The following is a 53,249-nucleotide window of genomic DNA, read 5'->3' on the forward strand; positions in this document are numbered from 1 at the left end:
CGCTGCTCGACTGCAGCTTCTTCTACAAGCGCCTCTCATAGGGGTCAGCACACAAGCCCAAAACCCGTGCACGTGCGAGCGGGTGGGTTGACGCACCGGGGATCTGAAGATCGCCGATTTCGCGGGGGGAAGCCGATGCTGCCGATGCCGATGTGCTGGCCCGGACCTACACCGTGCAGGCCAAGCGGGTCGCGCTGCTGGTGTGCCTGGCGCACACCGCCCAGGCGCGGGCGCATGATGACCTGGCCGAGATGTTGTGCAAGAGGATGGCGGCCACCGCCAAGACCGCACCCGGCACATCCAGCGGGTCACGCACCGTCACCAGCTGAGGGCGAACCCGAGCCTCATGTGCGAGGTCGAAGACCTCTCGCAGGTGAAGCGATCTTCAAGACCCTGCACATCCGGTTCTACATCGACGTCGACGAGACCTACCAACCGCGAGATCATGGACGACCGTCCACCTGGACGCCGCCGTGCGTCAGCTCAAAGATCAGGGCTACTCGTTCCGGGAGGAGGACATGGCCCGGCTGGCCCAGTTCGTCCACTCCCACCTCGGCGTCCACGGCACCTACACCTTCGCCCTGCCCGACCTCGCCACCGGCGCCATCCGCGACCTGCGTGAACCGACGCCGCCGAAGACGACGAGATCTGACCCGTCACGCGCTTGGCCCGCGAGGAGGCTGAGCGCAGAAACTAGCGGTAGCCCGTCGCGATTCTCAGCTCAGGCATGAGGTGGGAACTCGGCGGGTCGAGGAGTCCAACCGGATGTCGTGGCCGAGCGTTCGTTTGACGAGCGGTTCGTTGGACGCTTGGACCGCGCCCGGGGCTGGGCGCAGTGGCGATCATGCTGGGTGCCGGTCATTGATGCGGGATGTCGATGCCAGCCGCGCGCAGTTTCGCCTCGACCAGCGCGTTCAACCGGGCGATGGCTGGTGCTTGGTCTTCCCGGTGGTGGTTGACCACCCCGTACCGGGCGGCGGCATCGGACTGGTTCTGAGACCCGGTCGGCGGTGCCAGCAGCGCGCGGTCGGCCAGTAGCTTGTCGGCCAGCGCGGACGCAAGTTCCGCGATCCGCGGGTCGTCGGGATCCCAGGACATCGCATCGACGCCGCGCTTGGTCAGCTCGACGAGTTCGGGATCGTCGAGCGAGTGTTCGAGCCGGGTCAGGAAGCCGTCGAAGATCTCCGGAACCAGTGCCCGGGCCAGCACCAGAGCCTCCCGTTGGGCGGCCACGTAGTCGGGGCTGAAGCCGAGTTCGGCGAGTCGGTCCAAGACCGCGCAGGCCCGGTCGGGAAGCAGGGCCCGGTCACCGTGGGCAAGCCGGTGCAGCGTGTCGCGGCGCGCGATCAGGTCTTCGATCCGTTCGGTGAGCCGCCGCTCGACGTCGTCCAGGGAGGCGGCGAATTCCTCGGGATCGGAGTCTATGAGGTCACCGATCTCGGCCAGCGGCACGCCGGCCTCGGCCAGCGTCCGGACCTGGACCAGCCGCAGCAGGTCGGCCGACCGGTAACGCCGGTAGCCCGACCCGTCGCGTTCCGGCTCGGCGACCAGGCCGAGCCGGTGATAGTGCCGCACAGTCTTGATCGTGACGCCGACGAACGCCGCCGCCTGACCGATCGTGAGCCCGTCTGCCATCGTCTTAGCGCACCTCCAGGTCGCGGGTGGCTGCCGTCTCGCACACCGCGTCGGCGACGGCCGAAAAGTCCGTGCGCGGGATCGAGCCGTGGTCGCCGGCGACCTTCGCATTCATCTTGGGGTACGGGTGGCGGGCGATCATAGGGCGAGGCTAGCGCGTAGCTGTTCCAGTCCATCACCGCGCCGGAGCGCGCGGACCGCGGCCCAACCGCTGGCCCAGGCCCCGGGGACGCCTGAGATCGGCGCAGATCAGCTCGTGATCGCGACAGGGTTGACCTTGACCTTAGGGCAGGGTGCACGCTCATTGCATGGCCGCCGAATGGGGCCGGTAGCCACCAAGGCTGCGGTGAGCTCGAACGCTGGAGACAAGGAGTTTCATGATGAGACAAAGCAACAGCGGCTTCTCCGATGCGGGGCTGCGCAGACTGCGCGAGGTGCTGGCACGCCATGTCGAGTCCGGAAAGATTCCCGGGCTGGTCGCCCTGGTCAGCCAGGGAGGCCAGACGCACGTCGAAGCGCTCGGGACGATGCGGCATGACGGTGGCGCGCCGATGCGCCGGGACACGATCTTTCGGATGGCGTCGGTGTCCAAGCCGGTCACGATGGCCGCGGCGATGGTCCTGCTCGACGAATGCCGGATGCGGCCGGACGACCCGGTCGATGAGTGGCTGCCCGAACTCGCCGACCGGAAGGTGCTGAAACGGCCCGACGGCCCGCTGGAGGACACCGTGCCGGCCCACCGGCCGATCACCGTACGAGACCTGCTCACCTCAACGTTCGGGCTCGGAATGGATATCGAACTGCTGGACTCCCCGATCAGGGCCGCGATTTTCGAGGCGACCGACTACAGCGTGGCGTCCGGACCGGCGCCCGAGCCGGACGAGTGGATGCGCCTCCTCGGCCAGCTCCCGCTGTCGTACCAGCCCGGACAGCGGTGGCAGTACGACCTCAGCCACGAGGTGCTCTGCGTGCTCGTTGCCAGGGTCACCGGCCAGTCGTTCGGGACGTTCCTGCGCGAACGCATCCTCGATCCGCTGGGCATGACCGACACCGGTTACCATGTGCCCGCCGACAAGATCGACCGGCTACCACCCCTGTACGGGCCTGACCCGCAGACCGGAGAGTTCCTGGTGTGGGACGAGGCCGCAGGCGGACGGGTCAGTCAGCCTCCGGCATTCCAAGGCTGCGCACTGGTCTCCACTGTCGACGACTACCACGCCTTCTTCCGGATGCTGCTGAACAACGGCATGCACCAGGATCGGCGGATCCTGTCCCGGCCCGCCGTCGAGCTGATGACCACCAACTGCCTCACGCTCGCGCAACAAGCCGCCCGCGACACCATGTACAGGAACATCGCCCATCTGTCGGCCGGGCTGGCGTTGCACGGCGGCTGGGGCTTCGGAATGGCGGTGCGCACCTACCGCGCCGACTACGCGCCCATCGGCCAGTTCGGCTGGGACGGCGGAACCGGCACCACCGTCTACGCCGACCCGACCAACCAGCTCACCGGAATCTTGCTCACTCAGGTCGGGATGTCCACCCCGGATCCGGCGCGGCTGTTCCACGACTTCTGGACCACCCTCTACCAGGCCATCGGCGACTGACACCGAGCGCGGACGCCAAGCCGAGCAGGCACAACCAACATGGGCCCAGCTGAGGCGGCCCGGAGGAGAAAGTGATCGAATTGAACTCCTGCTGGCCAACTGCGTGATTTTCCATACCGCGCTGGACCTGATGGAGGTGATGCGCCAGCTTCTGCCGGAGGGCTGAAAGACCGGGCCGAAGTGCTACGTCTGCGTCCCGACGACTTCGACCGTGACCTGCCCGAGATCGACTTCACCACCCTGTCCGAGGCGGCGCAGCGGTGGGCCTGCTACGGCTGTTGTAGGGCTGTCAAAGGCGCAACCCGAGGGGCGCCGCTGCCACCAGGCCGCCGTCGATGACGAGGTCCTGACCGGTGATGTACGACGCGTCGTCCGAGGCCAGGAAGGCGACGGCGGCGGCGACATCGTCCGGGTGGCCGAGCGAGCCGAGCGGCACCTCCGCCGTGATGCGGGTCTCCGCGTCGGGGTCGATGGCGGACCGGTACATCTCGGTCTCGATGTAGCCGGGGCTGATGGAGTTGACGCGGATGCCACGCGGCGCGAGGTCGGTGCCGAGGGTGCGGGCGAGGTTGTGCACGGCAGCCTTGCTGGCGGCGTAGATCGAGGCCGCCGGGAGGCCGCGGTGCAGGGTCCAGGAGGCGTTGATGACGACGGCGCCTCCGTCGCCCATCAGCGGCAGCGCGTTTTGGATGGTGAAGAACACTCCCTTGAAGTTGATTTCGACGGTGTGGTCGAAGTCCTTCCGGGTGAACTCTGGCCTGAAGTCTGCAATTCCGGCATTGGCGAAGACCACGTGGAGAGTACCGCGCCAGGTCTCGACGCGCCGCATGAGGAGGTCGAGGTCGGCGTCGACGCTGACGTCCGCGCGGACGGGCAGGACCCGCTCGGAGCCCAGGAGTTCTGCTGCGGTGTCGAGGCGGGGCCGGTCGCGGCCGGTGATGACGACGTACGCGCCCTCGTCGAGGAGTCTGCGCGCGGTCGCGAAGCCGATGCCGCTGGTGCCGCCGGTGATCAGAACTGTTTTGTTCGTGAATCGCTTCATGCCGCCGATTCTCGAGCGGTGCGAGCTTACGCGGCAGTGTTGGCTGAACCTGGGTCTGACACCACCACCAAGCGCTCCAGCAGGGCCTCCGTTCCCGTCCCGGGTGCGGGGGTGTGCAGCGATAGGCGGTGGCCGGGCAGTTCGGGCAGCGGCAGGGTGGTGGCCTCGAAGGTCAGCGTCCCCAGGCCGGGAATCTCCAGGGCCTTGGTGCCGTGAGTGGGGCCGCCCACAGGGAGTTCCGCCCAGATCTCGGCGAAGGCGCGGCTCGCGCCGCACATGTCCGCGGCCAGGCGGCCGAATTCGGGATCGTCCGGGTAGCGGGCGGCGTCCGCCCGGAACAGGCCGATCATCGCTCGCGCCGCGTCGTGCCAGTCCACGACTGCCGCACGGTAGCGGGCGTTGGTGAAGAAGCTGACCAGGCAGTTGTGGTCGTACTCGTTGCACTGGAACACGATCTCCGCCGCGCGGTTGACCGCGAGGACGTTCCAGTGCCGGTCGATGACGTACGCGGGCAGCGGCAGCCAGCCCTCCAGCAGCCGCCGCACGGCATCGGGAACCCGTCCTTCGGACGGCGCCGCCGGCGGCGGGTTGAGGCCGGCGAGGAGGTACAGGTGCTCGCGCTCTGCGGGCTCCAGGCGCAGCACCCTGGCGATGGCGTCCAGGACGTCGGCGGAGACGTTGATGTCGCGTCCCTGCTCGAGCCAGGTGTACCAGGACACTCCTACGCCGGCGAGCACCGCCACCTCCTCCCGCCGCAGCCCGGGCGTACGGCGGCCCTCGCCTGCCGGCATGCCCACGTCAGCGGGCGTCACCCGGGCTCGCCGCGACCGGAGGAATGCGCGCATCTCGGAGCTGCGCCGCTGCCGCGCATCTGTGGAGAGCCGGGAAATGCCCATCAGGTCATGTTATGTCGTGATTAACAGACCTCATCTGTACGGGCGCGCCCCCGCGTGTCGCTGCCCGGGGATGCCGCCGACCGGGCCGCCTTGTGTGGGGGTCCCAGTAGTACTGAAGAAATTTCGGGCGACAATGCTACTGCCCTGGCCTAATGGGTCCATCCGTCGTCAGGGCTTGGTGAGGCGGCGGCGTGCGGCCGCTCGGAGCGGCGGCGCTGCCCCAGGATGCATCTTCCGCCGTCGTGAACGAGGACGGTGTGTAAACCTGGCAGGAATCCGTACGCGCAGCGTCGTCGCGCCGATCATCGGTCGGGTGGAAGCCTTCCTCGCATTCGCGTTATGAGTGATTAGTGGTCATGAGTGACGTTGTGACTTTTGAGCTGGCTTGTCGTAGACGCCGATGGTCCACTCGCTTGGACGCTGGTTCACTACCTCGGCAAGGCGTTCCGGCGTCGTGACGATCGTTTCCATGTCGTAGATGCCGCCGCCATCCTCGATTTTCTGACCGAGTGGCTCGGAAGGGAAGATCCCGATCTCCAGGTTCTGAGGCTTGCCGAGCCATCCCGGACCGGCGGACTGCCAGTCGTGCTGGGCACGCCCACGCCCGCACCGTCGCCGAAGCCTCCGGCCGCCAAGCGTTGGCCCACCCCCCGGACGCCAACGACGACGGGCGGGCCGGATGTCCTTCACCGCGCTTCACCCCACCACTGAGCCGTGCCGGCGCGGTGGCGTCCTTGGGTTACAGCCGCAGCGCCGGCAGGAGAGCGGCCGCGCGTATGAGTGACAGCGTGATCTTCGTCCCGGCGAGGACTCCCAAGCGTCTCCGCCGTAATCACTCGTGAGCGGGCCATTCCTCGGCCAGGAGCGCGTATGAGAGACCGTCGAGCCATCCCTTGGTGCGGTGGAGTGAGTCTCTCACCGTGTGCTGTTCGCGGCGCATCCCGACCCGCTCCATCAGCCGCCACGAGGGTTCGTTGTCGTAGAAGCAGTCCGCGTGCAGGCGGCGCAGGCCAAGACTCTTGAAGGAGATGTCGATGAGGGCGCGTACCGCTTCGGTGGCGTAGCCCTTGCCGCCGTAGGAGGGATCGAGCGTCCACCCGAGCTCTCCTTGGACGCTTTTCGCCTGGTCAGCGACCTCTTCCTGGGCCCAACCGTCCTGGACCTTCAGTGTCAGGTCGCCGATCACCCGGCCGTCCAGTTCGACGATGAGCAGGTCGACGAGCCGCTCCTCGCGGAGGAAACGCTCACGGTAGTCGTCGTAGGTCACTGTGGCGGCCACGACCCATTCGTGAGTCTCCGGCAGCTGCCGGAAGGCCCAGGTCGCGTCCAGGTCGTCGGGAGCAGCCCGGCGCAACAGCAGCCGCTCGGTGGAAATCGGCCAGTCCAGCGTGTCAAGAGGGTGACGCATGGGCCCTCATACTGACAGCGGGCTGTGGTGATACACAAACGGATTACTGCGGACGACGACTCCAAGAACGGCGCGGCGATCGCCCTACAGGAACCGACAGGACACCGAAGCGACCAGGGCTCCCGGAAAACCCGCGTCCTGAAATCAAGTGGGCCCGGAGGCCGGGGCGGGATTGGTCGGGTGTCACAGGGCGGGCGGGGCCGTCGGCTCCGTCTGGGGGCGTCGCGGAGGGCGTCGGCGACGGCGTACCGCGAAGCTCGCATGAGCAAGGCGCGTTCAGATCAGTCAGTTTGAAGACGACCTCGGTAATCAGTGCAGAGGACTTCAGAAACCGACAACCGCAGATGAGCGCTGTCGATAACGCGTGTCGAAAATCAATGTCGGTGAAGGGTACGCGCGGATTGGATTTCGACAGTGCTCTTCGGCTACGCATCGACGCGCTGCTGCGCGCGGGCGTTGACCGCAACAACATCCATCTGGACAAGGCCAGTGGCGCCAAGAATTCTCGGCCCAGCCTCGATCTGGCCCTCAAGCTGCTGCGCGAGGGCGACACGCAGAAGGTCACCCGGCTGGACCGGCTGTCGCGCTCAGTCCTGCACTTGGTCACCCTCGGGGCGGACCTGCGCGAATGTGGGGTGGGACTGCATGTGATCGAGCAGGGCATCGACACCGACACGATGGAGGGGCGCGCGATGTTCGGCATGCTGTCGGTCCTGTCCGAGCTGCAGCGCGAGCTGATCGTGGCCAACACGATGGACGGCCTGGCCTCCGCCCGCGCCCGCGGCCGGGTCGGCGGACGCCGGCCCAAGCTCACCGCCGACCAGGCCGCCCTCGCCCAGCAGCTGTACGACACGCGGGACAAGACCGTCCAGCAGATCGCGGACCTATTCGGGGTGCCGCGCTCGACGGTGTACGGGCATCTGAAGGGCGGCACTGTGCGCCGCCGGCCGAAGAAGACCCTGGATGGGGCGTAGTGGGGACGGGGTCCGAGTCTTGTTTGTCATGGCCGGCCTACCGGCCGCCGGGGCTTGGGTGGCGGGGTGATCTGGTCGGCGTAGGGCCCGGTATGGGTGTCGGCCAGGTTGTCCGACCCGGCCCGCAGGAGGCCGGCCCGGTGGTTGGCCACCAGCCTTGCGGGCTGGAAGATCATCGTGACGTCCGCTCAGTACTCCAGTGACCGTCCTGATCGCCGGCCTCGCCCTGGGGGCGCTGGGCATGGCAGGGCTCCACCATCGACTCCCACAGCGGCCACGTCGTCCTGCTGGTCACTCAGCTCGTGGTCGGCGACGCGATGGGGCTTCGGGAGCACCTTGGCCACCTCCACCATGGCGTAATCACGTTTGGCGGCGGCTGCGGTAGGCGGCGGTCTTGGCTCGCGCCGTACAAGCCGCACTGCAGTAGCGGCGCGAGGCGTTGCGGGTCAGGTCGATGTAGACAGCCTCGCACTGGTGCGCTCCGCACACCCCGAAGCGGTCGGGGCCGTAGCCGTCCACGATGAGGGCCAGCGCGGTGGCGAACTCGCCGCCCAGCGCTTCCACCTGGGTGCCGCCCGAGCCGTGGAAGTGCAGATGGAACGGCTGGCCGACATCCTCGACCAGGTACGGCTGCGCGCCGTACCGGCCGATCATCGAGTTGATGCGATTGGCCTGGTCGGCTGGATGCTCGGCCAGCAGTGCCTGCCGCAGTTCGGCGGCCAGGTCGGTCAGGCGCCGGCCCGCATCCGGGACGGCGCGCAGGGCCGCGCCGGCGCGGTCGCCGAGTTGGGCGGCGAACGTTGTAGCCAGGTCCTCGCCCGCCAATGGCTGCACCGAGGCGCCGCCCCGCCAGTGCGCCGTGGCCAGGTTGACCAGCTCGGCGATCAGTGGCGCCTGCCGGGTGACGTTACAGGCTATCTCCACTTGACTGGTAACACTCCTTCTGTGTGTCATAGGCATAAGGCAGTTAGATAGTAACGGAGTCGCCATGTTCGCGCCCTATCGCCGTCTGCTCACCCATTCAGGCGTCCCCCACCTGCTCGCCACCGACATCATCGTCAAGCTGGGCACCCCCGTGCTCAGCCTCGCCCTGCTGCTGGCCGCCGTCGATCGGCTCGGCTCCTACGCCACCGCCGGACTCGTGCTCACCGGCCACGCGCTGGCCTTGGCCCTGTGCGCGCCGCTTGGAGGACGCATCGCCGACCGGTACGGCCCGGGCCCGGCCCTGACCGGTTACCTGGCCGCCCACACCCTCGCCTACACCGTGCTCCTGCTCGCCCCGCCTGCCCTGATGATCGGCGCCGCGGTGCTCCTCGGCGCCACCACCCCGCCGGCCGGATCAGTCATCAGAAGCGCCTGGCCACGCATCGTCCCCTCCGGTTCCCTGCCCGCCGCCTACGCCGCCGACAACGCCATCAACGAACTGATGTTCATCATCGGCCCCCTGCTCGTCCCGGTCCTGACCTGGGTCGTCCCAGCCCATGGCGTGGTGACCGCCGCGGGCGCCGCGGTCCTGGCCGGCACCGCCCTGCTGCTGATCTCCCCGGCAGTACGGCAGGCCACGCCCACCCCGCCCGGCAGACTCCACCTGGCCGGACCACTCACCCACCGATACACCCTCCTACTCCTGACCATCACCGCCTTCGGCACCTTCACCTTCGGCTGCCTGCGCATCGCCACCGTCGCCTCGGCCACCACCTTCGGCTCGGCGGCCTCCGCCGGCCTACTGATGGGCCTCCTGTCGGCCGGGGCCCTCCTGGGCACCCTCGGGTACGGCGCGCGGGCCTGGCCCCTCAGCGGCGGACGCCTGCTCGTGCTGCTCTCGCTCGCCGAAGCGGCCGTCCTACTCGGCGGAAGCTGGGCAACCGGCTTCGTGCCGCTCGCCATACTGATCACTCTCGTCGGACTTGTGACCGGCCCACGCGACGCCGCGGTGCCCGCCCTGCTCGCCGATCACACCCCCGCCCGCTACCACACTGAGGTCTTCGCCTGGCTCAACACCTTCATGTGGGCCGGCTACGGCCTGGGCACCGCCGTCGCCGGCCACCTCACCGGCCCCCACGACACCGGTGCCACCGCCTTCGCCGCGGCCGCGGCCGCAGCCGTGGCATGCGCGATCCTGGCGGCCGTCGCCAGCAGGTTCACCTCACCTTTGCCGACGCCCGCCGCAGTGCCGAGCGAGAATCCTCCCCAGAAATTGATCACGTCGCGGGCAACTGAGACGGGGGAAGAAGGCTGAACATCCGGTAGGCCCGTCGTGACCACCGCTGCCGGGTCCAGCCGCTACGTTCCCGGGCCCCGGTTACGGCGCAGGAGGCGGCGGGCCGCCGGTCAGGCGCGAACGGGGTGCGGCCGCGCGGCTTGTGGACCGCCGGCATGGTGGCCGGCAACAGCACACCAGCGCCAAAGCGGCGTGGACCACTCACAGACGGATGGCGCAGCATCTGCAGACGGCCGCGGCGTCCGGATCGATTCTCGACACTGTCTTCACAAACTCCAAAAGACCAGGCGGTGGCCGTCATCATGTGGCTCCAACGTTTCAAGATCGCGACACGTCACTGGAGTACTGGTCCAGGACAGGAGGCCAGAGATGCGATGACAGGGAGCGTGCACACCGCCGCAGTTCTCTTCCAGGTAGCCGGTGCTTGCCGACAGCCTCTGGCCGGAGTCGATGACTGCGACCCAGTCGCCGACCTGTGCCGCGCACAGGTCGGGAAAACGCGAGACGGAGGTCGCGTCTTCGAACCCCATCGTGGTCTCCGTCGCCAGGAAGACGTCCGGCACCGCCCTGGGCAGCTTGTCCGTCTTGACTACCGCTGCGGCGCATGGCCTCGGCCGGTGCATCCCCACTTCGGTAGCTGCCCGACATCGCCCCACCCTCATGCCGACGTCGAACGCCGACATGAAGCAACCGCCCGACACTGCCGCTACCAGCGCAGATCCGACCCATGATCGCGAAATGTCACTGGAGTGTCAGCCGGGGTCGGCGCAGAGTTGGGAGGTCAAGGCGGTGCGGGCCCACTCTTCCCACGTGTCCGGTGACCAGTCGCGGTCGCGGACGAAGATCAGGTAGAGCTGCGGGCTGAGCAGGCCGAACAGCAGGTCCGCCGCCATCTCGATGGAGAGGCCGGGACGGGCGTCGGGCTTGCGGGCCAGCGCTTCGGCCGCTGCGTACTGCACGGTGTAACGCGGGTCGGGGCCGTCCGGCCACTGTGCGGCGATCTCAGGGTCGGTGGCCGCGGCAGCCGCGATCAGCGGCATGATCGGGGCGACCCGGCCCAGGATCTCGCGGGTGCCGTGGATGTGCGCGCGCAATTGACCGACTGCGGTGGGCTCGGCGCACGCGGCGCGAAACCACTCACGATCCATGGTGGCGACCGGCTCGGTGTCCCCGGCGATGGACGTGTCGACGACGTCCTTGAACAGCGTGCGCTTGTTGCGGAAGACGAAGTAGATCGTCTGGACGGCCACGCCCGCCCGGTCCGCGACCTCCTGCAGGCTCGTCGCCCCGTAACCCTGCGCGACGAACAGCTCGCGAGCCGCCTCGATGACCTTTTCACGGGTGCGGCGTGAGCGCTCGGCTCGCTTGTCCGGCCGCTTGACTTTGTCCATACTGCGAGTATATCTCTAGAGCGCATCACTAGAGTCAAACTCTATATATTTGGAGGAGACGATGGACCAGCCCAACGCCACCCAGAAGCCGGAACCGGACCTGGCCTCAACGCCGCGAGACCCGGAGGAGGAGTCCGTCCATCGCGCGCTGGAGGGCTACTACCGCACCGGCAAGCCACCGTGGGACACCGGCGTGACGCCGCCCGAGCTGGTCGCCCTGATAGAGGGGCCACGGCGCCTGCCGCCCGGCCGCGCCCTCGAACTCGGCTGCGGCACGGGGACCAACGCCACCTACCTCGCACGGCACGGCTGGGAGGTGGCGGCCGTCGACCTGATCGACCGCGCCGTCGACCAGGCCAGGGAGAAGGCTGCGGCGGCGGGAGTGGCGGTACGCCTGCTGCACGGAGACGCCACCCGCCTCGACGAGCTGGACGTACCGGGCCCCTTCGACCTGTTCTTCGACCTGAGCTGCTACTGCGGGATCCCGCTGCACCGCCGCGACGCCTACGCCGCCGGACTCACCCACCGCGCCGCTCCCGGAGCACGGTTGCTGATGTTCGGGTACGGCCCCGAGCCGCTCGGCAATCCGATCCCCGAGGTCACGTCGTGGGCGGCGGGCGTCACAGCCGACGAGCTCCGCGCCAGGTTCCCCGGCTGGGAACTGCTCGACGTCACACCGGGCACCAACTCGGTGCCGACTTTCTGGTTCACGCTGCGCCACGACGCCTAGCGATCTCGGTCGCGGGTTTCTGTAGGTTTGTGGCTAGTTTCACGCCGCCCGAGTTAATCGAGCTTGGGCGGCGTAGTGGTCGACGTGCCGGGTGATGGCCTTGAGCGCCGCTCATGGTCCAGGTGGCGTTTGAGGCTGATCGGTCGCGGTGAGTGCCGCCGGCTCGCCAGCCGGTCCGCGTGCGGCAGTTGCGGCCGGGGCTCCGGCGGCTGAACCCCGATTCGCCTGAACGGCGGATCCGTGCTGTTCAACCGGCTTGAACACCCTCGCCAAACACCGCGGTGCCCTCGGGCGCCACGAGAACGTGGAGATCACCATGACAACCGACACCGTGACCCTGCGACCAGTCGGCCGGGTGGTGGGCGGTCGCACCGAGATGGTCGAAGACGATTGGCACGACGTTCGAGCCGTGATCCGGCTGGACGGTGAGACCTTCACCGCCTCGGCGGTGCTCGGCCTGGAGGGCTTCTCCCACCTGGAGGTCGTCCTCCTCTTCGATCGGATCGACCCAGCCAAGGTACGCACCCATCCCCGTCCCCACGAGGGAACCCGAGAGCGGCCGCTGTAGGGATCTTCGCCCACCGGAGGCCATACCGTTGGTGTCTCCAGCTGCCGACTCCTCGCCGTGGAAGGCTTCAACTTGCACATCGCCGACCTGGACGCGCAGTCAGGCACCCCGATCCTGGATATCAAGCCGTACCTGATCGAGTTCGCTCCCCGCCATCTGGTCACCCAACCGGCCTGGGTCACCGACTCATGAGCTCCTACTACTGAGGTTCCGTCCGGCGGGCGCGGCAAGAAGAAGACCGGCCCACCGCGCGCTTTCGGCCCCCACACGCCGAAGTCCACACCATAAGCGAACCGAGCACCTTCAGATTCCTCTCAAGGGCTTCGTTGGCCGCCGATCAGCGGAAACACCGTTCATGATCCATCCAATGTGGGTTTGGGGCTTATGGGGGCTGACCCTCTCATAGCGTCTGGGCGAGCGCGTCGAGGTCGGCGAGGCGGCCGGCGGGGGCCAGGCGGGCGGCCGCGGCGACGAGCAGCAGCTCGGTGACGGCGATCTCGTGCGCCAGCGGCGCGATCGGCCCGGCGGCCTCGCGCGGCAACCTGATCAGCACCTCCGCCTCGGCGGCCAGCGGCGACTCCCAGGCGTCGGTGACCAGCACCAGCCGCGCGTCGCGGGCGCGCGCGGCCCGCACGAAGCGGGCGGTGGCGGAGGAGTAGCGGCGGAAGTCGTACGCGACGACCAGGTCGGATCCGCTGAGATCCAGCACGGTACGGGCGCGGGCGTACGCGGGCTCCGGCACCCGGTGCACGCCCGGCCGCAGGCCGGACAGCTGGCGTACCAGGTATTCGGCGGCCAGCTCGCTAAGCGGGCCGCCGAGCGCCCACACGGTGCGGGCGTCCGCCAGCAGGGCCGCCACGGTCTGACAGAGCTGCTCGGGGACGGCGGCGAGTGTGCCCTCCAGGCCGGCCCGCAGGTCCTGCGCGGCCTGCCACACCTGCGCGCCGGCCGTCGCTCCGGCCGGTGCGGTGGGGGCTCGGGTGACGAACTCCAGGAGGCGGGAGCGGTCGCGTACGGCGGCCTGGAAGTCGGCGAAGCCGGCGTAGCCGAGCCGGTCGAAGAGCCGGGAGGCGGTCGGCGGGCTCACCCCGGCGCGCTCGGCGAGCGCCCGCAGGGAGCCCAGCGCCGCGAACGGGTGGTCGTCGAGCAGCACCCGCACGACCGCTCGCTCACCGGGCGGCAGGTCGGGGTAGGCGGCGCCGAGCTTGGCCTTGATGGGGTCGTTCTCCACCTGACAAATGTTACATCAACCGATATTTGTTCATATGCATGGAACAAGTGTTACGGTCCTGGCATGAGTCCCTGGAACGGCCTGATCGACAGCGCGTACCGGCGGTGGCTGCCGGTCGCCCCCGGCACCCCGTCCGTCTCCCTCAACGAGGGCAACACCCCGCTGCTGCGTTCGGAGCACCTGTCGGGCCTCACCGGATGTGAGGTCTGGCTGAAGGTGGAGGGCGCCAACCCGACGGGGTCCTTCAAGGACCGCGGCATGACCGTCGCCATCAGCCGCGCCGCCGAGGCCGGCGCCGAGACCGTCATCTGCGCCTCCACCGGCAACACCAGCGCCTCGGCCGCCGCGTACGCCGCCCGCGCCGGGCTGACCGCCGCCGTCCTGGTGCCCAAGGGCCGCGTCGCGCTGGGCAAGCTCAGCCAGGCCGTCCGGTACGGCGCCGAGATCGTCGAGGTCGGCGGCACGTTCGACGACTGCCTGCGGGTGGCCCGCGAACTGGCCGCGCACCACCCGGTCGCGCTGGTCAACTCGGTCGGGAACGAGCTGCGCCTGGCGGGGCAGCGCACGGTGGCGTACGAGGTCGTGGACGCCCTGGGCGGGGCGCCTGACGTGCATTGCCTGCCGGTCGGCAACGGCGGCAACATCACCGCCACGTGGGGCGGCTACCAGGCCTACCGCGACGCCGGGTTGTCGGACGGGCTGCCGCGCATGTGGGGTTTCCAGGCGGCCGGTGCGGCACCGCTCGTGCACGGGGTGCCCGTGGCGGCGCCGCGTACGGAGGCGACGGCGATCAACGTCGGCAACCCGGCCACCTGGGGCGGGGCCGTGGCCGCCCGCGATGAGTCCGGAGGGCTGATCGAGGCGGTGAGCGACGAGCAGATCTTCGCCGCGTACCGGATGCTGGCCCGCCGCGACGGCGTCTTCGCCGAGCCGGCGTCGGCGGCCGGAGTCGCAGGGCTCCTCGACCGGCACGCCCGGGGCCTGCTGGAGCCGGGTCTGCGGATCGTGATCACTCTGAGCGGGAACGGCCTGAAGGACCTCGACGCCTCCCTGCGCGACGGCTACACACCCTTGGAGACCGCCGCCACCACCACGGCCGTGGCCCGCGCCCTCCACCTGGCCGCCTGACCGTTGGAGGACCGGCGCCCCGCCGCCGTGCGCCGAGGGAACCGCTGAGATCCGGATGTCGGCCGGCTCCCCTTCCTGCCGGACGGACCTCAGCGCACGACGGTGGGTCGAGGCGTTCGGTATGCATGGCTACCTGCCGTAACTACTACTCGTCACCGTTTGGCTACGTTAAGTGATTCGCTGGTCGGGGACGGGTCTTGTGACGAAGTTTGCGAGGACTTCTGATTGGCGGATCGCTCTTGGGTCCGTGAGAGGACGAGTCCGTGGCCCCGACCAGATTGCGCCCGGTTCTGTGGCGTGGGGCGGCTGCGGCGCTGTTGTTCAGCGCCGCGGCGTCTGCGCCGCTGGACGTTTCCGACACCGTCGCCTGCACCCGGCTGCTCGCGCCTGAACGGACGTATCGCGCCCATCGGCAGACGTTCACCACCGACGCGGTTGGGCGGCCGGTCGATGCCCTGGCCAGGACGCTGGTCGATCGCGACGCTCCGCGCGGCGAGTGCGAGGGCGCCGTGGGGGACTGGGGTGGGCGGGGGGACTGGCAGGGCGGTCATCTCATCGCGGCCTCCTTCTCCGGCGTGAGCATGCGGTACAACCTGGTCCCGATGCGCGGCAGGCAGATCAACCAGGGACTGATGGCCCGCGTCGAGAACGGCGCCCGCGCCTGCCTGGAGGGCGACGGCAGCGTGGCCGACTACCGGGTGCGCCTGCGCTACCCCGACCGCAAGGCGCTCGCGCCCGACCGCATCCACATCACCATGACCCCGAAGATCTCCGGCGTGACGCGCAGGATCACGCTTACCCTGCCCAACGACACCCTGTCCGAGCAGGAGTTCGACGCCTGGGGCGAGCGGATCGCCCGGGCGTTCCGCCAGGCCCGCTGCGACCGGGACGGCGCCTAGCCCGCCGCGCCGGTATCGATCGCCAGCAGACGATCGGCCGGAAAGTTGTGGAATACCTCCATGCCGCAGTGTGTCCGTTCTGGTGTGGGATCGAGCCCATGAACGATGTAGGCAAGCAGCGCAGGTTCCCCACGGGCGACCTGGCGAGAGTGGCGGTGTTCGCCGCGCTCATCGCGGTCCTCGGCATGCCCGGCTCGCTGAACGTCTTCGGCAACGCCGTCCCCATCACCCTGCAGACCCTCGGCGTCATGCTGGCGGGCGTGATCCTCGGCACATGGCGGGCCGCGCTGGCCGTCGTCGTGCTCCTCGTCCTGGTGGCCGCGGGGTTGCCGCTGCTGTCCGGCGGGCGGGGCGGGCTCGGGGCGTTCGTCGGGCCGTCGGCCGGGTTCCTGATCGGCTGGATCCCCGGTGCGGCCGTGACCGGCTGGCTCGTCGAGCGGGCGGGCCGCGACCCCGGCATCGTCCGGCTCGTGGTGGCGTGCCTGGTGGGCGGTGTCGGCGTGATCTACCTGTTCGGCATCCCGGTGCAGGCCGTCGTCACCGGCGTCCCCCTCGGCACGACGGCCCTTCTTTCGCTCGCCTTCCTGCCCGGGGACCTGATCAAGGCGGTGCTGGCCTCCGTGATCGCCCGCGGCACCCAGCGGGCCTACCCCGACGCGATCCCGGCCGTGCACCAGGAACGCCTGCGCGCCGGCGGGGGGCGTTGACCGCTCGATGCCCGTTGCGCAAGACGTGATCCGGCACGCCGCCGAGCGACCCTCGAAGCTCGCGGCGTGCGGCCCGGGAGGCGAGCTCACCTACGCCGAGCTCGCCGGCAAGATCAGCGGTGCCGCGCGGCACCTGCTGCGCCGGGGGATCGGCCCCGGCACCATCGTCGCCCTCGCTCTGGCCGACCCGGTCGAGCTGCTCGCCGCCGTGCTGGCGGCCGACCTGGCGGGGGCGACGCCGCTCATCGGCGACCACACCTGGGACCGCCGCCGCTGGTCCCAGGTCACCGCCCCGGTCGGCCCGATGGCGTTCGTCGGCAGGCCGCTGCCGTACGCCGCCGGAGCGCCCGTACGACGGGAGCCGCGCCCTGAGGACCCGGCGTGGGCCTGCTTCAGCTCCGGCAGCACCGGCCGGCCGCGCGCGATCGTCCGCCGCCGCGCCTCGTGGACGGCGTCGTTCCCGCACCTCAGTGACCTGGCCGGGATCGGGCCCGACGACGTGGTGCTGGTGCCCGGCCCGCTGGTGTCCTCCCTGTACGCCTTCGCCGCCGTGCACGCCCTGGCCGCCGGCGCGACCGCCGTCGTGCCCGGCCGCTGGCCGGCGCGCCGCTCCCTGGCCGCGCATCTGGCGGGGGCGACGGTCGTGCACCTGGTGCCGCACCGCCTGCCCGACGTGGTGGGCCGTTCCGGCTCGTCCCTGCGCGCGGCCGTGGTCGGCGGCGCGGCCCTGGCCCCCGGCACGCGGGAGGAGGCCGGCCGCGCCGGGCTGCACGTGCTGGCCTACTACGGGGCGACCGAGCTGTCGTTCGTCGCCGTGGACGTCGACGGCGACGGGCTGCGCCCGTTCCCCGGCGTGGAGATCGAGGTCCGCCCCGAGGCGGGCTCGTCGTTCGGGGAGGTGTGGGTGCGCTCGCCGTGGCTGGCCGACGGCTACCTGGGCGACGCGGCCGGCCCGTTGCGGCGTGACCGCGACGGCTGGGTGACCGTCGGCGACGTGGCGCAGCCGTACCGGCCGGGGGAGGTGCTGCGGGTGCGGGGGCGCGGCGACGGCGCTATCCAGACCGGGGGCGCCACCGTCGTGCCCGAGGACGTCGAGGAGGTGCTGCGGAAGGTGCCGGGCGTGGGCGACGTCGTGGTGGTCGGCTCGCCGCACCCGTCGCTGGGCGCGGTGGTCACGGCCGTCGTCGAGGGCGCGCCGCCCCGGGCGCTGCTTGAGGCGACCGCCAGGACCGGCCTGGACGCGGCGCAGCGGCCCCGCCGCTGGTACGGCGTGCCGAGCCTGCCGCGCACGGCGACCGGCAAACCGGCGCGCGCCCTGGTCGCGGCCCGCCTGGCCGACGGCGACCCCGGCATCCGGCGGCTGACCTGAACACGCCCGCCGACCATCTGAAGTCACGAGGTCTGAACATGCGAGAAACCCCCGGCAGCGCGCCCGTCGTCGTGGCGGCGCGGCGCACGCCCATCGGGACGGCGGGCCACGCCTACAAGGAGCTGACCGTGGACGGGCTGGCCGCCCCCGTCATCGCGGCCGTCGCCGAGGACGTGCCCGGGCGGAAGCCCGAGGACGTCGTGCTGGGCAACTGCATGGGGCCGGGCGGCAACGTGGCCCGGGTGTCGGCGCTGGCCGCGGGGCTGGGTCACGACGTTCCCGGCCTGACGGTGGACCGGCAGTGCGGCAGCGGCCTGGCCGCGGTCCTGGTGGCCGCCCAGGCGGTACGCGCGGGCGAGACGGACCTGGTGATCGCCGGAGGAGCCGAGAGCGCCTCGACCGCGCCGCGGCGTACCCACCGGGGGGCCGAGGCCCCCTACGACCGGGCGCCGTTCACCCCCGCCGGCCACCCCGACCCCGACATGGGGCCGGCGGCCGAGGCGCTGGCGGCCAGGTGCGGGATCAGCCGGGAGCGCCAGGACGCCTACGCCTCCCGCAGCCACGCCCGGGCGCTGGCCGCCCGCGAGGCGGGGGCGTTCAAGGAGGAGATCGTGCCGCTCGGCGGGCGGTCCGACGACCAGCGGCCGCGCCCGCTGCGGGAGGCGTCACTGGCCCGGCTGCCTGCGGCGTTCGTCCAGGAAGGTACAGTGACGGCCGGAAATTCCTCCCCGGTCAGTGACGGCGCCGCGGCGGTGGCCCTCGTGCCGGAACGCCTGCGCGCGGGCCTGCCCGGCCTGCGGCTGGTGGCCGGGTCCGTCGTCGGGTGCGATCCCGAGCTGCCCGGGTGGGGGCCGGTGCCCGCGATCCGGCGGGTGCTGGCACGTACGGGCGTGGGGTTGGAGCAGATCGCGACGGTGGAGATCGTGGAGGCGTTCGCGGCGCAGGTGCTGGCCGTCACCGACGCGCTGGGCCTCGACCCGCTGGGCGCCGACGACGGGCGCGTCTGCCCCGGCGGCGGGGCGCTGGCGCTGGGGCACCCGTGGGGGGCGACCGGGGCGGTCGTGGTGACCCGGCTGTTCAGCGGGCTCGTCCGTGCCGCCGCCCCGCCGGGCACGCTCGGTCTGGCGGCCGCCGCGGTCGGCGGGGGGCTCGGCGTGGCCGCGTTGTTCGAGGTGGTCTGAGGTGGCCGCCGCGATCGACTTCGCCGAGGTGCGCGTACGCTTCGGCGAGCGCGAGGTGCTGCGTTGCGTCACCGCCGCCCTGACCGAGCGCCGCGTCGGGGTGGTGGGCGCCAACGGCTCCGGCAAGAGCACGCTGGCCCGCCTGGTCAACGGCCTGGCGGTGCCGACCTCCGGCAGCGTCACCGTGCTCGGCCTCGACACCCGCCGCCACGCCGCGAAGATCCGGCGCGGCGTCGGGTTCCTGTTCACCGATCCCGACGCCCAGATCGTGATGCCGACGGTGGCCGAGGATGTGGCGTTCTCGCTGCGCCGCAAGGGCCTGGCGGCCGCGGAGACGGATCGGCGGGTACACGAGGTCCTGGAACGTTACGGCCTGGCCGGTCACGCCGACCATCCCGCCCACCACCTGTCCGGCGGCCAGAAGCAGTTGCTCGCGCTCTGCTCGATCATGGTGCTGGAGCCGGAGATCCTCGTCATGGACGAGCCGACCACGCTGCTCGACCTGCGCCACTCCCGCCAGGTCGCGGCGCTGCTGCGCGACCTGCCGCAGCAGGTGCTGGTCGTCACGCACGACCTGCCGCTGCTGGAGGACTTCGACCGGGTGCTGGTGCTCGACGAGGGCCGCGTGGTGGCCGACGGCACGCCGCGCGAGGCCATCGGCCACTACAGGAAGCTCATGGCATGAACGGCCTGACCGGCGCGTACGTCCCGCGCGCCACGCCGCTGCACCGTCTGCCCGCCGGGGCCAAGCTGGCCGGGCTCGCCGTGGCGTGCACGGTGCTGGTGCTGCTGTCCTCGCTGCTCGCGCTGGGCGTCGCCACGCTCGTCGTCGTGGCCCTGTACGCGTGGTCGCGGGTGGGCGCGGCGGCGGCGTGGGCGCAGGTGCGGCCGGTGCGCTGGTTCGCGGTGGCGCTGTTCGCCTTCCAGCTGCTGTTCGCCGGGCCGGAGACGGCCGCGATGACGGTGCTGCGCATGGTGCTGGCGGTGGCGCTGGCCGGGCTGGTGACGCTCACCACCCGCATGTCGGCCATGCTGGCGGCGCTGGAACGCTGTCTGTCGCCGGTGCGGTTCGTCGGCCTGGACCCGTTCCGGCTGTCGCTGCTGCTGTCGCTGACGGTGCGCAGCGTGCCGGTCATCGCGGCGCTGGCCGTCCGCGTCAGGGAGGCCCAGCGGGCGCGGGGTGTCGAACGCAGCCTGCGCGCGTTCGCGGTGCCGCTGGTGGTGGGCTCGTTGCGGCACGCCGACGCGCTGGGGGAGGCGCTGAGCGCCCGCGGCCTCGACGACTGATATCCCAGCCTTGACTTATATAAGCCATAGCTGAAAGACTCGGGCCGTGCACGCGTTCGACGTCCTCGGCGATCCTGTCCGGCGCCGGATCCTGGAGCTGCTGGCCGACGGTGAGCAGAGCTCGGGCGAGCTCACCGCCGTCATCCAGCACGAGTTCGGGATCTCCCAGCCGGCCGTCTCCCAGCACCTGCGGGTGCTGCGTGACCACGGCTTCGCCAGCGTGCGGGCCCAGGGCACCCGCCGGCTGTACGCCGTCGAGCCCGGCCCGCTGCAGGAGGTCGATCTCTGGCTGGAGCGCTTCCGCGGCTTCTGGAGCCAGCGCATGGACGCTCTGGCGACAGAGCTGGCCCGCGGCAAACGCGAGCGACGCATGACCCACGAGGCGAAGGAAACGTGATGGATATCGTTGACGAGCTCAACCGCGCGCACCGCGAGTTGCTCGACGGCAAGCGCAAGACCGTGGCGCTGCGGCGCCGTTACGACGCCGACATCGAGGACGTGTGGGACGCCTGCACCGACGCCGACCGGCTGAGCCGCTGGTTCATGCCCGTCTCCGGCGACCTGCGGCAGGGCGGCACGTACCGGCTGGAGGGCAACGCGCACGGCGAGATCCTGCTGTGCGAGCCGCCGCGCCGGATCAGGGTCACCTGGCTGTTCGGCGAGAACCCCGGCTTCTCCGAGGTCGAGGTCACCCTGTCGGCCGAGGACGGCGGCACCCTGTTCGAGCTGCGCCACACCGCCGAGGTGCCGGAGGAGTTCTGGTCGCGGTACGGCCCCGGCGCGACCGGCGTGGGCTGGGACCTGGCGCTGCTCGGCCTGGCGCTGCACCTGTCGGGCGGCGAGAAGGTCGACGAGTCGACGTTCCACGAGACCGACGAGGGCCGCCGCTACATCGTCGGCAGCAGCCGGGCGTGGGGCGATGCCCACCGTGCCGCGGGCGGGCCGGCCGACGAGGTCGAGGCCGCGGTCTCCGCCGTCACCGCCTTCTACGCTCCGGAGTCCTGACATGACCCAGAAGACCGCCGCGGCACTGATGTTCCAGAACGGCGACGCCGAGGAGGCGATGACCTTCTACATGTCGCTGTTCGACGACTCCAAGGTCGTCTTCGCCGAGCGTTTCGCCGCCGGCGAGCCCGGCCCCGAGGGCACCATCAAGATGGCCTCCTTCACCCTGGCCGGCCAGGAGTACTTCTGCATGGACAGCTCCATCCGCCACGGGTTCACCTTCACGCCGTCGATCTCCCTGTTCGTCACGTGCGAGAGCGAGGAGGAGCTCACCCGCCTGTACGCGGCGCTGATGGAGGGCGGCGAGGCGTTGATGCCGCTGGACTCCTACGGATTCAGCAAGAAGTTCGGCTGGGTCCAGGACCGTTTCGGCGTCTCCTGGCAGCTCAACCTGCCCTGAGCGTCATTCGACGGGGAAGAGGATCGGGCTGAGCAGGTAGCGGGCGCGTCCCGGCGCGGGCTCGTGGCTCAGCCGGGGCGCGATGGCCCGGCGCAGCTCGCCGATCAGCTCCTCCAGCTCCTCGCGGCTGAGCCAGACGGCGTGCTGGCGGAAGCCCACGAGGTCGGCGGCCGGGTCCGCGCCCTCGTGGCCGAGATAGGCGTCGAACTCGGCGATGAGGGCGGCCATCGCCACCGCGAAAGCACGCCGGTGGTCGTCGGCCGTCATCCTCTCGAAGGCGTCCATGCCGATCGAGGCGTGTTCGCCGCGCAGCCGGTAGTGCCGCTCCACGGCGCCGCGCACCCGGCGCTCCTCGGCCACCTCCAGGACGCCGCCCGCGGCCAGCAGGTCGATGTGCCGGTAGACGGTGGCCTTGGAGACGCCGGGCAGGCGCTCGCAGAGCTCGGACGTGGTCAGGGTGCGTCCGCCGCGCAGGGCGTGCACGATGCGCAGCCGTACGGGCTGGCCGAGAAGCTCCAAGGGATCCACGCCACTACGATCTCATACCGTGCTACCTTTCTCATAAATCGAGAAAGGTTATGCCGTGACGGTATCCGATCCGGGCCGGCGCGCCCGGGCAGTGGTTGAGCTGCTGCGCCAAGGCCGCTTCGGCGAGGTCGAGGAGCTGTTCGCACCGGCCCTGCGCGCGCTGGTGCCCACAGGCGGCTTGGGCGCCGCGTGGCTCGCCGGTACGGGCGGCAACGGCGCCGTCCGCGCGATCGGGGAGGCGCGGTGCGACCCGGACGGACCGGTCCGGGTGCCGATGACGTTCGAACGCGGCCTGCTCACCGCGGTGGTGTCGTTCGACGATGCCGGGCTGCTCGACGGCCTGCGCGTCGACGACCCGTCCGCCCCCGTGTGGACGCCGCCGCCGTACGCCCGCCCGGAGGCGTTCGACGAGCACGCGGTCACCATCGGATCGGGCGACCTGGCCGTGCCGGGGACGCTGACGGTGCCGCGCGGGCCGGGCCCGTGGCCGGGCGTGGTGCTGCTGGCCGGCGGAGGGCCGTTCGACCGCGACGGCACCACCGGGCCGAACAAGCCGCTCAAGGACCTGGCGTGGGGCCTGGCCGGGCGCGGCGTGGCGGTCCTGCGCTTCGACAAGGTGACCTGCGCCCACCCGTCCCGGGTCCCGGCCACCATGACGGACGAGTACGTCCCCCACGCGGTCGCCGCCGTACGCCTGCTGCGCGAGCGCGCCGACGTCGACCGCGTCTTCGTCGCCGGTCACAGCATGGGCGGCAAGGTGAGCCCGCGGGTGGCGGCGGCCGAGCCGTCCGTCGCCGGGCTGGTGCTCCTGGCGGGCGACGCCGAGCCGATGCACCGGGCCGCCGTCCGCGTCGTGCGCCACCTGGCCGCGTCCGACCCGGGCGCACAGGCCGCCGTCGAGACGTTCGAACGGCAGGCCGCGGCGGTCGAGGATCCAGGCCTTTCCGCGGACACCCCGGCCGCCGAGCTGCCGTTCGGCCTGCCCGGCTGCTACTGGCTCGACCTGCGCGGCTACGACCCCGTGGCGACCGCGGCGGCGCTGGACAAGCCGATGCTCATCCTGCAGGGCGGCCGCGACTACCAGGTGACCGTGGCCGACGATCTCGCCCGCTGGCGGGCGGGGCTGGCGCACCGGGCGGACGTCACCTTCCGCGTCCACGACGCCGACGACCACCTCTTCTTCCCCGGCGCCGGCCCCGTGACGCCCGCCGACTACACACGGCCGCAACACGTCGACCCGGAGGTGGTCAGCGACATCGCGATCTGGCTGGAGCGCGCACGCTAGTCAGGGCTCCCGCCCGCCGCCGCGCGTACCGCGGCGGCGATCCGGTCGACGTCGCCGCGTTCGCCGGCCGGCAGGGGCGCCCCCACCGACCGCCTGAGCGCGGCGGCCTCACCCAGCAGGGCGGCGGCCTCCTCGTACGCGCCCTCGGCCGCCGCGACGCCGGCCAGCCCCTCCTGGGCCAGGGCGATCGCGCGTGGATCACCCGACTCGCGGGCCGCGGCGAGCCCCTCCAGGTGCAGTGACCTGGCCGTGCTGGTGTCGCCGCGCTGCTCGGCGATGAAGCCGAGCTCGGCCAGCAGCAGCGTCACCCCGTAGAAGGGCACGCCGTAGTCGGCTTCCAGACGGCGGTTCCAGGCCAGCGACTGCTGGAAGAGCCGCTCCGCCGCGTCGAGGTCGCCCGCGCGGCGGGCCACGAGGCCGAGACCGACCCGGGCGAACTCCTCGGCGAAGCTGTTGGACTGCTCGGCGGCCAGCCGCAGCCCTCTCTCGTGGAGCTCGCGGGATCCGTCCAGATCCCCGGTCAGCAGGGCGAGCCGGCCGAGGCTGGACAGGCGGTAGGACGCGTCGGCCCACAGCCTCAGGTCCTCGGCGCTGCGCAGGCCCTCGCGGTGCAGCCGGGCGGCCCGCTCGTAGTCACCGGTGATCTCGGCGAGGTAGCCGAGCATGTCCGAGGCCTGCAGCCGTCCCCAGCCGTCGCCCAGGTCGTCGAAGATCTTCAGGCTCTCGGTGCCGGACCGCTCGGCGAGGGCATGGTCACCCTGGAACATCGCCTGCTTGGCGCGGCCCGCGAGCGCCGCCGCCTCACCCCACCGGTCGCCGTCTGCGCGAAACCCGGCCAGCGCCTCCGTCAGCAGGCCCGCCGCGGTGGCGGCGTCGCCGAAGCTCAGGTGCGCCAGTGCCAGGAACCAGCGCGAGCGCGAGTCACGGGCGTCCAGCCCCCGCGCCGCGGTACGGCTGCGTTCCAGCAGGTCGGTGCCGTCGCCGGTCAGCATCGCGAACCCGGCCTCCCAGGCTCGCGCCCTCGGGGACCGCGCTCCGGGCAGGGCCATGGCGGCGGCGAAGGAGGCGCGGCCCTCCCGATGCCTGCCGCGCAGATACCAGTACCACGCCAGGGCCTCGACCAGGCGCAGAGCCAGTGCGCGGTCGGTGGTGTGCTCCAGCGCGGCCCGCAGGTTGGGCGCCTCGGTGTCGAGGCGGTCCAGCCACCGGCGTTGGGCGGGACCGTGGAGATGGGGCCGGGCCTGTTCGGCGAGTTCGGTGTAGTGGAGGTCGCGGCGTTGGAAGGCGGGGTCGTCGTGGGGGAGCCGTTCGAGGCAGTAGGCGGCGATCGACTCCAGCAGCCGGTAGCGGGATCCACCGGAGGTCTCCACCATGGACCTGGCCACCAACTGGTCGAGCAGATGGGCGACATCGAGCCCGGGACCCGCGCACACCGCCTCGGTCGCCTCCAGCGTGCAGCCTCCCGGGTGGACCGCCAGCCGGAGCAGGATCAGCCGCTGCTGCTCAGTGAGCTGATCCCAGCTCCAGTCGATCACCGCGCGCAGGGTCTGCTGGCGGGCCGGTCGTCCTCGGCCCGAGACGGCGAGCAGGTGGAAGCGGTCGTCCAGCCGATCCGCCACAGTGCGGACACCCAGGGCGCGTACCCGGGCGGCGGCCAGCTCCAGCGCCAGCGGCAGGCCGTCCAGCCTCCTGCAGATCGCCGCCACCGCGGGCGCGCTCGCCTCGTCCAGCACGAACCCGGGTGCGGCGGCGGCCGCACGGGCCACGAACAGCCGTACGGAGGCGGCTTCCCGCGGGTCCGCGCCGGGCGCCGGAAGGCCGAGCGGCGGCACCACGTACAGCGTCTCGCCGGGGATCGCCAGCGACTCCTGGCCGGTCGTCAGCACCCGCAGCTCCGGGGCGGCCCCCAGGAGCAGGTCCACCAGCTCGGCGACCTGTTCGATCACGTGCTCGCAGTTGTCCAGGACGAGCAGCAGCCGCCGGCCGCGCAGGGCGTCGGCCAGCCGGTCCGCCAGGCCGGCCGGTCGCACGCCGGGACGCGAACCCGTCGCCGTGTCGTCGCGGACGCCCAGCTCGGCGGCCACCACCTCGGCCACGGTCGCCGTCGCACCCGAGGCCCCTGCCAGCTCGACCAGCCACACGCCGTCGGGGAAGTCGCCGGCGGCGAGGTCGGCGACCGCCAGGGCGAGCCGGGTCTTGCCGACACCGCCCGGGCCCGTCAGCGTGACCAGACGCGCGGAGGCGAGCAGGGCGCCGACCTCGGCCACCGCCTGTTCACGGCCGATCAGCCCGGTGAGCGGCGCGGGGAGGTTCGTCGGCGGGCGCGGAGGCGCGAGCGAGGGATCCTGACGCACCATCGCGTGGTGGAGGGCGGCCAGTTCCGGGCCGGGGTCGAGGCCCAGCTCGTCGGCGAGCAGGCGCCGCAGCTCGTCGTAGCCGGCCAGCGCCTCCGCCTGCCGTCCCGACCGGTAGAGCGCGCGCAGGTGGGCGGCGCGCAGGCGTTCGCGCAGCGGGTGGGCGGCCACCAGCTCGCCCAGCTCGTCGGCCAGCCGGCCGTGCTCGCCGAGTTCCAGCCGTACTTCCGCCTGTTCCTCCAGCGCGGTCAGGCGCTGCTCCTCCAGACGGGTGGCGGCGGTGCGGACGAACCCCTCGTCGCGGAAGTCGGCGTAGGCGGGACCGCGCCACAGCGCCAGCGCGTCCGACAGCAGCGCGGCCTTCGCCCGGAGATCAGCGGTGGCCCGGGCCCGGTCGAGCAGCGCGGCGAAGCGGGCGGCGTCCACGTCGGTGGCACGCAGGACGTAGCCGGCCGCCTCGAAGGCCACCAGTCGGCCGTCCCCCAGGGCGCGGCGCAGCTGGGACACCTTGGTCTGCAGCGTGTTGACGGGGTTGCCCGGCGGGTCGTCCCCCCACAGGTCCTCGGCCAGGCGGTCGGCGGAGACCGGCCCCCCGTCGTGGGCCAGCAGGTCGGCGAGAAGTGCCCGGACCTTCACCTCGGGGACCCGCACGGGGCGCCCGTCGCCGGTCCACACCGCAAGAGGGCCGAGTACGCCGAATCGCATCAGGTCACGGTACCCCCAGCGAACCCCCAGCCGATCGTGCGCGCCCCTGCCCAGAGTGGAGCCCGAACCACACGAGTGAGGAGCACACCATGATCGTGAACCGTGAGATCCACCTGGCGGCCCGCCCCGTCGGCGAGCCGCGCCCGGAGCACTTCCGGCTGGTCTCCACCGCGCTGCCCGAGCCGGCCGAGGGCCAGGTCGTGGTCCGCAACATCTGGATGTCGGTCGATCCCTACATGCGTGAGCGGATGGACGACGCCGAGTCCTACCTACCGCCGTTCGAGCTCGGCGCGCCGATGGACGGCTCTGCGATCGGCGAGGTGGTGGCCTCGCGCTCGGCGGACGTCCCGGTGGGTGCGACCGTCGTGCATTTCCTGGGCTGGCGTGAGTACGCCGCGGTGGACGCCGCGGCCGTGACCGTCGCCGACCTCGCCCTGGCCCCTGCCGAGGCGTGGCTGGGGCCGCTGGGCACCACCGGGCTGACCGCGTACGCGGCCCTGACCCAGGTGGCCCCCGTACGGGAGGGCGACGTGGTCTTCGTCTCGGCGGCGGCCGGGGCGGTGGGCAGCGTCGCCGGGCAGCTCGCCCGCAAGCTCGGCGCCTCCCGCGTGATCGGCTCCGCCGGCGGGACGCTCAAGACCAAGAAGATCGTGACGGACTTCGGCTACGACGCCGCGATCGACCACCGTGCCGGTTCGGTCGCCGGGCAGCTGGCCGAGGCCGCCCCCGCCGGCATCGACGTCTACGTCGACCACGTCGGCGGCGACCACCTGGTGGCGGCCATCGACGCGCTGCGTCCCGGCGGCAGGATCGCGATGGTGGGCGCGATCAGCTCCTACAACGCCACCGAGCCGGTTCCCGGCCCGAGCAACCTGTTCGCCTTGGCCGCCAAGGACGCCACCCTGCGGGGCATGCTGATCAACTCCTACTTCCACCTGTTCCCGGAGTGGATCGGCAAGGCGGCCGGCTGGCTGGCCGACGGCTCGCTGCGCACCGAGGTGACCGTGGCCGAGAGCATCGAACGGGCGCCCGCGGCCTTCCTGGACATGATGCGCGGTGGCAACGTGGGCAAGATGCTGGTGAAGCTCTGACCCGCGGTCAAGGGGATTCCCCGCCGGTCGCCAGCGCGTCGCCGGTCCTGGTGCGCCAGTACAGCACCGAGCGGCCGGAACGGCGGCGGCGGATCAGACCGGCGTCGAGAAGGATCTTCAGGTGCCGTCCCACGGAGCCCAGGCCCTGGCCGGTCAGGGCGACCAGCTGGGTGGTGCTCTTGGGGGTGTCGAGCACGACGAGGACGTTCGCGCGGGCGGGGCCGAGCAGCCGGGACAATGCGGCCGGTGCCTGCCGTTCGGCGACGAGCTGGCCCGCGCACGGGTAGATGACCGCGTACCGGTCCGGCAGCCGCCAGGCCACCCACGCCCTGCTCGGCACGACGGGGACGAACACCAGCTCGGCCCCGGTCAGCTCGCGCGGCGGCCGGTCGTGGGCGTTGATCCGCAGCCGGCCGTCGCCCAGCCAGCGCATCCCCGGCCGCAGGTCGGTCAGCGCCGCCGCCCAGCCGCCCTGGCTCAGCCGCTCGGTCCTGGCCACGATGTCGGCCTCGATGATCCGGCGCCTGCGCGGCCAGTCCGGCAGCACGGCCTCCCGCCACACCCACTCCACCAGGGCGGCCGTCCGTACGGGCAGGTCGTCGCGGTCGAGCGCGGCCGGCAGCGGCCCGCCGAGCGCGACCGCGAGGTCCGCCCGAGCGACGTCGGCCGGGGTGTCGCGGATGACCCGCAGCTCGTCCTCGAACGTCCGCTCCGGCCCGCCGGACGGCGGGGGAGTGAGGAAGTCGGCGATCCAGTGGCGGCCCAGCGCGCCCCGGACGAGCAGCGCGGTGACCGGGTCGGCGGCCAGCAGGTCGCGGAAGGCGGGCCGGTGGGCGTCGAGCCAGGCCCGTTCGCCCGGGTGCGCGGGCGAGCCCGTGGCCAGCAGGATCAGGCCGGCGATGGTCTCCGACAACGGTGAGACGGTGAACCGGCCGCGCGCGAGCGTGTCGGCGCTGACCTGCCAGTAGCCCATGTTTCGCTCCCCCGCGAAACTCTAACAGCGCCGATCCGCGCTGGAATAGGACTCCCTCATGCGTACGTATGGGGATCTTTTCCGGGTGCGGGAGTTCGCGGCGCTGTTCGCCGCCTCCGCCGGGCAGACGGCGGCTTCGACGGTGAGCGGGCTGGCCCTCGGCACGCTCGTCTACGCCGAGACCGCCTCGCCGCTGCTGTCGGCGCTGAGCATGTTCGGCCCCTCGCTGGCCCAGGTGGTGGGGGCGACGGCGCTGCTGTCGGCGGCCGACCGGCTGCCGCCGCGGGCGGCGATGAGCGGCCTGGCGGCGGCGTTCGCGGTGGGAACGGCGGCGCTGGCGATCCCCGGCCTGCCGGTGGGCGCGGTCTTCGCCCTGCTGTTCGTGCTCGGCGTGCTGGCCTCGCTGGGCGGCGGCGTGCGCTACGGGCTGCTCACCGACGTCCTGCCGCGCGAGGCGTACCTGCTCGGCCGTTCGGTGCTCAACATGTCGACCGGCCTGCTGCAGATCGCCGGGTACGCGGCCGGCGGTCTGCTGGTGAGCGCGCTGTCGCCGCGCGGCACGTTGCTCGCCGCCGCCGCGCTGTACCTGCTGGACGCGCTGGTGGCGCGGTTCGGGCTGGCCCGCCGCCCGGCCCGCGCGAGCGGGCGCCCGTCGGTCGCGGCGACGTGGCGCGGCAACCGGCGGCTGTGGTCGTCGGCGCCCCGCCGCTACGTCTACCTGGCGCTGTGGGTGCCCAACGGTCTGATCGTCGGCTGTGAGGCGCTGTTCGTCCCGTACGCCCCCGTGCACGCCGGCGCCCTGTTCGCGCTGGCAGCCCTCGGCATGCTGGCCGGGGACCTGCTGATCGGCCGGTTCACGCCGCAGCGGTGGCGCGAACGGCTGGCCGCGCCACTACGGCTGCTGCTGGCCGTGCCGTACCTGGTGTTCGTGCTGGATCCGGCCCTGCCGGTGGCCGCGGCGGCGATCGTGCTCGCCTCGGTCGGTTACGCGGCCAGCCTGCTGCTGCAGGAACGGCTGGTCGCCCTCACCCCGGACGAGCTGCGCGGGCACGCGCTCGGCCTGCACTCCTCCGGGATGATGACCATGCAGGGCGTCGGAGCGGCCCTGGCGGGCGCCGTCGCCCAGCACACCTCGCCCGCGACGGCGATGGCCGTCATGGCCGCCGCGTCGGCCGCGGTCACGCTCGTCCTGGCCCCCGGCCTGCGGCCGCCGCGGTCACCCGGCCTGTCGGGGGGGCGTCCAGCTGGGGCTGTCCGGCCGGAATTGACACGATAAGTCTCCGCCCCCTACGACAGATCGAAGGGGGCGGGGGAGTGACCCTCCCAGATCCGGCGGGAGGCCTGTTCGGGGTAGGGCAGAGTCTCCGACTCGGCGTCCAGGAGGCGGGTGAGCTGCTGGTCGGGTCGGTACGCGGCCCATCCCGCGTCGCCGGTGGTGACGAAGCGGATCCATGCCTCCCTGAGTTCGTGGGAGAGCGCGACCGCCTCGGGGGGTGGCTCGTCGCCGATGAGCTGCGCGCCGACGGGGCTGTCCAGCGTGCCGAACGCCAGCGGGACGTCGAGGCTGTGGCAGGCGCCCAGGGCGCCGCCGAGCACGGGGGCGGTCCAGCGCAGCTCGAACAGGTACGAGGTGCCGCCGGCTGCGGCGTTCGCCTCGGCCAGCTTCTGCGACGGCATGCGGAAGAGGGCGTCGGAGTACACCGTCTCCACCAGTTCCTCCGGGCCGGCCTGCGGAAACGCGGCACGGTACCCCTCCGCGCCGTGCGGCTGCGGGGCGAGCAGCTCCAGGGCCGCACGGGCGTCCTGCTCGGTGAAGGTGCCCTGCCGTCCGCTCATGACGCTGAACAGCCGGAATTCGTCCCGGGTGTGGCCGACGAGCAGCTCCGTCCCGCTCGCGCGCGCGCCGGTCAGCGCGGCCCAGGGCGTTTCCGGGAGGACCTCGCCGTCGACGACGGGGCACAGCGCGGTGCCGGTCTCCGTGAGCCGTCCCCAGCTCTCCCGGTGCGCGTGGAGGCCGGCGTTGAACGAGGTGAGCTCGGCGGCCAGGTGCCATGGGTCGATGTCGCGCAGGGCCTCGGCGGTGGGGGCCGCCGCGCCGAGCCGGTCCGCGAACGCGGCGGTGACCTGCCGTGCCAGCGCGGGGGTGCTGTGCAGCCCCGGCACCGAATGGGCGATGGCCCGCCGGAACAGGCCGCGCGCCGGCTTCATCGTCAGCAGGGCGGCGACCGACCCTGCCCCGGCAGACACCCCGGCCACGGTGACCCGGCCGGGGTCGCCTCCGAAGGCGGCGATGTTGCGCTGCACCCACTCCAGCGCCGCGATCTGGTCGAGGAACCCGCGGTTGGGCGGCGCGTCGTCGAGGAACGCGAAACCCTCCGCGCCCACGCGGCAGTTGATGGTCACCACGACGAGTCCCGCCTCGGCCAGCGCCGCCGGGTCGAACATCGGGTCGCTCGACGCCGCCGAGATGTACCCGCCTACGGGGATCCACACCAGCACCGGCAGTCCTGCCGCGCCGGGATCCGGAGTGCCGACGTTGAGCGTCAGCCAGTCGGTGCCCTGCGGGGGCACGTCGATCGGCAGGGACAGCGGCACCACGGGGCCGAACTCCGCCGCCTGCCTCGTCCCCTCCCAGCGGTGCGGCGGGGCGGGCGCGGCGAAGCGGAGCGCTCCGACCGGGGGCTGGGCGTAGGGAATGCCGCGGAACACCGCGTGCCCCTGCCGCCGGCGCCCCTGCACCACACCTTCCGTGGTCCTTACCCTCGGCTGTTCGAGCATGACGCTTCCTTCTTCGCGTGGACACCAGGGTTGTAGGTCAAATGTATTATGTCATCTGTATGGAAAAAGGCTCCAGGGTGCGAAGGAGTGGCCGGCGATGCCGAAACAGGTGGATCACCGCGGACGCCGCGAAACGATCGCCCGCGCGCTGTGGCGGGTGGTGGAACAGCGCGGCGTCACGCAGCTGACGATGCGCGTGGTGGCGCAGGAGGCGGGCATCTCCCTCGGGCAGCTGCAGCACTATTTCGCCTCCCGGGCCGCCATGCTCTCCTTCGCCATGGACTTCGCGTCCGAGCAGACCTCGCTGCGCGTCAGCCAGGGCCTCGAGAAGCTCGGTGACCGTCCGCACCCCCGTGACGTCCTGCGACTGACGCTCGCGGAACTGCTCCCCCTGCATGCCGACGCCCGCGCGACCAGCCGGATGAGCGCCGCCTACGTCCTGGAGGCGCTGCACGACGAGGCCATCCACGAGCAGGCGCGCCGCGGCCTCGTCCGAGGACGGGCCCTCATCGAGCAGTTGATCCGCCAGGCGGTCGCCGACGGCCTCATCGACTCTGACCGCGACCCGGCGACCGAGACCAACCTGCTCCTCGCCCTCACCGGCTTCACGCCGCTGATCGAACTGGACGTGATCGCGTCCCAGGACGCGCTCACCGCGATCGATCTGCATCTGGACAGGCTGTTCAGCGGGAACGATCGGAGCGCGTGACCTGCGCCCGCGCGCGGGAACAGGCCCTCGGCGACGACCACGCCGGTGTCCGCCGTGATGAGCCGCAAGGAGGGCGCCGTGCCCTGCCAGGGCCGGGCGGTACGTGGGCAATGGCGGTGCGCGCCGAAGCCCTGGCTTCGTTCGGGAATCGTGAAAGCGCGTTCACGGGCGCGCGATAGGTTGCCTGCCATGACTGAACTAGGGTCCGTCACCTGGCCGCCTGCCCCGATCAAGACCGAGCGGCTCGTGCTTCGCGCGTCCGAGGCCCGGGACCGTGCGGCGTTCGTCGAGCTGCTGGCGTCTCCGGAGGTGCACACCTACCTCGGCGGCCCCCGCCCGCGTGACGAGGTTGAGCGCGAGATGCCCGAGGTGCCCGAGCGGTGGCCCGGGAGTTTCGTCGTCGATCTCGACGGGGCGATGATCGGCCAGATCCTGCTCAGGAGAGCAACGGGGCACCGTCGCCCGGCTGCCGCGGGGAAGGTCGATCTCGGTTACCTGTTCCTGCCACGGGCGTGGGGTTTCGGGTACGCCGCCGAGGCATGCGCGGCGGCACTCGACTGGTTCGACGGCGTGCTTCCCGGCGAGCCGGTGGTGCTCACCACCCAGACCGCCAACGTCGGCTCGATGCGCCTCGCGGCGAAGCTGGGGTTCACCGAGGTGGAGCGGTTCCAGGCCTGGGACGCCGAGCAGTGGCTCGGCCTGCGGTCCCCGGTCACGCCGTCCGCTTGATCGCGGGGGAGGAATGGCCACACCACCCCCCCGGATCCGGCCCCCTGCGTGCCGGCCGTCCGCCCCGTCGTCTCGGTGCCTCCTGACGCGGGACTCCTGGACGTGTGATGGCATGACCACATGGAATTGCGGGAACTGCGCGCGTTCGTCGTGGTGGCGGAGGAAGGCGGCATGTCGGCGGCGGCGCGGCGGCTGCACATCAGCCAGCCGGCCCTGTCGCAGACGGTCAACGCGCTCGAACGCCAGCTCGGCGTCAAACTGCTGGTGCGCAGCAGCACGGGCGTGAGCCCCACCGAGGCCGGAACAACGCTGGTCGGCGAGGCCCGGGCGCTGCTGGCCCGGCACGACCACTTGTTGCGCACGATGGGCCGCTACTCCGGCGAGGCCGGCGGGGTGCTACGGCTGGGCATCCCGCTGGAGCTGCCGTCCGACCTGCTCGGCCCGCCGCTGGAGCGGCTGGCCCTGGCCTGCCCCGAGACGCGCGTGCAGGCCCTGCACCTGTCGACGGCCGCGCAGCAGGCGGCGCTGCAGGCGGGCGAGCTCGACGTGGCCCTGCTCCGCGAGCGTCCGCCGGGCCGCGAGTTCGACGCGATGCTCGTGGTCAGGGAACGCCTGGGCGTGCTGCTGTCCGCCGACCAGGCCGCCGAGCTGCGCGGCCCCGACGGCATCCACCTGGAGGCGCTGGCCGGTCTGACGTGGGTGTCCTTCCCGCGCTCCGGCAGCCCCGCCTGGTTCGACGAGCTGACCGCCATCCTGCGCAGCCACGGCCTCGACCTGGGGCCGCCCGCTCCCGAGGGTCAGGCGCTGATCGCCGAGGTGAAGCTGGCGGCCGTCAGCGCCGGGCAGTCCTTCGCCCTGGCGCCGCCGCACTGGTCGCAGCCGCTGCCGGAGAACGTCGCCTGGTCGCCGCTGGTCGGCCATCCGCTGGTGCGCCGTACGTGGGCGGTGTGGCCGGCCGCTTCCCGCCGTCGCGCCGTGGCCGTGTTCGTCAGCGGGTTCGCCGATCCGGGCGCCGCCTGAGCAGCGCTTATGGCGTCCATAACCAGATGTGATGGGTAGGGAGGAAGGACCGGGGGCCGGTCGTGGCTGACATGCCGTACGACATTCCCGGCTGCACTGACAGACCTGGAGATTCCATGAGCACCACCATCAACGCCGACGTTCTCGTGGTCGGCTTCGGCAAGGGCGGCAAGACCGTGGCCGCCCAGCTCGGCAAACTGGGCAGGAACGTCGTCCTCGTCGAGCAGTCCGACCAGATGTACGGCGGCACCTGCCCCAACGTGGGCTGCGTGCCCACCAAGGCACTCGTCCACCACTCCCGCAAGCGGCGCCCGGAGGACTCGCCGCGGGAGTGGTACGCCCGCTCCGTCGGCGAGGTGCACGCGCTGACGTCGATGTTCCGTGCGGGCAACCGCGACGCGATGCAGTCCGCCGAGACGATCACCCTGCTCACCGGCCGCGCCCGCTTCACCGACCCGCACACCGTCGAGGTCGCCCAGGGCGCCGACCGTGCCACGGTCACCGCGGACACCATCGTCATCAACACCGGCTCCGAGCCGATCGTCCCCGACATCGCGGGCCTGCGCGACAGCAAGCGCCTGGTCACCAGCACCGACCTGATCCACAGCACCGACCTGCCGGACCGGCTGGTGATCATCGGGGGCGGCTTCCTCGGCCTGGAGTTCGCCTCCATCTACGGGCAGTTCGGCTCCCAGGTCACGGTGCTGGAGGCCGCGCCGGAGATCCTCGGCCGGCTCGACGACGACGTGGCCAAGGTCGCGCTCGACATCATGCGGGGTGAGGGCGTCGAGTTCGTCACGAGCGCCGCCGTCACCGAGGTCCGCGACGGCGTGGCCCAGACCGACGTCGTCTACGAGCGCGGCGGGCGGCGCCACAGCGTGGCGGCCGACGCCGTCCTCGCGGCGGTCGGCCGCAGGCCGGTCACCCAGGGGCTCGACCTGGACGCCGCGGGCGTGCGCACGAACCAGCGCGGCGGCATCGAGGTGGACGAGCACCTGAGGACGAGCCAGCCGCACATCTTCGCGCTCGGCGACGTCAACGGCGGCCCGCAGTTCACCTACATCTCGCTGGACGACAGCCGGATCGTGCTCGACCACCTGGTCGGCGAGGGACGACGGTCGCGGGCGGACCGGGTGGCCATCCCGGCGACGCTGTTCGTGACGCCGCCGCTGGCCACGGTCGGGCTGACCGAGCGGGAGGCGCGCGCGGCCGGCCACCGCGTCAGGATCGCCAGGCAGCCGGTGGCCGACATCGTCGCGATGCCGCGGGCGTACGTGGTGGAGGAGACGCGCGGCCTGATGAAGTTCGTCATCGACGCCGAGACCGACGAGATCCTCGGCGCCGCGCTGCTCAGCGTCGACGCCCAGGAGATCATCAACACGATCGCGCTGGCCATGCGCCACCACGTGACCGCCGCCGAGCTGCGGGACGCGGTCTACACGCATCCCAGCTCGACGGAGGCGCTCAACGACGTGCTGGCCATGAACGAGGGCGGTGACCAGCGCCCCGGCGCGTGCTGAGCACGCCTGCCGGGCGCCGGCGGCGCACGTGGGGTCAGCCCATGAGCGCCGCCGGGTCGCGTTCGGGCGGGCCCGCCGGCCACCATTCATCGCCGCGCCGGGCGAACGGGTACCAGCGGCCGTCGCGGCCGTAACGCAACTGCCGGTCGCCGAGGGTCCAGCGGTTGCGCCAGGCACGGATCGCGGGCGGGCCGGCGCCCTCCCATCCGGCCTCCAGCCGCGCCTGCGCCCTCGCCAATTCGCGCGAGGGCGGGGTCCAGGAGGTCTCGAGCGTGTCGAGGCCGTCCGCGCCGCCGTACCGCCAGATCTCGACGGCGGCGGCGCCGACTCCGGCGTCCAGGCCGTGGTCGGCGGCCAGGCGGACGTGGTCCTGGTGTGGCGTCAGGTCGGGCAGCCGCCCGCGCAGGAGCAGCTCGCGCGCCCGGGCGGCGGCCGAGGCGGCCAGCGCCGCCAGCGCGGCCACGTCCACGCCGGGGCCCGGCTCCAGGGCGGGCGCGGTGAAGACCACCTCGAACGGCGGCGGCTGCGGCAGCGGCGGCACGCCCGCCGCGAACGCCTCGGCGGCCGGCACCCCGCGCGGCGCCCCGGCCGCTCCAGCGCGAGGGGTGTCGCGCCGCTGCAGCGCCTCGATCAGCTCGCGCTCGCCCCGCCCGCGCATCAGCAGCAGCACGAACGGGTCGGCGTCCAGCAGCCAGGACACCTGGTAGCACAGCGCGGCGGCGTGCACGCACGGGTGGCCCCAGTCGGGGCAGGAGCATTCGGGCGTCAGGTCGCCCACGCACGGCAGCAGCGGCACGGCGGCGGCGTCCGCGTCGGCGACCAGCTCGTGCGGCATGTCGCGGTCGAGCAGTGCGGCGATGTGGCCGGCCTTGGCGGCGACCTGGTCGAGGAAGCGTTCCCATTCCGCGTCGCCGAGCTGTTCGACGGCGACGACGGTGTCGTACTCGTCCTCGGCGACGGCGGCGATGCGGCCGGGGCTGACGGTGATGGGGCTGAGCCGCCCGGTCTTGGCGTACGCGCGTCCGCGGCGCAGCAGAGTCTGGTCGAGCGAGGTGTCCTCCATGGCCTTGATCCAGGCGCGTCCCCACCAGGTGGTGGTGAAGCGGGCGCCGGCGCGTTGCGGGGGGAAGGCGGCGAAGCCGCGGGGATCCGTCATCGGAGCTCCACGAGGGCGGCGAGTTCGGCGTCGGTCAGTTCGGTGAGCGCGGCCTCGCCGGAGGCGAGCACGGCGTCGGCGAGCGAGCGTTTGGCGGCGAGCATCTGGGCGATGCGGTCTTCGATCGTGCCTTCGGCGATCAGGCGGTGCACCTGGACGGGGCGGCTCTGGCCGATGCGGTGGGCACGGTCGGTGGCCTGGTCCTCGACGGCGGGGTTCCACCAGCGGTCGTAGTGGATGACGTGGTCGGCGCGGGTGAGGTTGAGCCCGGTGCCGGCGGCCTTGAGCGACAGCAGGAACACCGGGACGTGACCGTCCTGGAAGTGCTGGACCAGCTCCTCGCGGCGGGCGACCGGGGTGCCGCCGTGCAGGAGCTGGGTGGCCACGCCGCGGCCGGTCAGGTGGCGTTCGATGAGGCGGGCCATGGCGACGTACTGGGTGAAGACCAGGACGGCGCCGTCCTCGGCGACGATCGTGTCGACGAGCTCGTCGAGCAGCTCCAGCTTGCCGGAGCGACCGGCCAGGCGCGGCCCGCTCTCGTGCAGGTACTGGGCGGGGTGGTTGCAGATCTGTTTGAGCGCGGTGAGCAGCTTGACGATGAGGCCGCGCCTGGCGATGCCGGAGGCGGCGGCGATCTGGGTCATGCTCTCGCGGACGACGGCCTCGTACAGGCCGGCCTGCTCGGCGGTGAGCGCGACGGGGCGGTCGGTCTCGGTCTTGGCGGGCAGCTCGGGGGCGATGCCGGGGTCGCTCTTGCGGCGGCGCAGCAGGAACGGCCCGACCAGGCGGGCCAGCCGTTCGGCGGTCTCGGTGTCGCCGCCTTCGATGTGGCTGGCCCACCGTGCCCGGAACCTGGTCAGCGGGCCGAGCAGACCCGGGGTGGTCCAGTCGAGGATGGCCCACAGCTCCGACAGGTTGTTCTCCACGGGGGTGCCGGTCAAAGCGACGCGGGCGGCGGCGGGAATCTCGCGCAGGGCCTTGGCGGTGCCGGAGGCGGGGTTCTTGACGTGCTGCGCCTCGTCGGCCACCAGCAGTCCCCAGGCGTGGTCGGCCAGGCGGGGGGCGTCCAGGCGCATGGTGGCGTACGTGGTGAGGACGAAGCCCTCCTCGGCCAGGGTGCGGCCGGCGCCGTGGTAGCGGCGTACGGGGACGCCGGGGGCGAAGCGGGTGATCTCGCGTTCCCAGTTGCCCAGCAGCGAGGCGGGGCACACCACCAGCGTCGGCCCGGCGCCGGAGCGGTGCAGGTGGAGGGCGATGAGCGTGATCGTCTTGCCCAGGCCCATGTCGTCGGCCAGGCAGGCGCCGAGCCCGAGCGAGGTCATCCTGGCCAGCCAGCGCAGCCCGGCCAGCTGGTAGTCGCGCAGGGTCGCGGCCAGGCCCGCGGGCACGGCGACGTCGGCGGGCGGCTCGGCCAGGCGGCGGCGCAGGTCGTCCAGCCACGCGGAGGGCTCGACGGCGACCTGCTCGCCGTCGACCTCGGCGGTGCCGGTCAGGGCGGCGGCGAGCGCCTCGACGCCGGTCAGCGGCTTGAGCTCGCGTTCGCGGGCCTTGCGGGCCAGGGCGGGGTCGATGAGGACCCACTGGTCGCGCAGGCGGACGACGGGCCGGTGGGCCTCGGCGAGCCGGTCCATCTCGGCGGCGGTCAGCGGCTCGCCGCCGAGGGCGAGCCGCCAGTCGAAGCTGGTCAGGTGCCGGCCGCCGAGGAACGACGGCAGGTCGGAGGGGGCAGGGTCGCGTTCGCCGACGACGGCCCGGGCGCTGAGCCCCCGTACGAGGGAGCGGGGCCAGTGGACGTCGACGCCGGCGGCGGCCAGCCGGTCGGCCGCGCCCGAGAGCAACTCGCCGAGGTCGTCGTCGCTGAGCGCCAGCTCGTCGGGCACGGCGGCGTCCAGCAGCCGTGCCAGCCGGGGCCAGACGCGGGCGGCGCGGCGGACGGCGAGGGTGGCCTCGATGCGGGCACGCGGCCCGAACCCGGCGGCGCGGCCGTGCCACAGGTCGGCGGCGTCGACGACGAGCGCGGGGTCGGCGAGGCTGTGCAGCTGGGCGACGGCGCGGAACTCGGCGGCGGCCGGGTCGTCGGCCTCGATCCGCAGCGACAGCCGTACGCCGGAGTCGAGCGCCGCGGAGTTCTCCTCGGCCCAGCGGCGCAGGCGGGGCACCTTGACGGGCTCGGCGGCGGCGTACGCGCGGGCGCCGGTGGCCAGGACGGCTCCTGGCGAGCGCGGCATGGTGTCGGCCACGGCGTCGAGGAAGGCCCGTACGAGCGGCTCGGCGTCCGGCAGGCACAGCTCGCCGCCTGCCTCCTGGCGCGGGACGGCACGGGCCTCGGCGGGCATGGCGGCGGCCAGCTCGCGCACCCGGCGCAGGTCGTCGGCGTCGAGCGGGCCGGCCCGCCAGCAGTCGTGGTCGGCGGCCGACACGCCCGGCAGGATCCGGCCACGGGTGAGGAGTTGCAGTGCCACGACCGCCACCGCGCCCCAGAAGCGGGCCGCCGGGTGGGCGCGCGCGTCGGCGCGGGCTCGCGCCAGCGCCGCCACGGCCTCGCCGACCGGAACGTGCGTGGCCGCCGCCTCGCGGGTGCGCACAGGCCCGTCGCCGAACCGTTCCACGATTGTGACGAGAGATTCGCCACCAGGGTCAAGGAAGATCATCCGCCCGGTTCTGGGCGGGTCACCGGGCTCGAAGACGGCAGCGTGCCGCACCAGATCCGTCACAACAGTCACAACCGTACAGTGTACGGTACAATAGGCTGAGGTTTGCCACAGTGCGACGAGGGAAGCCAACCTCATTCCGGGCTCATCCGATCTTCCCTACCCTTTACCCATGACTGACTGGCTGGTTGGACTGATGGAGAGCCTCGGGGCACCCGGGGCGGGTCTCGCGATCGCGCTGGAGAACCTCTTCCCGCCCCTGCCGAGCGAGGTGATCCTCCCGCTGGCCGGTTTCACCGCGAGCCGAGGACAGATGGACCTCGTTGCGGTGCTGGTGTTCACGACCCTCGGCTCCGTGATCGGGGCCCTGGCCCTGTACGGCGTGGGAGCCCTGCTCGGCCGCGACCGCACGCTGGCCATCGCGGCCAAGCTGCCCCTCGTCAAGGTCGCCGACATCGAGAAGACCGAGGCGTGGTTCCAGCGCCACGGCCGCAAGACCGTCTTCTTCGGCCGGATGATCCCGATCTTCCGCAGCCTCATCTCCATCCCGGCGGGCGTCGAACGGATGCCCATCACGATCTTCACCCTGCTCACCACGGCCGGAAGCCTCATCTGGAACACCCTCTTCGTCATGGCCGGCTACTGGCTCGGCGAGGGCTGGGAGGTCGTGGAGACGTACGTCGGCATCGGCACCAACGTCGTGATCGGCATCGTCGCGCTCGCGATCGTGGCCTTCGTCGTGGTACGCCTCAGCGAGCGGCGCAAGGGCAGGCATGCGAGTCGCCGCTGACGGGCTGCGCCTGCTGGGCACGGTCACGCTCGGCGCGCTCACCGCACTGCTGGACCTGGCGTTCCTGGTGCTGACGCTGCCGTTCCTGGGCAACCCGAACGTGGGGGTGTCGGCCCGGCGGCTGGCGCGCCTGGAGGCCCGCCGCCTGCGCCTCGACCCGCGAGCGCTGGAGGCGCTGCGGCCCGGCCCGCGCGACGGCCGCGCGGCCGGCTACCTCGCCGCCCGGGTCCCGGTCGGCGTCCTGGGCGGCCTGGTGATCGCGCTGCTGGTGGCCGGAGCGGTGACCGTCGTGCGGCTGGTGGCGGCGTGGAGCAGGGGCGAGCCGTTCGACGGGATGCGCCCTTCGGCGCCGCTGGTCGCCTACTTCCTCGTGGGCGGTGTCGTGCTGCTGTTCCTCGACCTGTCGGGCGTGGTCGGCGTGCACGCCGTGGAACGCCGGCTGGCGCTGCGCCTGCTGGCCCCCGACCCCACCGAGGCGCTCGAACGCCGCATCGCCGAGCTGGCCGAGAGCCGCGCCGGCATCGTCACGGCGGTCGACTCCGAGCGGCGCCGGATCGAGCGCGACCTGCACGACGGGCTGCAGCAGCGGCTGGTGGCGCTGTCGATGCTGGTCGGCCGGGCCCGCCGGGGCCGTCCCGAGCTGCTGGAGCAGGCCCACCAGGAGGCGCAGCAGGCGCTGGCCGAGCTGCGCGAGGTGGCCTGGCGGGTCTACCCGAGCGGGCTGGACACGCTCGGCCTGGGCGAGGCGCTGGCTGGCGTGGCGGAACGCTCCAGCGTGCCCGTCACGGTCGAGTGCCGGCTGACGCGGCGCCCGCCGATGGCCGTGGAGACGGCGACGTACTTCGTGGTGAGCGAGGCGGTGACGAACGCCGCCAAGCACGCCGGCGCCTCCCGCATCACGGTCGAGGTGGCCGAGCAGGACACCGCGGTGGTCGTCCACGTGCGCGACGACGGCCGCGGCGGCGCCAGCCCGGCCGGCGGGGGACTTTCGGGGCTGGCCCGCCGGGTGGCGGCGCTGGACGGCCGCTTCGAGGTGCACAGCCCGCAGGGCGGACCGACGGCGATCACGGCGGTGCTGCCATGCGGGTGATCCTGGCCGAGGACTCCACGCTGCTGCGCGAGGGCCTGGTGCGCCTGCTGGCGGAGGAGGGCCACGAGGTGCCGGCCGCCGTCGGCGACGGGGAGACGCTGGTGGAGGCGGTCGCCGCGCACCTCCCGGACGCCGTCGTCGTGGACGTCCGGATGCCGCCTACCCACACCGACGAGGGGTTGCGGGCGGCGCTGGAGATCCGCCGCCGCTGGCCGCACGTCAAGGTGCTGGTGCTGTCGCAGTACGTCGAGAAGCGGTACGCCGCCGAGCTGATGAGTTCCGACGTCGAAGGCGTGGGCTACCTGCTGAAGGACCGCGTGGCGCAGGTGGGCGACTTCCTGGACGCGCTGGAGCGGGTGGGCGCCGGCGGGGCCGCGTTCGACCCGGAGGTGGTGCGGCAGCTGCTGGCGCGCACCACGCAGGTGGATCCGCTGGCCCGGCTGACGGTGCGCGAGCGGGAGGTGCTGGAACGGATGGCGCAGGGCCTGACCAACGCCTCGATCGCCCAGGAGCTGCACGTGTCGCAGAGCGCGGTGGAAAAGCACGTCAACTCGCTGTTCGACAAGCTCGGCCTGGCCCACGCCAGCGGCTACAGCCGCCGCGTCCTGGCCGTCCTGCGCTTCCTGGAGTCCTGACCCCTCCCAGGGGGATCCTCGCAGGATCACGTTCCAGCGGCTGACCCGCCGGCCGGACGAGGCGTCGCCGGTCTACTCGGCCAGGTGGGCCTGGAAGAAGCCGGTCAGCTTCGCCACCGCGGGGGTGACGTAGGCCTCCTTGTCATAGAGGTCGGTGTGCATCGCGCCGTCGATCCACAGCAGTTCCTTGGGGCCGGGGGCCTTCTGGAAGGCTTCCACGCTCATCCAGGAGGTCACCGCTTCGCGGCCGACGATCATGAGCAGCGGCCGCGGAGCGAGCAGCGTGAGTGCGCCGAAGGCGTCGAACGTGGCGACGCGGTCGACGCTGGACCAGGTCAGCGACTTGGCGGAGCGCGGGTGCTGGGCGCGCGGGGTGCAGTAGTACTCCCAGCCTTCGTAGACATGCGGGCCGCCGCGGCGTGCTTCCTCTCCGGTGTCCGGGAAGAGCGGGAAGGACCGGACTCCTTCGCCGCGGGCCTCGGCCGTACGCGCCGCCGCGGCCGCCTCCAGCATCCCTCGGATCACCGCGGGGTCCTGAGTGCCGTCGGCGCCGAGGCGGAACTGACGCGCGAGGTCGACCGCACTGACGGTGCCGACGGCCCTGATCCGGTGGTCGGTCGCGGCCGCGGCGAGGGCATACCCTCCGGAGGCGCAGATGCCCAGCGCCCCGATACGGTCGGGGTCGACGCCCTGCAGGGTGGCGAGGAAGGTGACCGCGGCCTTGAGGTCCTCGACCCGGTGGGCCGGGTCCTCCAGACCGCGCGGCTCGCCCTCGCTCTCGCCCTGGTAGGCGGCGTCGAACGCCAAGGTGACGAATCCCTGCTCGGCCAGGCGCCGCGCGTACAGCCCGGCGGCCTGCTCCTTCACACCGCTGCCCGGGTGACCGACCACGATCGCCGGGCGCCGCCCGATGGCTTCGCCGCCGGGGGTGTGGAGGTGGCCGGCGATCTTCAGGCCGGCGCTGAGAAAGGTGACATCGGTTCTCATGGGTGCTCACTCCAGTGAACGCGAACGGGCGGGCTTGAGAAGAGCCCGGTGGCCGCCGAACTCCGCCGGCCACGACTCCCACCGTCGCCTCGCCGGGCACGCGCTGCCAGGGAGGGCTCTGCGTATGCAGACCGGTACCAGGCACATGACCGTGGCCGGGCGGACAATGGAGTCATGGGACACCACGGCACTCCTTCCGGCGGCAACGAGCTGGGCGAATTCCTGCGCTCTCGCCGCGCCGCCCTCGACCCGCACCGGGCGGGACTGCCGGACGACGGCCGGCTGCGCCGGGTGCCGGGCCTGCGCCGGGAGGAGCTCGCCCAGATCGCGCACGTGAGCGTCGACTACGTCGTACGGCTGGAGCAGGGCCGTACCCGCAGGGTCTCCCGCCCGGTCCTCGACGCGCTCGCCGACGCGCTCCGGCTCGCCCCGGACGAGCGGGACTACCTGTTCGCCGTGGCCGACGTCACGCCCGCCGCTCCCGTACGGCAGGCCGGCCGGTCCGAGGTGGCCCCGCGGCTGCGGCAGCTGCTGGACACGATGCCGGACATCCCGGCGATGGTCCTCCACCGCCGGATGGACGTACTGGCCTGGAACCGAGGCGCCGCCGCCCTGCTGACCGACTTCGGCGCCCTGCCTCCGGCGCAGCGCAACCTGATCCGGCTGACCTTCCTCGACGACGCCTTCCGGTCCCTGTACGCGGACTGGCCACGCGCCGCGCGTGAATGCGTCGCGGTGCTGCGCATGGAGGCCGGCCGTACCCCCGACGACCCCGCTCTCAGCGCGCTGGTCGGGGAGCTCAGCGTTCGTGACCCGGACTTCCGTACGTGGTGGGCCGCCCACCAGGTACGGGGCCCGAGGCAGCTCACCAAGACCTACCGTCACCCCGTCGTCGGCGCCCTCACCCTCGACGTGCAGCAGTTCTCCGTGGACACCCACCCCGATCAGCTGCTGATCGCCTACACCGCGGAGCCCGGTTCGCTCTCCCACGAGGCGCTGCGCTTCCTGCTGCAGTGGTCCGCGACCCACGCTGTCGATCAGCGGTGCGCGGGCATCGAGGGACGGTCGTTCGATCACGTCGACGGTGAGACCAGGCCCGCCTCGTAGGCGAGGATGACCAGCTGGACCCGGTCACGCGCATCGAGCTCGCCGGTGAGGGCGTGCACCTGCTTGACCACGTCGCCGTCGTCGGCGGCGATCACGAGCGCGGCGCCCGCGGCCAGCAGCCGGTCGGTCTTGGCGCCGGCCCGCCGTCTGGGCGTTCGTGGCGCTGGCGAACCTCTCCATGATGACGATCTTCCTGTGGCACCAGGCCGCCATGATCGCAGTCACCGCGCTCGGCCTGCTCACCTGCCGGGCCCTGCCGGGCCTGCACACCGTCCCGGACGGTCCGGCCTGGTGCTCGCCCGGCTGGCCTGGCTGCCGGCGTTCACGCTGGCCCTGCTCGTGTGCCGAGCCGCCTTCCACGCCACGCGAAGCACCGATCGGGCCGGCGTTCACGCCCTGCGCCTCGTCGATGCCGAGCCGCCGGGACGGATGCCAGAAGATCGAGGGGCGCGGCCCTGGGCTAGCCGGTCGGGCGCGAGCGGGCGCGTACGTGGGCGCGCTCGCCCTGCGGGCCGAAGAGGATGAGCAGTTCGACCGGCTCGGCGCCGGCCGGCCCCATCCAGTGCGGGACCCGCGTGTCGAACTCGGCCGCCTCGCCGGGCGCGAGGGCGAGCTCCTGGTCGCCGAGGACGAGCCGTAGCCGGCCGCCCAGGACGTACAGCCACTCGTAGCCCTCGTGGCGCTGCGGATCGGGCGTCGCGGGCCCGGTCGCCCCCGGCATGATCAGTTTGTACGCCTGGGTGCCGCCGGCCCTGCGGGTCAGCCGGATGTAGGTCATGCCGTCGCGCTGGATCGGCCGCAGGTTGACGCGCGGATCGCCGGTGTACGGCGCTCCGATGAGCTCCTCCAGCGGCATGCCGTGCGCCCTGGCCAGCGGCAGGAGCAGCTCCAGGTTCGGCCGCCGCCTGCCGCTCTCCAGGCGCGACAGGGTGCTTTCTGAGATGCCGGTGGCCGCGGCCAGCTCCGCCAGGGTGCGGCCGCGGCCGCGGCGCAGCCGCCGAAGCCTGGGGCCCATGGCGGCCAGTACGGCGTCGAGGTCGTCGTCCACAGGATCACCTTGCCAAGGCGGCAAGACCTCACGCAACCCCGCTCGGGCATCGCGTGGAGACGAGCGTGGCCGCCTCACCTTTCTGACCGAGGAGCCTCTTGCCGGTTCGGCAAGTTTTCGCGCCTCGGGGCTCAGGGCGACGCAGACTCTGCGGCAGTCGTCGCTTCCCGTCCAGAAAGGACGCCCATCGTGAGCACCCGCACCGTTCAGAGCACCGCACACGACCCCGGCATTCCACCGGACCGCCCGCCTTACCGGGCGATCATCGTGCTCTGCCTCACCCAGCTCATCCTGGTGATCGACAACAGCGTGGTGAACGTCGCGCTGCCGCAGATCCGGCAGGCGCTGGGCTTCTCCACGACCGGCCTGTCCTGGGTGGTCACCTCCTACGCCCTGGTCTTCGGCGGCCTGGTCCTGGTCAGCGGCAAGGTGGGGTCGATCGTCGGCCCGCGCCGCACCCTGCTGATCGGCGTGGCCGTCTTCACCGTCGCCTCGGCCGTGGGCGGGGCCGCCGTGACGCCGGAGATGCTCATCGCGGCCCGCGTCCTGCAGGGCCTCGGGGCGGCGCTGGCCGCGCCGGGCACGCTCGTGCTGCTGATGTCGATCACCAGGCCCGGCCCGCAGCGCGCCCGGGCGATGACCGTGTTCGTGCTGGCCATCGGGATCGGCGCCGCGCTCGGTCTGCTTCTCGGCGGCGTGCTGACCACGTCCCTGGGCTGGGAATGGGTCATGTTCGTCAACGTCCCCATCGGCGTGGTCGTCCTGGCCGGGGTGCGACTGCTGGTGCCGGAGGCGCCGCGCGCGCCGGCCCGCCTCGACGTCGGCGGGGCCGTCGCGTCGACGGCCGGCATGACCGCCCTCGTCTACGGCCTCATCAACGCCACCTCGCAGGGCTGGACCAGCCCGGCGGTCCTCGGCTCGTTCGCGCTCGCGGTGGCCGGGCTGGTCGCGCTGGTCCTCATCGAGCGGCGCCACGTCGCGCCGGTCGTGCCGCTGGGGTTCTTCACGAGGATGCGCAGCGCGGCCCCGCTGCTGGCCATGATGCTGATCCCGGCCGGTCAGGCCGGTTTCCTCTACTTCGCCGCGCTGTTCACCCAGAACGTTCTGGGTTTCACCCCGCTGCAGGCCGGGCTGGCCGTCCTACCCTTCAGCGCCGCGCTGCTCGTCACCAACCTGCTGACGGGCCGACTGGTGACGCGGCACGGCGAGCGGATCATCGGTTCCCTCGGGATGTCCGGCCTGCTCGCCGGGTTGGTGTGGATGTCGCGCGTCGACGCCGGCGACACCTTCGCGAGCGGCCTGCTCGGCGCGTTCGTCCTGCTCGGCCTCGGCGCGGGGCTGACCGTCGCGCCGCTGACCGCCGTCATCATGCACCAGGCGCCGCCCGACCAGGTGGGCGCCGCCTCCAGCCTCAACCAGAGCATGCAGCAGCTCGGCGGCGCGCTGGGCCTGGCGGTGATGACCACCGTCTACGGCAGCGTCCAGGGCGAGGCGGGCGCGATCGGCGCCGCCCTCACCGCGGGGATCGTGTTCCCCCTGCTGGCCCTGATCCTGTTCGCGACCTGGGCCCGTCCCACCCACTCCTGACAGAAATCGGAGACAACGATGATGAACGACGCATTCGTCCGCTCGTGGCACGACTGGAGGGCCGGCTGGGAGCAGTGGCTGCGGCAGCCCTTCGGCTGGCTGGCCGCCACCCACCACCACTGGCTGGACGGCACGCCCCGCGACCACCCGGGGCTGCCGGGCCGCTGGTGGCAGGCCGGGGAGGCGATCCACATCGACCCGCGGGGCGTCCCGATGACGTTCGACGGCGAGACCTTCTCGGCCGAGCGCCGGTTCGTCCTGGCCGGCGCCCCCGATGATCTGCGCGTCACCGCCGGTGAGCTGGAGGTCGGGATCACCTACCGTGGCGCGTACCTGGTCGTGGTCTACGACCCGGCCTCGCCCGCCCGGCACGGATTCGAGGGTGTGCCCGCCTATGAGCCCGATCGGCGCTGGGTGATCCAGGGCCGGTTCGAACCGTTCGACGCGCCGGCGTCCGTCAGGCTCGGCTCGGTGGGCTGGGACGACCACGCCCATGAGACTCCCGGGCTGGTGCGCTTCCACCACGCGGGCGCCGAGCACACCGTCCAGGTGCTCAGCTCGCACGGGAGGCTGAACACCGTTTTCGCCGACGCCACCAGCGGCGTCACCACGTATGCGGCCGGCCGCGCCCTCGACGTCCCGAGCCCGGACGCGGACGGCAGCGTGACCTTGGACTTCAACCGGGCGGTCAACCTGCCGTGCGCGTTCTCCGAGCACTTCCCGATCTGCCCGCTGCCGCCGTCGGGCAACCGGTTCCCCTTCGCGATCGAGGCCGGGGAGAAACCGCCATCCCGACGACTTTCCGTGTCTTGACAAAACTATTTGTCGGTACGAGGATGAGGGCGTTCCCACCCGACAGGAGAAAGCCATGCGGAAGATCACCGCCGGATTGTTCATCTCGCTCGACGGCGTCGTCGAGGCCCCGGAGACCTGGCACTTCCCGTACTACAACGACGAGATGGGGGAGGCCGTCGCCGCCCAGATGCGGGCCGCCGGGGCCACGCTGCTCGGCCGGCGCACGTACGAGATCTTCGCCGCGCACTGGCCGCAGCAGGACCCGGACAAGGACCCGATGGCCGCCACCCTGAACGCCAGCCCCAAGTACGTCGTCTCCACCACCCTCACCGACCCGAAGTGGGAGAACACCACGGTCGTCGGCGGCGACGTGCGCGCCGCCCTGACCAAGCTCAAGCAGGAGCCCGGCGAGGACTTCGGCATGTCCGGCAGCCCTACCCTGGTGTCCTGGCTGCTGCGCGAGGGCCTGCTCGACGAGCTGCACCTGCTGGTGCACCCCATCGTCATCGGCGCCGGCAAGCGCCTGTTCGAGGACGGGATCGGGCAGGTCCCGCTCACGCTCACCAAGTCCGAGACGTTCAGCACCGGCGTGCTGAACCTGACCTACACGAAGGCCTGACATGCCCGCCAAGACCGTTGCCGACAAGCTCCTGGTCAAGCCGGGGCGCACGGTGTGGATCTCCGACGCCGCGCACCGCCCGCTCGTCGATCCGCTGCCGCAGGGCGCCCGCCACACCGGCCCCCTGGAGGAGGCCGCCGTCGCGGTGTTCTTCGCCGCCGACGCCGCCGCGGCCCGGCGGCTGCTGGACGAGCACCGCGACCGGCTCACCGATCCCGCCGTCGTCTGGGTCGCCTACCCCAAGGGCAACGCCTCCGACATCAACCGCGACACGCTCTGGCCGATCGTGGGGGAGTACGGGCTGCGCCCCAACGGCCAGGTCGCGGTGGACGAGGTCTGGTCGGCGCTGCGCTTCCGCCCGCTCAAGGAGGGCGAGCCGCCGTTCACGGGCGGCCGGTGACAACACCGCCGTCACTCGGCGAGGAGATCGTCCGGCGTGGATCGGGCGAGGCCGGCCAGGATGGCCAGGGCTCGGGAGAGCGTTCGCGGCGGCGGTGAGGCCAGGCCGAGGCGGACGGCGTTCGGGGCGCTGTTGCGTCCGACGGCGAAAGCGGCCGCGGGGGTGATCGCGATGCCGTATCGGGCGGCGGCGGCCACGAACGTGTCGGCCCGCCACGGTGGCGGGAGTTCCCACCAGCAGTAGTAGGAGCGGGGGTCGCTGCGTATGGCGAAGGCGCCGAGGTGACCCGCGGCGATCTCCTGGCGCATGGCCGCGTCTCGGTGTTTGGCGCGGGCCACCGACCGTGCGGTGTCGTCGGTCAGCCATCGGGTGGCCGCCTCCAGTGCGAACCGCATCGGTGTCCAGCCGCCCGAGCGCAGCGCCGCCGCGACGGGCGCGACGGCGGGTCCCGGCAGGACGGCGAAGCCGAGCGACAGGCCCGGCGCGAGCCTTTTGGACAGGCTGTCGACGAGGATCGTGTGCTCGGGGGCGAAGGCGGCCAGGGGCGGCAGGTCGTCACGGAGGAAGGACCAGATCCCGTCCTCGATCGCGGGCAGGTCCAGGCGGGTGAGGACGTCCGCGAGCTCGGCCCTGCGTTCCGCGGGCATGCTGATCGACAACGGGTTGTGCATGGTCGGCTGGACATAGACGGCCTTGAGCGGGGCCTTGCGCGCGGCGGCCTCGACGGCCGCGGGATCCAGACCGGCCGCGTCGACCCGCAGCGGGACGAGCGTGACCCCGGCTCGGGCCGCGATCCCCTTGAGCACCGGGTAGGTGAGCTCCTCCACCCCGAGGCGCGCGCCCGGAGGGACCAGCGCGGCGAGGGCCGCCGCGATCGCCTGACGGCCGTTGCCCGCGAACAGCAGCCGCTCGGGTTCGGGGCGCCACGGCCCGCGCGCGAGCAGGTCGGCGACGACGTTGCGCGCCATCGGGGTGCCTGCCGCGCCGACCGGCCGCATGGACGATTCCAGCACGTCGGCGCGCAACAAGGGGCTGATGCCGTCGGCGAGCAGCTTGGCCTGCCCGGGCACGACGGGGTAGTTGAGTTCGAGGTCGATCCTGCTGCCGGTGGGTTCGGCCAAGGCCGGCCCCGGCTGCGGATCGGCGGCCCGGACGAAGGTGCCCCTGCCGACCTCGCCCACGGTCAGGCCCCGGCGGGTCAGCTCCCGGTAGACGCGGGCGGCGGTGGAGCCGGCGATGCCGTGCCGCCGCGCGAAGATCCGCTGCGGTGGCAGCCGGTCACCCGGACGAAGTCTGCCTGCCGCGATCTCCGCGGCGACGGAATCGGCGACCTCGCGAAAGTCCATGCAATCACCACATTGCTCCGAGTTAAATTGCGAACATTGTACCGAGATCGGGTTGTCGATAGCTTCATGCGCATGGTCGAACAAACCGCGGTGCTCGGTGTGGCCTCCGTGGGGCTCGGGATGGTGCTGTCGCCGGGGCCCAACATGATGTATCTCGTATCCCGGAGCACCGGCCAGGGACGGCGGGCCGGCATCATCTCCCTGGCCGGGGTCGCGGCGGGTTTCCTCGTCTACCTCGTCGGGGCGAACCTCGGCCTGGCGGTGTTGTTCGCCGCGTTCCCCGAGCTCCTGACCGTCATCCGGATCGCGGGAGCGCTGTACCTGCTGTGGCTGGCCTGGAAGACGCTCAAGCCCGGCGGGGTGTCCGTCTTCACGACCCGGCAGGTGCCGCACGATCCTCCGCGGCGGCTGTTCATGATGGGCCTGATGACCAACCTGCTGAACCCGAAGATCGCACTCCTCTACATTTCGGTCATCCCCCAGTTCATCGACCTCGACCGGGGGAACGTGCTGTTCCAGGGCATCATTCTCGGCTGCGTCCAGATCGCGGTCGCCCTGCTGGTCAACCTCTCGATCGTGCTGGCCGCCGGCGGCATCGCCGGTTTCCTGGCCGCCCGTCCCTCGTGGCTGCGCGCGCAACGCGTGGCCATGGGCTCCCTCCTCGCCGTGCTCGCCGTCACGCTCGCCTTCGCGCATGGGTGAGGATGGGATCGTGGCGAAACCCGTGTACGCGGCCGCCGCCGTGCAGGTCGCGGCGCCGCCGGAGCAGGTGTTCGCGCTGGTCACCGACTGGCCGCGGCATCGCGAGTGGATGTTCATGACCAGCGCGCGCCTGGTCGGCGAGCGCACCCTGGAGGCGTACACGGGGGTGTGGCCGGTCGGGTTCCTCGACACGATGACGATCACCTGCTGGGAGCCTCCTGAGCTGATGCTCGTCGCGCACACCGGCCGTTTCGTGCGCGGCCGGGGCGCCATCCGGGTACGCCCGCACGACGGCGGCAGCCGGGTGGTGTGGGCCGAGGAGCTCCAGCTGCCCTTCGGCGTGCTCGGCCGGGCCGTGTGGCCGCTGGCCCGGCCTGTCGCGCTCGCCCTGCTCCGCCGCTCCCTGCGCAAGCTCGCGGCCCTGGCGGCCCGGAGCCTCGCAGCCTGATTCTTCGGCGGCCGGTGTCCGGTCGGCGGGTCCGGCTTCGACGTCTCCACCGAACGGCGCCGCCAGGGCGCCCAGGAAGAGGAGGAACCGCCGTGAAGTACATGATCCTCGTCTACGGTTCGCAGCGCGACTACGACGCTCCTGACGCGCGGGAGATGTCGGCGATCGGCGAGTTCCTCGGGACATTCACCGCCGAGCTGGCCGAATCCGGTGAACTGGTCGACACGCAAGGGCTGACCGCACCGGTGCAGGCGCGCCGGGTCCAGGGATCGGACGACGCGCAGGTGGTCACCGACGGCCCGTTCGCCGAGACCGAGGAGGTGCTGGCCGGCTACTGGATCGTCGAGTGCGCGGGCATCGAGCGCGCCACCGAGATCGCCGCCCGCCTGAACCGGTGCCCCGGGCCCCAGCCGGCATCCGGCACGATCATCCGCCCGATCGCCTGACGCGCCGCCGGCGACCCTCCAGGGCAAGGGAGATCCCCATGATCGACGACGACGTGATCCGGCCGTACCGGATCGACATCCCCGCTGACGAGCTGGCCGACCTGCGCGAGCGGCTCGCCCGCACCCGCTGGGCGCCGGAACCGGCCGGCGGCGACAAGGGCTACGGCGTGCCACTGGCCCGCGTACGGGAACTGGCCGAGCACTGGCGTGACCGCTACGACTGGCGCGCCCAGGAAGCCCGCCTCAACGCCTACTCCCAGTTCACGACCACCATCGACGGGGCGAACGTGCACTTCCTGCATGTCCGCTCCCCGGAACCGGACGCGCTGCCGCTCGTGCTCAGCCACGGCTGGCCCGGCTCGGTCGCCGAGTACCTCGACATCCTGGACCCGCTCAGCGACCCGCGCCGGCACGGCCTCGACCCGGCGATCGCGTTCGACCTCGTGGTCCCGTCGCTACCCGGCTTCGGTTTCTCCGGCCCCACCCCCGACACGGGGTGGGGCCCACGCCGGATCGCCCGCGCCTGGGCCGTCCTGATGGAGCGGCTCGGCTACCGCCGCTACGGCGCGGCCGGCAACGACTGGGGCTCGTTCATCTCACCCGAGCTCGGCCGCGTCGCACCACAGGCGGTGGCCGGCGTGCACGTGACCCAGGCGTGGTTCCCGCCTCCGGACGACGATCCGCGGTGGCCGGAACGGCTCTCGCCACAGGACCGGGCGGCGCTGCACGCCTTCCAGCGCTACGTCGACGAGGAGGCCTCCTACGGCGCCGTGCAGAGCCGGCAACCGCAGACCCTCGCGCACGCCCTGGCCGACTCGCCCGTCGGCCTGCTCGGCTGGAACGCCCAGGCCATGCACGAGCACGGCCTCGACACCGACACGCTCCTGACCCACGTCACCATCCACTGGCTCACCGGCACCGCCGGCTCGGCCATCCGGATCTACGCCGAAGCCGAACGGGAGTCACCGCCCGCCGGGCCCATGGCCGTCCCGATCGGCGTCGCGCAGTTCCCCGGCGACCTGGCCTCGGTCCGCGCCTTCGCCGAACGCCACTACACCGACATCGTGGCGTGGAACCGCTACGACCGCGGCGGGCACTACGCCGCCCACGACGCCCCCGATCTGCTGGTGGCCGACATCCGCGGGCTGTTCGCCGCGCTCCGGCGCCGGATGTGATCACACGGCGGGAGCGGTCCGCCGGGCGGCGTGGTGGCGGACGGCCGCGGCGAACGCGGAGATCACCGGGTGCGGCCGGCGTTCCTCGCCGGCCAGCTCCGGCTGGAACAGCGTGGCCAGGAAGAACGGGTGGCCGGGCAGTTCTGCGGCCCGCACCGCGCCGTCGTCGGCGTGGCCGGTGAACACCATCCCGTGCGCGGCCAGTGTGGCCTTGTAGTCCTCGTTGAGCCCGTACGAGCAGAAGTACGCCTCCACGGTGGCGGACGCGCCCATGATCTGCGCGATGCGCGTGCCCGGCTGCAGCAGGACGCGGCCCTCGTGGCCGGCCAGCGAGCACGCCAGCGGGGCGAGGAGCAGGTCGCGGGCTTCCGGCTGGTTCTCGGCGTGGGCGACGTCCAGCCCGCACACGTTCCTGGCGTACTCCAGCAGCATGTGCTGGAAGCCGCCGCACGTGCCGAGGAACGGGATGCCGTGCTCGCGCGCCACCCGCGCGGCCGCCACCGCGCCGGCCTCGTCGCGGTACGGGCTGCCGGGCACGATCCAGATGCCGTCGAAGCCGTCCAGGCCGCTCACGTCGGTGGTGGAGATCCAGTACGGGTCGAGCGCGATGCCGTCGCGCTCGCGCAGCGCCTCCATGATCAGCGGGATGCGGGTGTGGGAGCGGACGCTGGGTGAGCGATCCCCGACCAGGGCGATTCTCATGGGCTCCATCCTGGCCGCTCACCCCGGATAAGCGCCAACGATGATCCGTGCATCTGATATAAGCGTCTCTGATGGATCCGCATCTGCTCACCACGTTCGTGACCGTCGCCCGCCAGGGCTCGTTCTCCGCCGCCGCCTCCGAGCTCGGCTACACCCAGTCGGCCGTCTCCCAGCAGATCGCCGCGCTGGAGTCCGAC

61 protein-coding genes (2 of these 61 cut by a window edge) are annotated in these 53,249 nt (G+C 72.3%); 39 read left to right on the plus strand and 22 right to left on the minus strand.

All coding sequences use genetic code 11. The features are described from left to right. The 3 genes from ACIBP6_RS07575 to ACIBP6_RS07585 all read left to right on the plus strand — a co-directional run. Window positions 1-41 carry the end of a GNAT family N-acetyltransferase gene (locus tag ACIBP6_RS07575; RefSeq protein ID WP_397049805.1) on the plus strand. The gene continues 478 nt to the left of window position 1, outside the view, so the window shows 41 of its 519 coding nt (coding positions 479-519); the start codon falls outside the window, past its left edge; it ends in the stop codon at window positions 39-41. Window positions 42-152: 111 nt separating this feature from the next. Continuing rightward, on the plus strand, window positions 153-329 hold the full coding sequence (locus tag ACIBP6_RS07580) for a hypothetical protein (protein WP_397049807.1): 177 nt from the start codon (window positions 153-155) through the stop codon (window positions 327-329). Window positions 330-473: 144 nt separating this feature from the next. After that, window positions 474-731: a hypothetical protein gene (locus ACIBP6_RS07585; RefSeq protein ID WP_397049809.1), complete on the plus strand. Its 258-nt coding sequence runs from the start codon at window positions 474-476 to the stop codon at window positions 729-731. A gap of 127 nt (window positions 732-858) precedes the next feature. Here ACIBP6_RS07585 and ACIBP6_RS07590 read toward each other — a convergent pair whose 3' ends face one another. Together ACIBP6_RS07590 and ACIBP6_RS07595 are read right to left on the minus strand one after the other, a co-directional pair. Beyond that, window positions 859-1,635 carry a MerR family transcriptional regulator gene (locus tag ACIBP6_RS07590; protein WP_397049811.1) on the minus strand — a complete coding sequence of 259 codons (777 nt, stop codon included), beginning with the start codon at window positions 1,633-1,635 and terminating at the stop codon, window positions 859-861. 4 nt (window positions 1,636-1,639) lie between these two features. Beyond that, window positions 1,640-1,777 carry a hypothetical protein gene (locus tag ACIBP6_RS07595; protein ID WP_397049812.1) on the minus strand — a complete coding sequence of 46 codons (138 nt, stop codon included), beginning with the start codon at window positions 1,775-1,777 and terminating at the stop codon, window positions 1,640-1,642. Window positions 1,778-2,015: 238 nt separating this feature from the next. On the opposite strand from ACIBP6_RS07595, the gene ACIBP6_RS07600 reads away from it, so the two are divergent. Then, a complete protein-coding gene (locus ACIBP6_RS07600; RefSeq protein ID WP_397049814.1) occupies window positions 2,016-3,239 on the plus strand; it encodes a serine hydrolase domain-containing protein in 1,224 nt (407 codons plus the stop codon). A 289-nt stretch (window positions 3,240-3,528) separates the two neighbouring features. Here ACIBP6_RS07600 and ACIBP6_RS07605 read toward each other — a convergent pair whose 3' ends face one another. The 4 genes from ACIBP6_RS07605 to ACIBP6_RS07620 all read right to left on the minus strand — a co-directional run bounded on the left by ACIBP6_RS07605 (window position 3,529) and on the right by ACIBP6_RS07620 (window position 6,585). Further along, a complete protein-coding gene (locus tag ACIBP6_RS07605; RefSeq protein WP_397049816.1) occupies window positions 3,529-4,281 on the minus strand; it encodes an SDR family NAD(P)-dependent oxidoreductase in 753 nt (250 codons plus the stop codon). 26 nt (window positions 4,282-4,307) lie between these two features. Then, the gene (locus ACIBP6_RS07610) at window positions 4,308-5,177 is read right to left on the minus strand and encodes a helix-turn-helix transcriptional regulator (protein ID WP_397049817.1); all 870 of its coding nucleotides are present in this window, start codon (window positions 5,175-5,177) and stop codon (window positions 4,308-4,310) included. 354 nt (window positions 5,178-5,531) lie between these two features. Continuing rightward, window positions 5,532-5,867, minus strand: a complete 336-nt coding sequence (locus ACIBP6_RS07615; protein WP_397049819.1) for a hypothetical protein — start codon at window positions 5,865-5,867, stop codon at window positions 5,532-5,534. Window positions 5,868-6,009: 142 nt separating this feature from the next. Next, window positions 6,010-6,585: a GNAT family N-acetyltransferase gene (locus ACIBP6_RS07620; protein ID WP_397049821.1), complete on the minus strand. Its 576-nt coding sequence runs from the start codon at window positions 6,583-6,585 to the stop codon at window positions 6,010-6,012. Between the two features lie 290 nt (window positions 6,586-6,875). On the opposite strand from ACIBP6_RS07620, the gene ACIBP6_RS07625 reads away from it, so the two are divergent. Then, window positions 6,876-7,559 carry a recombinase family protein gene (locus ACIBP6_RS07625; protein ID WP_397049823.1) on the plus strand — a complete coding sequence of 228 codons (684 nt, stop codon included), beginning with the start codon at window positions 6,876-6,878 and terminating at the stop codon, window positions 7,557-7,559. Window positions 7,560-7,585: 26 nt separating this feature from the next. Here the strand turns inward: ACIBP6_RS07625 and ACIBP6_RS07630 are convergent, their stop codons facing one another. Next, window positions 7,586-7,735, minus strand: coding sequence for a hypothetical protein (locus ACIBP6_RS07630; protein WP_397049824.1), 150 nt, complete (start codon window positions 7,733-7,735; stop codon window positions 7,586-7,588). 184 nt (window positions 7,736-7,919) lie between these two features. Continuing rightward, window positions 7,920-8,483 (minus strand): CGNR zinc finger domain-containing protein, encoded by a 564-nt coding sequence (locus ACIBP6_RS07635; protein ID WP_397049826.1) that lies wholly within the window; start codon window positions 8,481-8,483, stop codon window positions 7,920-7,922. A gap of 64 nt (window positions 8,484-8,547) precedes the next feature. Between ACIBP6_RS07635 and ACIBP6_RS07640 the strand changes: the two genes are divergently transcribed. Further along, on the plus strand, window positions 8,548-9,798 hold the full coding sequence (locus ACIBP6_RS07640) for an MFS transporter (protein WP_397049827.1): 1,251 nt from the start codon (window positions 8,548-8,550) through the stop codon (window positions 9,796-9,798). Between the two features lie 248 nt (window positions 9,799-10,046). On the opposite strand, the gene ACIBP6_RS07645 is transcribed toward ACIBP6_RS07640, so the two are convergent. After that, window positions 10,047-10,343, minus strand: a complete 297-nt coding sequence (locus ACIBP6_RS07645) for a hypothetical protein (protein ID WP_397049829.1) — start codon at window positions 10,341-10,343, stop codon at window positions 10,047-10,049. Window positions 10,344-10,532: 189 nt separating this feature from the next. Next, entirely contained in the window at window positions 10,533-11,171 is a 639-nt protein-coding gene (locus tag ACIBP6_RS07650; RefSeq protein WP_397049831.1) for a TetR/AcrR family transcriptional regulator, read from the minus strand. A 61-nt stretch (window positions 11,172-11,232) separates the two neighbouring features. Here ACIBP6_RS07650 and ACIBP6_RS07655 point away from each other — a divergent pair, with 61 nt between their 5' ends. From ACIBP6_RS07655 to ACIBP6_RS07665, 3 genes are all read left to right on the plus strand, one after another. Further along, window positions 11,233-11,901 carry a class I SAM-dependent methyltransferase gene (locus ACIBP6_RS07655; RefSeq protein ID WP_397049833.1) on the plus strand — a complete coding sequence of 223 codons (669 nt, stop codon included), beginning with the start codon at window positions 11,233-11,235 and terminating at the stop codon, window positions 11,899-11,901. Window positions 11,902-12,217: 316 nt separating this feature from the next. After that, window positions 12,218-12,469, plus strand: a complete 252-nt coding sequence (locus ACIBP6_RS07660) for a hypothetical protein (protein ID WP_397049835.1) — start codon at window positions 12,218-12,220, stop codon at window positions 12,467-12,469. Window positions 12,470-12,526: 57 nt separating this feature from the next. Continuing rightward, window positions 12,527-12,661: a TrmO family methyltransferase domain-containing protein gene (locus ACIBP6_RS07665; protein ID WP_397049836.1), complete on the plus strand. Its 135-nt coding sequence runs from the start codon at window positions 12,527-12,529 to the stop codon at window positions 12,659-12,661. 208 nt (window positions 12,662-12,869) lie between these two features. Here ACIBP6_RS07665 and ACIBP6_RS07670 read toward each other — a convergent pair whose 3' ends face one another. Continuing rightward, window positions 12,870-13,700 (minus strand): MurR/RpiR family transcriptional regulator, encoded by an 831-nt coding sequence (locus ACIBP6_RS07670; protein WP_397049838.1) that lies wholly within the window; start codon window positions 13,698-13,700, stop codon window positions 12,870-12,872. Between the two features lie 63 nt (window positions 13,701-13,763). Here ACIBP6_RS07670 and thrC point away from each other — a divergent pair, with 63 nt between their 5' ends. The 10 genes from thrC to ACIBP6_RS07720 all read left to right on the plus strand — a co-directional run bounded on the left by thrC (window position 13,764) and on the right by ACIBP6_RS07720 (window position 21,676). After that, the gene (gene thrC, locus ACIBP6_RS07675; protein WP_397049840.1) at window positions 13,764-14,828 is read left to right on the plus strand and encodes a threonine synthase; all 1,065 of its coding nucleotides are present in this window, start codon (window positions 13,764-13,766) and stop codon (window positions 14,826-14,828) included. A 263-nt stretch (window positions 14,829-15,091) separates the two neighbouring features. Then, a complete protein-coding gene (locus ACIBP6_RS07680) occupies window positions 15,092-15,727 on the plus strand; it encodes a DNA/RNA non-specific endonuclease (protein ID WP_397049842.1) in 636 nt (211 codons plus the stop codon). 98 nt (window positions 15,728-15,825) lie between these two features. Further along, a complete protein-coding gene (locus ACIBP6_RS07685; protein ID WP_132610205.1) occupies window positions 15,826-16,434 on the plus strand; it encodes a biotin transporter BioY in 609 nt (202 codons plus the stop codon). 7 nt (window positions 16,435-16,441) lie between these two features. Continuing rightward, window positions 16,442-17,803 carry a class I adenylate-forming enzyme family protein gene (locus ACIBP6_RS07690; RefSeq protein ID WP_397049844.1) on the plus strand — a complete coding sequence of 454 codons (1,362 nt, stop codon included), beginning with the start codon at window positions 16,442-16,444 and terminating at the stop codon, window positions 17,801-17,803. Window positions 17,804-17,841: 38 nt separating this feature from the next. Further along, the gene (locus ACIBP6_RS07695; protein ID WP_397049846.1) at window positions 17,842-18,984 is read left to right on the plus strand and encodes a thiolase family protein; all 1,143 of its coding nucleotides are present in this window, start codon (window positions 17,842-17,844) and stop codon (window positions 18,982-18,984) included. A gap of 1 nt (window position 18,985) precedes the next feature. Continuing rightward, on the plus strand, window positions 18,986-19,669 hold the full coding sequence (locus tag ACIBP6_RS07700; protein ID WP_397049847.1) for an energy-coupling factor ABC transporter ATP-binding protein: 684 nt from the start codon (window positions 18,986-18,988) through the stop codon (window positions 19,667-19,669). Then, complete coding sequence (locus ACIBP6_RS07705; RefSeq protein ID WP_397049849.1) at window positions 19,666-20,271, plus strand: energy-coupling factor transporter transmembrane component T family protein; 606 nt, start codon at window positions 19,666-19,668, stop codon at window positions 20,269-20,271. The genes ACIBP6_RS07700 and ACIBP6_RS07705 overlap by 4 nt, the downstream gene beginning before the upstream one ends. Before the next feature lie 46 nt (window positions 20,272-20,317). After that, window positions 20,318-20,668 carry an ArsR/SmtB family transcription factor gene (locus ACIBP6_RS07710; protein WP_132610213.1) on the plus strand — a complete coding sequence of 117 codons (351 nt, stop codon included), beginning with the start codon at window positions 20,318-20,320 and terminating at the stop codon, window positions 20,666-20,668. Beyond that, window positions 20,668-21,276, plus strand: coding sequence for an SRPBCC family protein (locus ACIBP6_RS07715; protein WP_397049851.1), 609 nt, complete (start codon window positions 20,668-20,670; stop codon window positions 21,274-21,276). The genes ACIBP6_RS07710 and ACIBP6_RS07715 overlap by 1 nt, the downstream gene beginning before the upstream one ends. A 1-nt stretch (window position 21,277) precedes the next feature. Continuing rightward, on the plus strand, window positions 21,278-21,676 hold the full coding sequence (locus tag ACIBP6_RS07720) for a VOC family protein (RefSeq protein ID WP_397049853.1): 399 nt from the start codon (window positions 21,278-21,280) through the stop codon (window positions 21,674-21,676). A gap of 3 nt (window positions 21,677-21,679) precedes the next feature. Here ACIBP6_RS07720 and ACIBP6_RS07725 read toward each other — a convergent pair whose 3' ends face one another. Next, window positions 21,680-22,204 carry a helix-turn-helix domain-containing protein gene (locus ACIBP6_RS07725; RefSeq protein WP_397049854.1) on the minus strand — a complete coding sequence of 175 codons (525 nt, stop codon included), beginning with the start codon at window positions 22,202-22,204 and terminating at the stop codon, window positions 21,680-21,682. A 55-nt stretch (window positions 22,205-22,259) separates the two neighbouring features. Here ACIBP6_RS07725 and ACIBP6_RS07730 point away from each other — a divergent pair, with 55 nt between their 5' ends. Continuing rightward, a complete protein-coding gene (locus ACIBP6_RS07730; protein ID WP_397049855.1) occupies window positions 22,260-23,489 on the plus strand; it encodes an alpha/beta hydrolase in 1,230 nt (409 codons plus the stop codon). Here the strand turns inward: ACIBP6_RS07730 and ACIBP6_RS07735 are convergent. Next, the gene (locus ACIBP6_RS07735; protein ID WP_397049856.1) at window positions 23,486-26,548 is read right to left on the minus strand and encodes a BTAD domain-containing putative transcriptional regulator; all 3,063 of its coding nucleotides are present in this window, start codon (window positions 26,546-26,548) and stop codon (window positions 23,486-23,488) included. The genes ACIBP6_RS07730 and ACIBP6_RS07735 overlap by 4 nt on opposite strands. Before the next feature lie 89 nt (window positions 26,549-26,637). Here ACIBP6_RS07735 and ACIBP6_RS07740 point away from each other — a divergent pair, with 89 nt between their 5' ends. Beyond that, window positions 26,638-27,639 carry an NADP-dependent oxidoreductase gene (locus ACIBP6_RS07740; protein ID WP_397049858.1) on the plus strand — a complete coding sequence of 334 codons (1,002 nt, stop codon included), beginning with the start codon at window positions 26,638-26,640 and terminating at the stop codon, window positions 27,637-27,639. Window positions 27,640-27,646: 7 nt separating this feature from the next. On the opposite strand, the gene ACIBP6_RS07745 is transcribed toward ACIBP6_RS07740, so the two are convergent. Then, on the minus strand, window positions 27,647-28,612 hold the full coding sequence (locus ACIBP6_RS07745; protein ID WP_397049860.1) for an ArsR/SmtB family transcription factor: 966 nt from the start codon (window positions 28,610-28,612) through the stop codon (window positions 27,647-27,649). Window positions 28,613-28,670: 58 nt separating this feature from the next. Between ACIBP6_RS07745 and ACIBP6_RS07750 the strand changes: the two genes are divergently transcribed. Further along, a complete protein-coding gene (locus tag ACIBP6_RS07750; protein ID WP_397049862.1) occupies window positions 28,671-29,888 on the plus strand; it encodes an MFS transporter in 1,218 nt (405 codons plus the stop codon). A gap of 11 nt (window positions 29,889-29,899) precedes the next feature. On the opposite strand, the gene ACIBP6_RS07755 is transcribed toward ACIBP6_RS07750, so the two are convergent. Next, window positions 29,900-31,390, minus strand: a complete 1,491-nt coding sequence (locus ACIBP6_RS07755; RefSeq protein ID WP_397049863.1) for a carboxylesterase/lipase family protein — start codon at window positions 31,388-31,390, stop codon at window positions 29,900-29,902. Window positions 31,391-31,487: 97 nt separating this feature from the next. Here ACIBP6_RS07755 and ACIBP6_RS07760 point away from each other — a divergent pair, with 97 nt between their 5' ends. The 4 genes from ACIBP6_RS07760 (at window position 31,488) to ACIBP6_RS07775 (ending at window position 35,368) form a co-directional block, all read left to right on the plus strand. Further along, window positions 31,488-32,099 carry a TetR/AcrR family transcriptional regulator gene (locus tag ACIBP6_RS07760; RefSeq protein ID WP_397049865.1) on the plus strand — a complete coding sequence of 204 codons (612 nt, stop codon included), beginning with the start codon at window positions 31,488-31,490 and terminating at the stop codon, window positions 32,097-32,099. Between the two features lie 189 nt (window positions 32,100-32,288). Then, window positions 32,289-32,828 (plus strand): GNAT family N-acetyltransferase, encoded by a 540-nt coding sequence (locus ACIBP6_RS07765; RefSeq protein ID WP_397049867.1) that lies wholly within the window; start codon window positions 32,289-32,291, stop codon window positions 32,826-32,828. Window positions 32,829-32,948: 120 nt separating this feature from the next. Beyond that, entirely contained in the window at window positions 32,949-33,848 is a 900-nt protein-coding gene (locus ACIBP6_RS07770) for a LysR family transcriptional regulator (protein ID WP_397049869.1), read from the plus strand. A 116-nt stretch (window positions 33,849-33,964) separates the two neighbouring features. After that, window positions 33,965-35,368 (plus strand): dihydrolipoyl dehydrogenase family protein, encoded by a 1,404-nt coding sequence (locus ACIBP6_RS07775; protein WP_397049871.1) that lies wholly within the window; start codon window positions 33,965-33,967, stop codon window positions 35,366-35,368. Window positions 35,369-35,402: 34 nt separating this feature from the next. On the opposite strand, the gene ACIBP6_RS07780 is transcribed toward ACIBP6_RS07775, so the two are convergent. Together ACIBP6_RS07780 and ACIBP6_RS07785 are read right to left on the minus strand one after the other, a co-directional pair. Further along, a complete protein-coding gene (locus tag ACIBP6_RS07780; RefSeq protein ID WP_397049873.1) occupies window positions 35,403-36,524 on the minus strand; it encodes an SWIM zinc finger family protein in 1,122 nt (373 codons plus the stop codon). Beyond that, complete coding sequence (locus ACIBP6_RS07785; protein WP_397049874.1) at window positions 36,521-39,133, minus strand: DEAD/DEAH box helicase; 2,613 nt, start codon at window positions 39,131-39,133, stop codon at window positions 36,521-36,523. The genes ACIBP6_RS07780 and ACIBP6_RS07785 overlap by 4 nt, the downstream gene beginning before the upstream one ends. A gap of 214 nt (window positions 39,134-39,347) precedes the next feature. On the opposite strand from ACIBP6_RS07785, the gene ACIBP6_RS07790 reads away from it, so the two are divergent. From ACIBP6_RS07790 to ACIBP6_RS07800, 3 genes are read left to right on the plus strand one after another with little or no spacing between them, the layout of a single operon-like run. After that, complete coding sequence (locus tag ACIBP6_RS07790) at window positions 39,348-39,965, plus strand: DedA family protein (protein ID WP_397049876.1); 618 nt, start codon at window positions 39,348-39,350, stop codon at window positions 39,963-39,965. Next, entirely contained in the window at window positions 39,949-41,055 is a 1,107-nt protein-coding gene (locus ACIBP6_RS07795) for a sensor histidine kinase (protein ID WP_397049878.1), read from the plus strand. The genes ACIBP6_RS07790 and ACIBP6_RS07795 overlap by 17 nt, the downstream gene beginning before the upstream one ends. Beyond that, window positions 41,046-41,690 carry a response regulator gene (locus ACIBP6_RS07800; RefSeq protein ID WP_397049880.1) on the plus strand — a complete coding sequence of 215 codons (645 nt, stop codon included), beginning with the start codon at window positions 41,046-41,048 and terminating at the stop codon, window positions 41,688-41,690. The genes ACIBP6_RS07795 and ACIBP6_RS07800 overlap by 10 nt, the downstream gene beginning before the upstream one ends. 72 nt (window positions 41,691-41,762) lie before the next feature. Here ACIBP6_RS07800 and ACIBP6_RS07805 read toward each other — a convergent pair whose 3' ends face one another. Beyond that, on the minus strand, window positions 41,763-42,677 hold the full coding sequence (locus tag ACIBP6_RS07805; RefSeq protein WP_397049882.1) for an alpha/beta hydrolase: 915 nt from the start codon (window positions 42,675-42,677) through the stop codon (window positions 41,763-41,765). A 174-nt stretch (window positions 42,678-42,851) separates the two neighbouring features. Here ACIBP6_RS07805 and ACIBP6_RS07810 point away from each other — a divergent pair, with 174 nt between their 5' ends. Further along, the gene (locus tag ACIBP6_RS07810) at window positions 42,852-43,784 is read left to right on the plus strand and encodes a helix-turn-helix transcriptional regulator (protein WP_397049884.1); all 933 of its coding nucleotides are present in this window, start codon (window positions 42,852-42,854) and stop codon (window positions 43,782-43,784) included. Here ACIBP6_RS07810 and ACIBP6_RS07815 read toward each other — a convergent pair. Both ACIBP6_RS07815 and ACIBP6_RS07820 read right to left on the minus strand, forming a co-directional pair. Continuing rightward, on the minus strand, window positions 43,751-43,879 hold the full coding sequence (locus ACIBP6_RS07815) for a hypothetical protein (protein ID WP_397049886.1): 129 nt from the start codon (window positions 43,877-43,879) through the stop codon (window positions 43,751-43,753). The two genes, ACIBP6_RS07810 and ACIBP6_RS07815, sit on opposite strands and share 34 nt — an antisense overlap. Window positions 43,880-44,244: 365 nt before the next feature. Then, window positions 44,245-44,832 carry a helix-turn-helix domain-containing protein gene (locus ACIBP6_RS07820; RefSeq protein WP_397049887.1) on the minus strand — a complete coding sequence of 196 codons (588 nt, stop codon included), beginning with the start codon at window positions 44,830-44,832 and terminating at the stop codon, window positions 44,245-44,247. A 189-nt stretch (window positions 44,833-45,021) separates the two neighbouring features. On the opposite strand from ACIBP6_RS07820, the gene ACIBP6_RS07825 reads away from it, so the two are divergent. Genes ACIBP6_RS07825 through ACIBP6_RS07840 form a run of 4 tightly spaced genes read left to right on the plus strand, consistent with a single transcriptional unit; the run spans window position 45,022 to window position 48,233 of the window. Next, window positions 45,022-46,419, plus strand: a complete 1,398-nt coding sequence (locus ACIBP6_RS07825) for an MFS transporter (protein WP_397049889.1) — start codon at window positions 45,022-45,024, stop codon at window positions 46,417-46,419. 18 nt (window positions 46,420-46,437) lie between these two features. Beyond that, a complete protein-coding gene (locus ACIBP6_RS07830; RefSeq protein WP_397049891.1) occupies window positions 46,438-47,232 on the plus strand; it encodes a DUF1684 domain-containing protein in 795 nt (264 codons plus the stop codon). 55 nt (window positions 47,233-47,287) lie between these two features. Then, entirely contained in the window at window positions 47,288-47,833 is a 546-nt protein-coding gene (locus ACIBP6_RS07835) for a dihydrofolate reductase family protein (protein ID WP_397049893.1), read from the plus strand. 1 nt (window position 47,834) lies between these two features. Continuing rightward, window positions 47,835-48,233, plus strand: a complete 399-nt coding sequence (locus ACIBP6_RS07840; RefSeq protein ID WP_397049894.1) for a hypothetical protein — start codon at window positions 47,835-47,837, stop codon at window positions 48,231-48,233. Window positions 48,234-48,244: 11 nt separating this feature from the next. On the opposite strand, the gene ACIBP6_RS07845 is transcribed toward ACIBP6_RS07840, so the two are convergent. Continuing rightward, window positions 48,245-49,579, minus strand: coding sequence for a PLP-dependent aminotransferase family protein (locus tag ACIBP6_RS07845; protein ID WP_397049896.1), 1,335 nt, complete (start codon window positions 49,577-49,579; stop codon window positions 48,245-48,247). 72 nt (window positions 49,580-49,651) lie between these two features. Between ACIBP6_RS07845 and ACIBP6_RS07850 the strand changes: the two genes are divergently transcribed. From ACIBP6_RS07850 to ACIBP6_RS07865, 4 genes are all read left to right on the plus strand, one after another. After that, window positions 49,652-50,281, plus strand: coding sequence for a LysE family translocator (locus ACIBP6_RS07850; RefSeq protein ID WP_397049897.1), 630 nt, complete (start codon window positions 49,652-49,654; stop codon window positions 50,279-50,281). 10 nt (window positions 50,282-50,291) lie between these two features. After that, window positions 50,292-50,729 carry an SRPBCC family protein gene (locus ACIBP6_RS07855; RefSeq protein WP_397049899.1) on the plus strand — a complete coding sequence of 146 codons (438 nt, stop codon included), beginning with the start codon at window positions 50,292-50,294 and terminating at the stop codon, window positions 50,727-50,729. A gap of 101 nt (window positions 50,730-50,830) precedes the next feature. Continuing rightward, window positions 50,831-51,175: a YciI family protein gene (locus ACIBP6_RS07860; RefSeq protein WP_397051481.1), complete on the plus strand. Its 345-nt coding sequence runs from the start codon at window positions 50,831-50,833 to the stop codon at window positions 51,173-51,175. Between the two features lie 38 nt (window positions 51,176-51,213). Next, complete coding sequence (locus ACIBP6_RS07865; protein WP_397049901.1) at window positions 51,214-52,350, plus strand: epoxide hydrolase family protein; 1,137 nt, start codon at window positions 51,214-51,216, stop codon at window positions 52,348-52,350. Here the strand turns inward: ACIBP6_RS07865 and ACIBP6_RS07870 are convergent, their stop codons facing one another. Beyond that, window positions 52,351-53,052 (minus strand): CTP synthase C-terminal region-related (seleno)protein, encoded by a 702-nt coding sequence (locus ACIBP6_RS07870; RefSeq protein WP_397049903.1) that lies wholly within the window; start codon window positions 53,050-53,052, stop codon window positions 52,351-52,353. It abuts the gene before it with no gap. Between the two features lie 71 nt (window positions 53,053-53,123). Between ACIBP6_RS07870 and ACIBP6_RS07875 the strand changes: the two genes are divergently transcribed. Next, window positions 53,124-53,249, plus strand: the 5' end (the start) of a protein-coding gene (locus tag ACIBP6_RS07875) for a LysR family transcriptional regulator (RefSeq protein ID WP_132610263.1). 741 nt of this gene lie beyond the right edge of the window; 126 of the gene's 867 nt are visible here — the first part of the coding sequence; it begins with the start codon at window positions 53,124-53,126; the stop codon falls past the right edge of the window.

The sequence above is a fragment of the Nonomuraea terrae genome, assembly GCF_044465245.1.
GTDB classification, from domain to species: Bacteria; Actinomycetota; Actinomycetes; order Streptosporangiales; family Streptosporangiaceae; genus Nonomuraea; species Nonomuraea terrae.

What these genes read in the sequence shown, in the direction of transcription:
- ACIBP6_RS07590 (WP_397049811.1), bottom strand. Translation starts at nt 1,635, where the DNA reads ATGGCAGACGGGCTCACGATCGGTCAGGCGGCGGCGTTCGTCGGCGTC.
- ACIBP6_RS07595 (WP_397049812.1), bottom strand. Translation starts at nt 1,777, where the DNA reads ATGATCGCCCGCCACCCGTACCCCAAGATGAATGCGAAGGTCGCCGGC.
- ACIBP6_RS07600 (WP_397049814.1), top strand. Translation starts at nt 2,016, where the DNA reads ATGAGACAAAGCAACAGCGGCTTCTCCGATGCGGGGCTGCGCAGACTG.
- ACIBP6_RS07605 (WP_397049816.1), bottom strand. Translation starts at nt 4,281, where the DNA reads ATGAAGCGATTCACGAACAAAACAGTTCTGATCACCGGCGGCACCAGC.
- ACIBP6_RS07610 (WP_397049817.1), bottom strand. Translation starts at nt 5,177, where the DNA reads ATGGGCATTTCCCGGCTCTCCACAGATGCGCGGCAGCGGCGCAGCTCC.
- ACIBP6_RS07620 (WP_397049821.1), bottom strand. Translation starts at nt 6,585, where the DNA reads ATGCGTCACCCTCTTGACACGCTGGACTGGCCGATTTCCACCGAGCGG.
- ACIBP6_RS07630 (WP_397049824.1), bottom strand. Translation starts at nt 7,735, where the DNA reads ATGATCTTCCAGCCCGCAAGGCTGGTGGCCAACCACCGGGCCGGCCTC.
- ACIBP6_RS07640 (WP_397049827.1), top strand. Translation starts at nt 8,548, where the DNA reads ATGTTCGCGCCCTATCGCCGTCTGCTCACCCATTCAGGCGTCCCCCAC.
- ACIBP6_RS07650 (WP_397049831.1), bottom strand. Translation starts at nt 11,171, where the DNA reads ATGGACAAAGTCAAGCGGCCGGACAAGCGAGCCGAGCGCTCACGCCGC.
- ACIBP6_RS07655 (WP_397049833.1), top strand. Translation starts at nt 11,233, where the DNA reads ATGGACCAGCCCAACGCCACCCAGAAGCCGGAACCGGACCTGGCCTCA.
- ACIBP6_RS07660 (WP_397049835.1), top strand. Translation starts at nt 12,218, where the DNA reads ATGACAACCGACACCGTGACCCTGCGACCAGTCGGCCGGGTGGTGGGC.
- thrC (WP_397049840.1), top strand. Translation starts at nt 13,764, where the DNA reads ATGAGTCCCTGGAACGGCCTGATCGACAGCGCGTACCGGCGGTGGCTG.
- ACIBP6_RS07685 (WP_132610205.1), top strand. Translation starts at nt 15,826, where the DNA reads ATGAACGATGTAGGCAAGCAGCGCAGGTTCCCCACGGGCGACCTGGCG.
- ACIBP6_RS07690 (WP_397049844.1), top strand. Translation starts at nt 16,442, where the DNA reads ATGCCCGTTGCGCAAGACGTGATCCGGCACGCCGCCGAGCGACCCTCG.
- ACIBP6_RS07695 (WP_397049846.1), top strand. Translation starts at nt 17,842, where the DNA reads ATGCGAGAAACCCCCGGCAGCGCGCCCGTCGTCGTGGCGGCGCGGCGC.
- ACIBP6_RS07705 (WP_397049849.1), top strand. Translation starts at nt 19,666, where the DNA reads ATGAACGGCCTGACCGGCGCGTACGTCCCGCGCGCCACGCCGCTGCAC.
- ACIBP6_RS07715 (WP_397049851.1), top strand. Translation starts at nt 20,668, where the DNA reads ATGGATATCGTTGACGAGCTCAACCGCGCGCACCGCGAGTTGCTCGAC.
- ACIBP6_RS07720 (WP_397049853.1), top strand. Translation starts at nt 21,278, where the DNA reads ATGACCCAGAAGACCGCCGCGGCACTGATGTTCCAGAACGGCGACGCC.
- ACIBP6_RS07735 (WP_397049856.1), bottom strand. Translation starts at nt 26,548, where the DNA reads ATGCGATTCGGCGTACTCGGCCCTCTTGCGGTGTGGACCGGCGACGGG.
- ACIBP6_RS07740 (WP_397049858.1), top strand. Translation starts at nt 26,638, where the DNA reads ATGATCGTGAACCGTGAGATCCACCTGGCGGCCCGCCCCGTCGGCGAG.
- ACIBP6_RS07745 (WP_397049860.1), bottom strand. Translation starts at nt 28,612, where the DNA reads ATGGGCTACTGGCAGGTCAGCGCCGACACGCTCGCGCGCGGCCGGTTC.
- ACIBP6_RS07750 (WP_397049862.1), top strand. Translation starts at nt 28,671, where the DNA reads ATGCGTACGTATGGGGATCTTTTCCGGGTGCGGGAGTTCGCGGCGCTG.
- ACIBP6_RS07755 (WP_397049863.1), bottom strand. Translation starts at nt 31,390, where the DNA reads ATGCTCGAACAGCCGAGGGTAAGGACCACGGAAGGTGTGGTGCAGGGG.
- ACIBP6_RS07760 (WP_397049865.1), top strand. Translation starts at nt 31,488, where the DNA reads ATGCCGAAACAGGTGGATCACCGCGGACGCCGCGAAACGATCGCCCGC.
- ACIBP6_RS07765 (WP_397049867.1), top strand. Translation starts at nt 32,289, where the DNA reads ATGACTGAACTAGGGTCCGTCACCTGGCCGCCTGCCCCGATCAAGACC.
- ACIBP6_RS07770 (WP_397049869.1), top strand. Translation starts at nt 32,949, where the DNA reads ATGGAATTGCGGGAACTGCGCGCGTTCGTCGTGGTGGCGGAGGAAGGC.
- ACIBP6_RS07775 (WP_397049871.1), top strand. Translation starts at nt 33,965, where the DNA reads ATGAGCACCACCATCAACGCCGACGTTCTCGTGGTCGGCTTCGGCAAG.
- ACIBP6_RS07780 (WP_397049873.1), bottom strand. Translation starts at nt 36,524, where the DNA reads ATGACGGATCCCCGCGGCTTCGCCGCCTTCCCCCCGCAACGCGCCGGC.
- ACIBP6_RS07790 (WP_397049876.1), top strand. Translation starts at nt 39,348, where the DNA reads ATGACTGACTGGCTGGTTGGACTGATGGAGAGCCTCGGGGCACCCGGG.
- ACIBP6_RS07795 (WP_397049878.1), top strand. Translation starts at nt 39,949, where the DNA reads ATGCGAGTCGCCGCTGACGGGCTGCGCCTGCTGGGCACGGTCACGCTC.
- ACIBP6_RS07800 (WP_397049880.1), top strand. Translation starts at nt 41,046, where the DNA reads ATGCGGGTGATCCTGGCCGAGGACTCCACGCTGCTGCGCGAGGGCCTG.
- ACIBP6_RS07805 (WP_397049882.1), bottom strand. Translation starts at nt 42,677, where the DNA reads ATGAGAACCGATGTCACCTTTCTCAGCGCCGGCCTGAAGATCGCCGGC.
- ACIBP6_RS07810 (WP_397049884.1), top strand. Translation starts at nt 42,852, where the DNA reads ATGGGACACCACGGCACTCCTTCCGGCGGCAACGAGCTGGGCGAATTC.
- ACIBP6_RS07830 (WP_397049891.1), top strand. Translation starts at nt 46,438, where the DNA reads ATGATGAACGACGCATTCGTCCGCTCGTGGCACGACTGGAGGGCCGGC.
- ACIBP6_RS07835 (WP_397049893.1), top strand. Translation starts at nt 47,288, where the DNA reads ATGCGGAAGATCACCGCCGGATTGTTCATCTCGCTCGACGGCGTCGTC.
- ACIBP6_RS07840 (WP_397049894.1), top strand. Translation starts at nt 47,835, where the DNA reads ATGCCCGCCAAGACCGTTGCCGACAAGCTCCTGGTCAAGCCGGGGCGC.
- ACIBP6_RS07845 (WP_397049896.1), bottom strand. Translation starts at nt 49,579, where the DNA reads ATGGACTTTCGCGAGGTCGCCGATTCCGTCGCCGCGGAGATCGCGGCA.
- ACIBP6_RS07850 (WP_397049897.1), top strand. Translation starts at nt 49,652, where the DNA reads ATGGTCGAACAAACCGCGGTGCTCGGTGTGGCCTCCGTGGGGCTCGGG.
- ACIBP6_RS07860 (WP_397051481.1), top strand. Translation starts at nt 50,831, where the DNA reads ATGATCCTCGTCTACGGTTCGCAGCGCGACTACGACGCTCCTGACGCG.
- ACIBP6_RS07865 (WP_397049901.1), top strand. Translation starts at nt 51,214, where the DNA reads ATGATCGACGACGACGTGATCCGGCCGTACCGGATCGACATCCCCGCT.
- ACIBP6_RS07870 (WP_397049903.1), bottom strand. Translation starts at nt 53,052, where the DNA reads ATGAGAATCGCCCTGGTCGGGGATCGCTCACCCAGCGTCCGCTCCCAC.